The sequence below is a fragment of the Flavobacterium salmonis genome, assembly GCF_903819435.1.
GTDB classification, from domain to species: domain Bacteria; phylum Bacteroidota; class Bacteroidia; order Flavobacteriales; family Flavobacteriaceae; genus Flavobacterium; species Flavobacterium chungangense.
Map to the genome: position 1 here is coordinate 1 of NZ_CAIJDP010000075.1, position 52,654 is coordinate 52,654.

The window sequence follows — 52,654 nt, forward strand, 5'->3', positions numbered from 1 at the left end:
TGCTCACTTTGCACCGGAATTAGGTGGTCATTTTGAACTGGAATCAGGTGCTCACTTTAAAACGGAATGGGGTGATCAATATAACCGGAATTTGCAATACTGGGCCGATAATTGAATCTAGGCAGGAGTTGCTACCATCGCTATATTTTGAAATTCTTTCAATTGAAGATAGTAAATCATTGTAGTTTTCAAAAGTAAAACTTCTATATTCTTCGAGATATGGCATCTCTCTATCATATCTTTTATCTAAACTAGACCATAAGACAAAATCTTTATTTTTAAGAAGTTTCTTTACTTCTTTTCTGTACCGTATTTTTGACCAGCCATAGGTTCGCAGATACTTTTTAACAATATTGGCTTCTCTAAATGAATCTGTTGTGAAGTTTGATATAAAAAAGGATGTAATTAGATTTTTGTCAAAAACAAGAACTCTTTTTTCCTTCTCACGCCCATGTGAGTAATGATGACGTTCAAAAAAATTATATACTGCATCTTTGAGACTCTCATCCTGATAACAGCTAAATATAAAATTTAACAATTTAGTTCTAAATTCTTTCTGTTCTTTTGTTAATACTACAATCATCTGACCAAAATAAATTGTACGACCGTCACCTCCTTCATTATAGTGGTAGCTGTCAATTATAAATTTGTCTGCTATATAGAGAATTATCTTCGAGTATAGTATTGGATTAGTTTCTGCTTTTGAATAAAGAAAATTAAATAGTTGTATTTGTGAACTATATTGTTGCTCATAGCTGAATCTTTCATATATGAAGGATTGTTGAAAAGCCTTCAGAACCTTGGTAAAGACTATTGGGTCTGATAGACCATATTTAATTAATAATTCTAATGCCAATTCAAATTTATCGGGAACATTATGAAAATTCACTAATAAGCTAATTATTTTGTCGTCATACGATTTTATGTGATTGTCTTTATATATCTCAAATTTTAGATTATTTTCATTAATCGATTCTAGAGAATTAATTATTTCGTTTACAAATAGCAAGGTCTCGGTCTGCAGGTAGAACCAAAAACTATCAAGGAATCTAATTGCTTTTTCTCTATCGTGCTTTAATGAATTCCATTTTGTGTTTATATCATTGATAATGAGCTGTTTTATTTCGTTGAAGCCATAATTGCTGACAATTGGATTAAGCAACCTCGTTAATGATATCTTATGCTCATCAAAATATAAATCTAATAATAGCATAAATGGGATGTCCTTATTTTTAATAAAAACGAGATAAAAAATATACTCTCCTAATATTTGATCTGCAACCTTATAGGTGGATTGAAATTCATCTGCTAATTCATGTTCGACTAATGCCGATAATTTTTCAATCAAGGTATGTGTTGGGATGTCGAACCTAGAACATATTTCTTCAATCTGATTTGTGTTTGCAACATCTATTGATCTAAATAAACTTAATATCCCAGCTACTCTTAGTAATGTCTTATCATCTTTAATACTTTTATTAGCTGAGGAGAAATATTCTTCAAGGATATATGAGGCCTTATTTAACTTCTGGACATCCTTAATACCTGCTATTGCAGCCATTAATGCAATTCTAGGGTTACCTTTCGAAATTGAAAATATTCTATCCGTATAATAATTTGTAATATTAAACTCGGGAGATTGGAGTATTACGGCAAGTTCTTTTTTGTCGAAGTTCTTCAGTTCAATCTGCTCGTAATTTTTAAGTTCACTTTCAACCTCTCTTTTTACATAATTCCTTACTGTCAATATAATCTTAAGCGAGCCATCTTCGAATTCATTCTTAAAATGAATTATAGAGGACAAGTTGCTTTTTAACTTGTTTGCGTCATCAATAACAATCAAATACTTTTTATCTTTAACCAGCTGAACCTTTAGATCTTCCCAAATCAACTGGTTATTGTTTCTAATATATTTTACAATATGTTCCGGATTAGCATTATTGAATTTTGATGCTAATTCTATTGAGAATTTTGATTTACCAATTCCCGCTGGACCTGTTATTAGAAGATAATCTGAAACCTTTAAAAGTTCCAAACCTTTCTTTAAATCATTTTTACGATTATAAAAAGCATTGGATAATGGAGTAGCAAACTTTGACTTTTCATATTGAATGATGAAATCACTCATTTCTAATATTTGTCCAGAGTCGATAGTTAGTCCTAATTCTCTCGCAATAGAAGGATAATCCCGAAAAATAATTGTGGCAAAAGCATCAATACCAATCAGTTCTATACTGGCTATATTATGAAAAGTTTTTTTGTAATCTGAAATCTCTTTATGGATTGCTGTTGTAATTTCTTGGTTGCAGATTAATATAATTTTAGAGATACTGGCAATGGGTATATCTTTTTGGATAAAGCAATGCTTAACATCTTTTTTGAGCTTTGCTACTAGTGCCTTTTTATCAATTGTAGTAACCTCATTAAAAATAAAATTATCCCCTTCAGCAATAAAATTATCAGGTGTTCCTTTTTTTGACTTTTCTTTTCCAACAACAAAACCTGTAGCATTTACTATTGGGAATCTATATGCAAGATATAGGCGACATAAATTTGCAAATTTATCTGGATTACATCTTTGTAGTGCTTGTTCTATGGCTGTTATCATTGTAAATCATTTATTAAATAAGTAACACAATTTTTGATATTTATAACTTCAATTATTCTCTTTTTTCGTTTTCAATTCTTATATTAACTTCTTCTCTTATTTTAATATTTGAGTGTAAAAAGTTTCTTTCAGCCAAAAGTCGAGACACTTCATTATACACTTGCTTCTGACCTTTTGTATCTCTAATGGTTACGATAAGCGTAAAATCTTGGTTTAATTCTTCACCATCTTGAATAGCTAATGTTTCGGCAAAATCTCTATAAGTTCCTTTAATTTTAGCGTACCATTTTCTGTTTCCTGCTAAACTATCACGTTGTCTAGCATCTTTCATTTCGCTTAGATTAACAGAGTATTTCTTAACTGGTTGGTATTTTTTTCCATAATTAAGCAATACTCTTTCACGTGCATACTCGCTCTCGGTATCTTTTATATGTGCGCTTTTATAATTGGAATCAAGTAAAACATTCTGTGTGTCGTCTGGACCAATTTCATTGAGAATATTAGCTTTAGTTGTGTCACGTTCTTTTATATTTTCATAAGTGCCAAACATTAACTCTAAATTTGATTGACAATATTCTGCGCCTTGTTTTTCTCTCAATACTGGTTGACCAACTAATGTGATTTTAATTTCGCCGTAGAAAAAGCCGTCATCATCAACTAAACTTTCAGGAAAAGGAAATTCTAATATTTCAATGAATTCGCCACGAGTAATGTTTTCCTGCAATATCAATGTTATTTCGTGTGGATCATTATAAATAATCTCATCAGCTGAATCAGGAATACCAAATCCCATTTGATTCACTCTTTCACTAATTGGAAGACTTATTCCTGTTGGATATTTAGCAGAATGAATGGCTAAAGCTTTTAAAAGAGTAGGATTGAAAGTTTCATTAATTTTAAAATTTAACTCTGATAATAATGACGTTACTCTTGGTGTAGCAAAACTAGTCCCAATAATTTTTACTGAATTACCATTGTGAGAAATAGCATTTACTCCATTTTCAATTCTTCTACCGTCTTTCATCCCTGCATTGCCACCAAATGACACTATGTCAGGTTTGATACTATTTGCTGGACCAGGACCAATTCTTGTAAATGGTGATGGATGATTAATATCTGCTATATCATGTGTGTTTTTTGAGTGAGCAACCGAACCAATCACTAAAGAACGAACTGAATCTCCTGACCTTGCCACTCTGCTTTTGGGATGACCTTTTTCAAAATTTCTACAATTCCCAGTAGATTTGCAAATAATGACATCATTTGCTAATTGAATATCGTCCAAAGCCTTTCCAAAATCAGAAAAATCATTGATGTCGGATTCAGCAGCAGTGCCTAATGACAAATTCCAAATTTTAATATGATTATTTTCCTTTATTGCTTCTCTAATATTTTCTACCAATTCATCTTCATCTATTGATTCTTGCTTTTGATCAGGAAATACTGTTGCATCAAAAATTTTACAACCCGTATTTCCTGTCCAATTTTTACCTTGTAATTGATCCCCATAAAGTATTATACTAGACACACATGAACCATGCATTGGGTCAATCAAATCGTCAGGATATGAAGAGAATTTATCATCCAATAACCAAGGTGCTAAATATGGATTTTTAGATACACCTGTATCTAAAACTCCAACGATTGGGTATTCAACACCTTCTGTTGGTATTTTTATATCAATAGTATTCTCAGATTCCATGCTATCTGTTTCCACTTGATATTTGGGCATAAAAGTTATAGACTCTAAAGCTTCAAAATCTGAAATACTATCTAATACTCCTTGTGAAGCATTTTTAATTTTAAATATTATTAATCCTGGAGAATAATTTACTTCTTTTGCTTCAATATTAAATTCTTTGCAATATTTAACAAAAGCTGTTTTGACAGCATTGTTTATTTCATAATTTAGAAAGTCAATTAATGAAATTTTGACTGCTTGGTTTTCTTCAATATCTACTATAAAAGGTTTGAAGACTTCAATAGACTCAATAGCAGAAATACCTCTCGGATTTTTTAAATAATTAGCTATGTTGTTTTTAATTTGTAGTCCTTCTTCAACACTATCAACCTTAACAATAGCACTATTTGAGTCCAAAAAACCAATGATGTTATTTTTACTTATTTTACCATTGAAAATTTTTTGAATGTCTTTTCTATGTGACTTAGCAATAGCATTGTCATCAATATCGATTTTCAACGTAGCAGGAATAAAACTTCTTGAAGTATTACGTTTTTGAAATACCTCAATTAATTCATTAATAGGTTCGATGAAACTTTCTGCTCTTTCAGCAAGTAATTGCCCAGACAACTCCCATTTCGGAATATTATCTCCACCGCCACCTTCAACTCTTCTGTCGTCAATTTTTTGCCTTTTTTGAAAAAGCTTAATTGGTAAATTCTTCTTTGCCATCTTATTCTACATTTAAAGCGTTCCTAACTTGTCTTATTGAAATATCTAAATAACTTGCTATTTGTTTCTGTGGTATATGACTTTCGTTTAAAAACTTAATCATTTCCTCTGGAAGAAATCTGTTGTTGTTTTTGTATTTAAAATATTCAGAAAAGATATCTTCATATTCAAAAACTGATTTTTTTATGATTGAATTATAATATGCACTATTAATGATTTTAATAATCTCAGAATGTGATAAATTGCTCATATAGGTTTTAACCATTTCAAACTTTTTGTCATCTGTCGCTAAATCAGAACCAATTTTATCAAAATAGTTCTCTACAAGATTTTTTATTTCATCAGAATTTGGTTTGTTAACATTTACGACTTTTTCAAATCTTCTCCAAATTGCACTATCTAGCAATTGTTCGTGATTAGTTGCTGCAATCAATATCCCTGTTTCTAAGAATTCATCTATATTTTGTAAAAGACTATTAATTACCCTTTTTAATTCTCCGGTTTCTTGATTATCGTCTCTCGCTTTTGCTATAGCGTCAAACTCATCTAAAAACAGAATACAAGGTTTGCTTTTTGCATAATCAAATAATTTCCTAATGTTTTTAGCGGTATTACCTAATAGGGAAGAAATTAAAGAATCAAAACGCGCTACAACAATTGGAATATCTAGCTCTTTAGCAATATGTTTGGCTAATGTTGTCTTTCCGCAACCTGGAGGACCATAAAGTAAAAGAGATAGATTAATATCTAAACCTTTACTTTTTATCTCATTTTTGGAGTTCACTAAAGAAATAAAATTGTTTATTGGCTCAACAATGCCCTCAGAAACCATTATGTCAAACTTTATATCTTGAGGCAATATGATGTCTGCAATATTTAGCCTTGTGTCATTATCTACAGGCGCATCAAATAATTGGTCTTTAAAAACCGGCATGCCTTTAGCTCCTTGAATTGTTTTCAAAATTTTGTCTGCTAATTTACTATCTCCATCATCTCTCAATTTTTTTGCTAAATGATTGGAGTAATTAATCACCTTTTTATGATCATTATTCAATCCACCTTCAATTATTTTTATTAGTTCAGTATACATTGACGTAAATTTATTTGGGTTTTGTGATACAAATATAATTAAAAGTGTAATACAAAAACATAAAAACGTAATATTATTTTATTAAATCGTAATTTAATTATTTAAAAACGTTGTAAAATAAGTGTTTAGCGTGATTAAAGTTGTTTGGGATTTCATATCAAGTTTTAATTAATAATTGATGCAAATATTTCATATTGCGATATGTTATATGATTTTAATTGTTTATTACTCTTATTTCATAGTTGTATTTTGATTTTAAAACTCATAACGCAACTATGAAATACAACTATTTGCTTTTAATTTAATAATTCTTATTGTTTTATTTTGTCCCAAATTTGGTAAATAATTGGGACAAAATTTTATGTATTTCATTTGCGATTTACTACAGAATTTGTAGTGTTTTACGAAATAGAATATTAGTTAGCTTTTGGCAGTAAATTGGGTTTATTGCCGAAAGTTATTTTTTGTTTATTTCATCTATGTAAAACTGCAATTCATATAGTTCAATCAATTCTTCAACTTGTTTTGGCATTTTTGCCAGCTGCACAAAATTGATGTTTTGGTGTGGTGATTTTTCTCCTAATACATCTTGGAGGATTATGTAAATGGCTTGTTGCCATGTTTTGGTGCAGCAATGTATGTTATAGTTTTTTAAGTAAATAATAATATCTAGTTTTTTTGACTCTTCGTCATAGTTGAGTGGTTGGAATTTGATTTTACTGCTTTTAATTGTTATTTCTGGGAATACATAGGGTTCGTCTAATCCCTCTATAATTTTTTCTATGTTTTCTGTGGGTTGGATGAATGCCGTAAATTTCCAATTTCTTAAAACAGTTGCATTGTTTACTAATTGTACTACTTGTTCGAAGTATTCCGGATTTCCGTTTGCTGTAATAATGAGTTCTGCTTTTTGTTTTTCTTCTTTTGGTAAGACTATCATAAAGTCTAGTTCTTTGCAGTAAAAGCCTAGATGCCGATTTAGCCAAAAGCAGATGTGTTTTTGGTTTTTTGGATTTTCGCTGCTAAGGTTTTTGATGGTTTGGTTGTTGTCTTGGAACCAGTTCCAGAAGGTGTTTATTTTTCTCATATGTTTATATGTTGATGCGTTAATTTGTTTATTCGTTGATTTGAAATGTTCTAGGTGCTATTCGATTAAGTATGGATATACTTGCACTGATGAGAGATTGCTTCGTTCCTCGCAATGACAGTTAGCGTTTGTCTTGTGTGTTTTTGTCGAAAGCGATGAGGTTTAGCATGGCTCGGAATCTGGAGCGGACTCGATTGCCGTACATGGTTTCAATTTCTGATGCTGATAGATTGGTTGTTATGTGGGTTTTTACTTTTCTGGAGATAAAAAGATCATATCTTGACAGGATTATTTCTGCCATCACATTGCATTCGTTGCCGTAGTACTTTAGGTTGTTTTCTGTGCCTAAATCGTCGAAGCAATAGGTTCTTGGTTCGGAGTGGTAGAGTTTGCTGATACTGTATTTGTGGATGATTTGGTAGCCGTCTTGGATGAACTCAAAGCTGATGTCTCGACAGGGCTTTACGAAGAACTTATGTTCGATTGCTGTTAGGTATTTCATTAGGTTCATTAATGATGTTTTGCCACAGCCAATTGGACCTGATAATAATATTCCCTTGTCGAGATTTATTCCGTATTGAAAACATGTTGGTTCATCCTTCAGGAAATAGGCAATGAGTTTGTAAACGATTGGGTAATCGGTTTCAAGAATCTTGAAATGATTGCCGTATAGTTCGATGCCTTTTTTTTCGAGCCAATTGATTACTTCGGGGTAGCTGTAGTGGGATTTTATTTCTGTTTTCATAACGGTCGTTTGAAGGGAAAAGGTTTAGTTTCTTGTGGGTTCCTTCCTTCGTCAGGATGACAAAGATTGTGGTAAACTGTGTGTTCTATTTTCTTAAAAGCAAAGAGGACATTTTGTTTTACTTCGTCAATTTGACTTTTGGTATTGGGTCATAGATTAGCCACCCCGCCCTTTGGGCACCCCTCCAAAGGAGGGGAATTCTAGAGCGGTTCGGCATAGTTTTTATCGGTTGTTGTGTTCAGGTGTTGAGGGCGGATTGGTGGTGAATTGGTGGTGTTGTCTTTAAAATTGACGCTGTTTATTATCCAATTTTGTGCTGCTGCTTGCCAATCGACCATGGGTGTTTTTCCGCCGACTAGCCAACCGACACTGGAGAAATAATTGAAAAACTTTTGGGCTTCGAGTTCTGGGAAGTTGTTTTGTTGGAAATAGGATTTGATTTCTTCGATAACTGGATTTGATTTTTGATTATGCGAGACTTCGACAAGTTCAGTGTGACAACTTTCGTCTTTTTGCCAACCTTTTTCTGTTTGATTTTTATTGGAGTCGGCGAATGTTGAAAACATTTCTTTTTTCGCGGAACTTTTTTCTTTTTCTTCAGTTTCATTTTTTAAAATTGAATTATTTATTTCTTCAAAATTTTTTGCTTGCTCGTTCAAGTTTGCAACGTTTTTATCGTTTAAAATGTTTGTATTGTTTATATAGTTTATAGAAGATACTACTGCTTGTTCAGTACCTGTTTCACTACTGGTACAAGACTTGTTCAGCGCTTGTTCTGAAACCGATTCAATAAGCGGTTCATTTTTTAGTTTTCTCTCACTTTTTTGGGCTGGTTTTAGATCTTCGGAAAAATTGAATAAAATAACATGGCTCCCCTTGAATGGATTGTAGGATGGCTCGTAATTGATGTACCCCAAACTGTGCAAGTTTTTCAGGCATTTGTGATAGGTTGCTTTGGAACTGATTTTGCTTATTCGCATAACCTCATCGCGATTGATACTTATTGGGTTTTTAAAGCGGTTGCAGTTCCAAAATTGAAATAAGGCCATATAGAGGCTGACATGGGTTGGATTTAGTGCTTTATCTATTACTACTTTTTCGAAGAAGCCAGTTAGGTGTTTGATGTAGTTCATTTTGCTAGTGATTAGTGAATAGTCCTTAGTGAATAGTAACTAGTGAGTAGTGAATGGTGTTTAGTCTTGCTTGAACTGCGTTCAAGAGTTGACCTGCTTCGCAGGAGGTACTTCGACAAGCTCAGTATGACAATCACCACTTTACTTGAAAAGCGTTGGTATTGCGTTTGTTTTGTTGGTGTTTAGGAGTTTATCAATGTCGGCATTGTCGTAGTAGAGGGTGCCGCCGATTTTGGTGTAGGTTAGGGTTCCGTTGATGCGGAGGTTTTGGAGTGTTCCTGGAGAGATGTTCAATAGCTTGATGACTTCTTTTGATTTGAGCCATTTTTTTGAAGTTACGTTATCTTCCGCTTTTACCATTTTTTTGATATCTGCCAGAAGTTCGTTTTTGAATTCTTGAAGGTCTTCTTTTGTTAGGATTTCTAGTGTCATAGGATTTGATTTTAATTGGTATTAATTGTTTTACGATTACAAAATACCTTCTATTTTATTGGATTTTATCCCAATACGTTTCGTAGTACCGATAAAATTTAACATCAAAATTTAAGTAAGTCCCGTAGTTGCTGACTCCCTTATTTTGATTTGTTATAATTTGATTTTTATTCTGGAAAAGAAATGATGTTATGCACAATTGTAGTAGTTTATTCGCCATAAAAAAAAAGCAGTAAACCCCTTGTTTTATTAGGGTTTACTGCTTCCTGTTTTCGTAGTACTGCCATTACTCTATATCCTCTCTCGCCATTTTTTGCTGAAGGTTAAGTGTTAACTCTTCCAAGAATTTGGTTTTACTGCTTTTACGTGCCTTTATTTCGGTGTATGTCTTATACACATTATCCAATTTTATATTGAAAAAATCTTCAAATGATGAAGTGATTAAATTTATATCTGCTGCTCCATGATTGATTGCTCCATTAGAGAATAAGGCATAAATCAACTCAGTCAATGCTGTTTTTGGTCCTGTCCAGACGATTACCTTGTGTTTCTTTTCTTCAAAAATGTCGGCATCATCTACTTTCAAGCGTTTTAAGGCTTGACGGATGTAATGTATAAAACGATACATTGCCTTAACTTTTGCCCAAAGCATGTCTTGTGCTGTTGAAAATTCTGGAAACTGATAATAATCTGTCATTGGGGTGAATGGGAAATTATTTCGATGGTTTCTGGTAAAGAACTGATGATCTAAATAACTATATCCCTGTTCCATGTAATGTACAAAGTCGGCATTTTTATAAAAGAATTTGTTTATTTTACGTAGTTCTTTTTGTAGAAATTCTACTTTATAGGTTGTTCCAGCTTTAGGCATTCTCAATTCGCAGGAGCGAACTTCGGTAAAGAAAATCAATAAACTCATTGGAATTGGCTTATTATTTTTAAAGAAATCAATCTCTTCCGGAACCGTATTAAAATCCCGTTTGTCCACTATCTCTTTAAAACTGGATAATGTTTGATTACACAATATGATTCCTTTACTGGCTTTATTGAGCATTGTATCACTTGATTCTAAAATTTCGTTACAATTTGTATTAAATGATTCAATTGTCTTTTTAAACATCATAAAAAAAATTAGTTACAAATAGGTTAAAAATATTTTACGATATAGACTTATAGTCGTTTTGAATCGTATTCATCACTTCCATGGTATAGTTATCACGAGCCTGGATATAGGCAACTTTAGGAATAATTTCAGCACCTAGTTTTCTTTTTTCGAAAGAAGCTGAAATTCCAAAATCGACTTGTGGAAAGTTGAGGTCGTTTGCTCTTTTGATAGTTTGAAATAATAGTTGTCGGTATAAATTGAATTCTTTTGCCCATTTATACTCCATTCCAATTAGTTCTGGTACGTAGGTGTGGTTTTGGTTTTTGTAGCAAAACATGACACCTACTAAAGGATTATCCTCTTCTGTGTTTAAGTATAATAGAATGAATTCCCAATTTGGACACGTATTCATATCCTCAAAAACGGATTTGGTGTATTGAAATGTATTGATTGCATAATTATTATTTTTTACATTAACATACAGTTGGTATACGATTTCCGTTTCTAAGTCGCTCAGGCTATCTTTAATTTCTACCTGATAGTATTTTTCAAATGGTCTGATTTCCTTATTGAAATGCTTTCGGGAACGAGGCGATAATACTTTTGAAAAATCATCATATTCTAGCCATTTTTCTCCTTTAAATACACAGGATTCTGGCATGTTGATTTTGAAATATCCTTGTTCTTGAATTATTTTGTTCCAATTGTTTTTCTCTTCAAAATCTCTTAAAACCAGCATATCTGCTTTTAAATCATTGTATTTTTCTTCTAGTTTTTCTAATAGTACTTTCACCGCTTTTTCAGCCGATTCCTCTTTTTGATTGATGTAGCAATGTTTTCCTTCCGTGAAAAGACAACCCAAGCTTACTACTTTAGACGTTAGGTGTAATGGATTTGTTTTTCTGATTTCTTCCAGTTGTTTGGAAACTGATTCTGTGGCTAACATATCATCCTTCCATAAACTATGGGTGCCAAATGTCATTAGCAGGATTTTGCCGTTTTTATCTTTAATTGTATAATAGAAGAATTCCCAATTGTTGTTTTGGTCAGGGTTGTTTTTGAATGCTTTTTCTAAAAACAGCAAACCGTCCCAATCAAAGATGTTGTTCTTGCCCATCAAACTATTCCAATCTGATTTAAAAATATCTTTTATTGTGCTTTTTTCTTCTATTGTTAATTCATCGCTACTCAATCTATTTACAGGTAGCGAATCCTCACAACTTAATCCGAAAGCCTTCCTCACTTTTGTATCACTATTGTTTGTTTCCTCTAATGCTTTTGGATAATGGTTTTTTATTGCCTCTGCCAGTTCTTTAACGTCTTGTTTGTGATTGTGGCTTGACAGAGTAATCCTAATTCCAGTATTTTTGATTGGAACAGCTGGGTAAATCCCTAAATTGAGAAAGAAACCTTCTTTAAACAAACGATGGACAAAATTGTAAGCTGAAACTGGTGTTCCCATGCCTAAGAAGAAAACAGGGGAATCGTTTGTGGAAATTATAGGAAGATTTTCTACTGCTAGCAATTGATTGAAATACGCAATTTTATCCGCCAATTCTTGTTGACGGATTGTAATTTCAGCAGATAAATGGATTTTTACTGAAGCAATTGCCGCTCCAACGGAGGCTGGTTCTAATTGGGCAGAAAAGGTTAAGGGGCCACCAAAGTTTTTAATCTTGTTACGGAGTTTTTGGTTTTTGCAGAATACTGTAGCCCCACTGGCTCCGAAGGTTTTGCTTAATGTTCCGACTACTACAATATTTTCTGGAAGTTCTTTGATGGTGTCAAAAACGAATCCTGTTCCGTTTTTACCTTTCCAACTCATGCCGTGTACATCATCAAAATAGAGATACAATTGACTGTATTTTTTTGTCAATTCCATTAATTCCGAAATAGGGGCATAGTCCCCAAACATGGAATACACACCGTCTGCCATGTACCAGATTTTATTGCATTTAGAAGATAGTTGTTTTATTTTTTCTTCTAACATGTTGAGGTTGTTGTGTCTTATCATTTCTACTGGAATTCCTCTTAGTTTGAGTAATTGACAAGCATTTTGCACGCTCCAATGCACTTGATGATCCATAATCACTGCATCTTCGTCTCTCAATAATGTTGGAATAATAGCCAAATGACCCAGTGTACTGTTTTTGGTAATTATCGGTGGAATGCCGTACATCTGTTCTATTTTGTCTTCTAATTCACTATAAAGCGGATGCGAAATGTATGATTTTGATAGTGGAAATTGTGTGCCGTAATCCCTTATAGCCTGAATGGCCGCTTCTTTAATTCTATCATCTTGTTCCAAGCCTAGATAGCCAGTCGTTCCAAAATGATACATTTCTTTTCCTTTGATTTGAATGGTTCTGCCTGTTAGTTTTTTATCTTCTGCATAGAGATGCAAAATGCCTTCCTTTTTTGCTCCTGATAAAACTTCATCAACGGTATCGATGAAATTGTTGTGTTTAATTTTCGCCATTTGTTTGTTGGTTAGATAGGATTTTTATAAAGAATCGTTTCAGCTTTTTATAATTGAGATTTAAAATTCACTATAAAAAATGAAAGTTTTTTCATCTCCCAATTCAATACTCCCAATTTGACAAGTCAAATTCCCGAATTGACAACGAAATACTAAAAACACTCAAAACACAACAAATAATCCCGAATTGACAATCGCTGTGTTATGAAATGTTTATATTTTTGTTAAATAAACCTACTAAATTCATAAAAGATGATTGCAGCTCATGACTTTTATGAGAATGACTATTCGCGATTTTGGATTGCATATGGTATTCTCTACTTTGAATATAAAGCTAACTTGACTATTGACTTGAAGGTTGCTCAATGTGTTGTGAATGACAGGATTCGATTTCAAAATGAGCGTTCTTTTCCTATTTTGTGCGATACCCGTGGTATTGTTGGTACTGAAAAGTGTGGCAGAGATTATTTAGCTCAATCAGGGTCAATTTTGACCAGTGCCGTTGGTTTGCTCGTCCATGAAAAAGTATTGATGACGATTAGTACTTTTTACTTGGAGATTAGTAAATCTGCTGTACCTACTCAGGTTTTTACTAAAGAAGCAGATGCGTTGGTTTATTTGAAGGGGTTTTTATAGCTAGTAGTTATTAGTAATTAGTGAGGAGTGATTAGTGATTGGAGAGTACTTAGTGCTTCGTTTTATTGAATTTATTTTAAGTTATGGAGAGGTTGCATAACCAAGAGCGCATTGTTAGCATGCACCAGATGTTGTTTGAAATGGCTCGTGGTAATTTTAATAGCCGTATTCCTTTGAGTTCGTATGATGACGAATTGGAAACGCTTGTTGTTTTGATTAATATGGTTGCTGAAGAAATGAAGGAGTCTATTTTTCATAAGGGCTATGTTAATACGCATCATTCGTATTCTTTTGTTTCGCAAACTACTTTTGTTTTGGATGCTGTTTTGTTTATTCAAAGTTTTACACCTGAAGTCACTTCTTTTTTAGGGTATTCGGAATCTGAATTGCTTTACCAACCTTTAGGCTGTATTCTTAGCCCCTCTTCTTTGGAACGAGTTGAAAATGTGCGTGCTGCTTCTATTTCATCGCCTATGCCGGTTGCCCTGGATTTTACTACTAAAGCTGGTTTGTTGGTTTCTGTTTCTTGCAGTATTGGCTGGTTAGTTCATCGTTCAGAAATTATATTGAATTTGGTTACTCCCGTACGCCAAGATTCTTATAGTCCTTTGGCTTATGACTATGATGCTGATCCTTCTCTTAAGACTAGAAAGGCGGATGCGCTATTGATTCAAAAGTTGTATGATTATATTTTAGCTCATCTTAATGAACCACTTCCTTCCTTAAAAGAACTTTCTCGCCAATTTGGTACGAATGAGCATAAACTCAAAGCTGGTTTTCGTTATTTTTTTAAGACTAGCATTTATCAGTTTTATAATGAGGAGCGTTTGAAAAGGGCTTATTTTATGATCGAGCATACTGCTATTCCTTTGAAAAACATTGCTATTATGAATGGTTTTTCTAATTACCCGAATTTTTCAAAATCGTTTAAAAAACGTTTTGGCATTTCGCCTTATGAATTGAAACGAAATGAAACCAATTTTCCTTTTTTATCCAGCGATTTAGGTTAGTCAGTCTTCACTTTCTCCGTTTTTGCCTCTTTTTGCTCCCGAAAAGACAAGTGTTATTGTTTTGTAATTCAGAACTTTACGGTGTTTAATTAAAGATAATAAGTGATGAAAGTAAATAATCAGTTTAAAAAAGTAGTGCTGGAGCTTATTTGTTTGCTCTATATCTTGCTGTTTGTTTATGCAGCCGTTAGTAAATTGTTGGATTTTGAGAATTTTCAGGTGCAGTTGGGGCAGTCGCCTATGTTACGTTCTTATGTACCACTTATTTCTTATGGAGTTCCTATCCTAGAGCTGATTTTAGCTGTATTGCTGCTTTTTTACAAGACTAGATTAGTTGGCTTATATGGAGCCTTTGCTTTGATGTCTTTGTTTTCAACTTATCTTTTTATTCTTTTAACGTATAGTGATTATATACCTTGCTCTTGTGGAGGTATATTACAGAAAATGGGCTGGAAAGAGCATCTTCTATTCAATCTTGTTTTTTGGTTTTTTGCTGTGCTTGCTATACGATTATACAATTTACGACAAAACATTAGTATGCCTTTACAACTGAAGCTGCTATCCTTTCTTTTTTTTACTTGTAGTGCATTAGTCCTTTTTCAATATTTAACTACTAACAAAGAAGATGTTGCTGTCCAGCAATTTATTAGACATTATCCGCATCATCCTATTTTATTAGAAAAACAAATTGATTTAAAATACAATTCCTATTATATCGCGGGATTTCAAGATGGCAAAATCTATCTTGGGAATGTAACTGCTCCTTTAGCGGTTCTGGTGGTAGATGTACATACTTACAAAACAGAAAATTACATCATCCAGCTCCCTAAAAGTAATTTAAAATTTCGCTCTTTGCGGTTAGTTGTAGCGGCACCTTATTTTTATTTTTATGACGGTATAACAGCAGTAGTTTTTAGGGGAAAAACTTCTGATTGGCAAGCGAGTCAATGGTTGTATAAAGCTGCTTATTTTACTCATATGGTGCCTGTGGATTCTTCAAGCATTGCTATAAAAGCATTGAGCAGTACTTCTTTTGAAAATATTTTAGGTCTCATTACTACCAAAGATTCCGTTAGAGTATCCCTATATTCCAGTATTTTAGAAAGACAAAAAGATGGGATTTTTGATACCGATGGTCTATTGCTGTATAATGCATCTGCAGATCAGCTGGTGTACCCTTATTTTTATAGAAATGAGTTTTTAGTTATTGCTTCTAATTTTGAGCGTCATTCTAAATTTAAGACTATTGATCAAACGGCAATTGCGCAAGTTAACCCCGTTACCTTATCAAAACAAAAAAGAACGGTATTAGCAGAACAGCCTCTTACGGTTAATAAAAATAGTGCAACGTTTGGCAGTTTCATTTTTATTCAAAGTGGTATTATGGGGAATTATGAGCCCAAGGATAATTGGGATAGCGCATCGATTATTGATGTTTATTCTATTTCTTCAGGGCACTATTTTTTTAGTTTTTATTTGCCGCATCAAAATCAACATCCTATGAGTAGTTTTTCTATAGAAAATGGCAGACTGGCAGCTGTCAGCGGACCGTATTTAAGCCTTTATACCTTACAATCACCATTCTAATTTCTGAATGTCAACTTATACTGCAGTGTCAGGGAAACGATCGAAAACCTGAAAAAGAGTAGATCAATAATTTTAATTTTTAGTATTATGAAAAAAATCATTTTGAAATCAGTTTTACCGATGGTAACTGTTTTATTGGCCGTTTTTGGAGCGTTTGCGTTTACTGAAGCTCCGAAAGAAGAATTGTTAACTGTAGATATGATTGGCGTACTTCCAAATTCTTGTGAAGAGTCGTCTACCGTATGTAGTACTATCTTTAACACCCAACAATGTCAAGAAGGGAGTCAAAACTTGTATCGCTTAAATGCAGCTGGTACTGCGTGTCCAGATCCATTGTACAGAAAACAATAGTTTGCTTTACTGTTACGACCATTCAATGCCGGATGTGTGTTGTCCGGCATTGTTTGATTCTTTTATTATTTTAAGTGTTCATCAAACCATTTTTTTATTTCTTTGGTCAGCAGTACTTGGTTTTCCTTAGTGTTAATCGTGTGTCCTTCGTTGGGGAAAAGAAGTAATTTGTTTTCCTTTTTTAATCTTCTGAGTGCCATGTGGAGGTAGATGCTTTGATTCCAATCCACATTATAATCCTCTTTGCCTGTCCATATTAATACTGGTGTATTGATTTTGGCAGCATTAGCAATAGGCGAATTGTTTTTATAACCTTCAAAATTTTCAAGAGGATTTGATCCCATGCGCATTTGTTGTGATTCAAACCTCCAAGCTTGGGTTCTATTGAAATTCCAGTTCATTTGCAAATACAGATTTGTTAAATCGGTAACTCCTGAACCTACTACTGCTGCTTTAAAAATATCAGTTTGTGTGATGATTGATGCAACTTGATATCCTCCGAAAGAATGACCGTAAATTCCCATTCGTTTAGGATCTATTTTTTCCGTTTTTATAGCTTCATTCACTGCGCTTTCTACACAATCTTTTGCTGAAATTCCCGGATTTCCAATTTCATAGATGATGTCAGGCAACAAAACAAAATACGCATCATAATTATAATTTGCCACAGCAAATCCAGCTCTATCATAGAGGGTTGGATTATCATATTGATGAAGCCTTTGCGAAAGTTTTTCATAAATGTACACTATCATGGGGTATTTTTTTTCTTTCTTATATCCAACAGGATAGTATAAAATAGCATTTAATGTATCTCCTTTTGAATTTGTGTACTTCATTAATTCTGCTGTTCTGGATTCGTACTTTGTATATTGTTTGTTAGACTGATAGACTATTTTGGGTTGAGCTTCTTTTGGTGTTGTAAATAATATCCTTGGGGGTCTCGTTACCTCTTCTTCTATCCAAATCATGTCCTGACTATTGCTTGCGATTTTCATTCTGCTTGCTTTCGAATTTTCAAAGTGGATTTTTATCAAGCCTTGTTTTTCCTTCCAAATGTAGTATCCCCAATTTTTATTTTGGTCAATTGCAGTGCAGATTATTCCAGCTTTTTTGTTAACTGTAGTGCTTAGAAATTCGATACTACCGCGATGCCCTTTGTTTACATAAAGTTCTTCTTCTATTCTAAACTGAGTTAGTGTTTCTCTTCCATTAGTGATCCTTTTTTTTGTTTTACCATCTGCTGCTATCATCCAAATATCATATTCATCATAAATGAAAATGTGTTGATTATCTGAAGACCAAGCTCCACAACCAAAGCCATATTTGGGTCCGGGTTCGTCTTGTTTGAAATTTTCCACTGGAAAAGGTAAATCTTTGGTTATATTAGTATGCGTTTCTCTTTTGAGGTCATAAATCCACCAGTTTTTATCTCGATAATAATAGAAATAGTTTCCGTTTGCTGATGCTCCCATTGTTTGCGCTTTTTGGCTTTGCTTTTCGAGCAGCAGTATCGTTTTATTTGTTTTTAGGTTGGTTAAATATAAATCGACAGGAGCTGCTAGTTCAAATTGTGGTTCATAGTCTAAGGGATTAAATGACAGGACATAGTTGCTTAGAGGGCATACAATTGTATTGGGTCTTTGATTGGTACCTATTACTTTTAATTCGTTTTTAATAGGCCACCAAATGGTCATTTTGGCTGTGTTTTCAAAATTTCCTTTTACTTCTTGAGACGGATATTCTAATGGGGAATTGTATTCCCAAACCTCCATTTTCCTGGGTTCGATTTTCGCTTTTTCTCTGTTGTTTATGTAGAAAATTACTTTGTTGTCATTTGGCTCTATTACTATGCCTTTTTGACCAAAAGGTTTCACAATACTTTTTTGATTTAATTCTGGAAAATCATTGGAATTTAAATGGTAATATTTTTTGTTTATCAAATCGAAATAGCCAATAGCATGATTTTGATTGGTGTTTTCTTCTTTTTCTTGATTTTCAAAAAATGCAAATCCGTTGTTATTATTCCAAACTAAATTTTTAAAGCCTTGTTTGTTGTTTGCAATAGGGATTTGAGCAAATGGATTATCGGTAGTGCCTACTACTACCGATGTATCTTTAGCAATTGCAAGATTGCCATTGGAACTAAATTCAAATTCTTTGACTTTTGGTATTACAATGGTCTTCTGTTTTTTTAGATTGATCACGACTAGTGTGTCTTTATTAGACAGCACTCCAATACTATTTGATACTTGATCTATTTGATATTTTTTGACCTCATCAAATTCAAGTTGACTATTTTTCTCCAAATTTAAAAGTATGAGCTTTTTTTGATGGGTACTATAGGTAAACCATTTGCTATCGGAACTAAACTTTCCATTTGAAGCATTTGGAAAATTGAAAGCTTTGTTGTTTTTTACTGTTTTTAAAACCAAGGTATCCTTTCCGTTATTGTACTTTAACTTAAAGCTTAGCCATTTCCCATTGGGAGCTATATTTTCATCTTCCAATAGGCACCAACTATCATAGTCTTTTTCCGTTAGTTTTCTCTTTTGGTTTTGTCCAAAGGAAAACTGATACGTCAAGCAGATGATACTAATGATGATGCTCCTTTTTACTAGTTGACTGTTCATTTAATATCCTGTATTTTGCGGTAAAAGATTGGTGTTTAGTAGTAGTTCTGCTTCGGGAATAGGCAATAACAACTGTGTGTTTTGCCAATTGGGTTTTAGGGGGCTTAATACATTTTCTGCCCTTGCTGTTCTTTTTAGATCAAACCATCTGTGTCCTTGCTCGGTAAATAGTTCTACTTTCCTTTCTTGCATAATAGCTTCCAGAATTGCTGCTTTAGTTGTAGCAGTGGTTTCTGGTAAAGCTGCTCTAGTTCTCACTTTATTTAAGTCTTCTAAAGCTTGGGTAAGATTGTTTAATTCAGCTCTTGCTTCTGCTCTGATTAGATACTGTTCTGCTAAACGGAAAAGAATCGAATACTCTTCGGAAGTTCCTGTGTTTAAGGTTTTTTTGTACTTGTATGCATGATACCAAGACTGGCTACCATTGGTTATTGTTCTGGTCCAATATTGCTTTCTTTTATCATTTGGCTCAAAAGCATTCATCATATCCAGCGATAAAGCTTGTTTGATAGGCGGACCCGATGAAAAAATAAAGGTTCTTGCTTCTTTGGTGTTTAAACCTGCTATCCCTGGATGTAAAGCCCAGATAATTCCCGGATTTTCTTTCAAGAATACCTTTTGAATGTTTAGTTCCCAATTGTAGGCTGTATTGCTTATTACTGCTGTTGCATAGGTTTCTGCTTGTTCCCAATTCTCCAGATATAGATGGAGTCTTGCTAACATTGCTTTTACTACAAATTTGTTTGCTCGTACCCGCTCATTTGTAGGGTAGTCTTCTTGCAGTAGTGCTTCGGCATCCGTTAAATCGCTTACCATGTTTTGGTTTATTTCACTTATTGTATTTTTAGTAACGGTGGTATTGTGCACATAATTTGTAGTGGTAATGTATGGGATTTCACCAAAGCAATTCACCAAATAAAAATGGATGTACGCTCTAAGAAATAAAGCTTCACCCTTGAGTTTGTTTTTATCAGCTGTGCTGATATTAGTGGTATTTTCTACCCCTTCAATTATGGCGTTTATGGCGTACAATTGCCCATAACTTGTATTCCAAAGCGTAGCTATGTAGGAGTTACCGGGTACAATTGTATGGTTGTAAATACTTTGTAGGGTAGTGTTGTTGCCGTATAAAGTTAGTTCGTCGGCATAGTTTCCCATTATGTTAGCTAATCCAAATGCTGTCCCTGTTACCATACCTTCCTCTCGAAGTCTTGCATATACGTTCGATAAAGCTGCTGTAGCTGTAGCAGCATCTTCAAATACTGCTTGCCCCGTTAATTGCGACTGTGGTACCCCAACTTCAATAAAATTTTCGCAACTGATTAAACTAAAAATTGCAATTCCTGTTGCAATAGCTTTTTTATAATTTGTTATCATATTTTCTGAATTTAGTTTATAAATTGAATTGTAAGCCAATGGTCCATTGTCTCAAAGGAGGTAAATAACCAGAGGTTTGATTTTCAGGATCTGCACCTCTGTATTTGGTAAAAGTCAATAGGTTTTGACCTTGCAGATAGATGCTACCCGAAAATGATTTTGTCCAGTGAGCCGGTAGTTTATAGGAAATACTTAGGCTTTTTAGCCTAACAAAAGACGCATCACTAACACTGGCATTACTATCCGTATATCTGGAAAAGGCTTGAACAGCATCAGGATTGGTACCTGATGTATACAGCTGTGAAGCAGCCGTTGTTCCATTTTCTGCCCCATGATGTAAAATTTCAACTGGCTGATTTGAAAAGCTACCTGGAACTGGAAAGAAATAGCCGAAATTTCTACCTTGCTGTTTTACAAATTGAAAAAGAACATCCAATTCCCAATTTTTGTAATTGATTTGGTTTCCCAGACCACCGAACCAATCGGGATTTAAATTACCTATGACCTGACGGTCATTTGGTGCTGCAATTTGCCCATCGTTATCCACATCCTGAAATTCATAAACCCCTGTTTCAGGGTTGATGCCTGTCAGATTATAGAGCTTAATGATGTTTAACGGCTGACCTATAACCAAAGCGTTTGCATAGGTTGAGGCTTCCAAGTTTTTGAATTCAATCAATTCATTTTTTGGTTGGGTAAAGTTTAAGGTTGTTACCCATTTAAAATTGCTGCCTTTTAGGTTTACCGTGCGTATGTCTATTTCTAAACCTGTATTTTGAACTGTGGCATCAAAATTTTCCTGAATGGAAGGGAAACCAGTGGTTGCAGGAAGTGGCACACCAACCAACTGATTGGAGGAGCGATTGGAAAAATAGGCGGTGGTTAGAAAAACATTGTCGTTCCATAAACCCAATTCTAATGCTAGTTCTATCTTTTTGTTTGTTTCCCAACCAAAATTTGGATTGAAGAGCCTTGCGGGTTCTAATCCAATAATTCCTTGGTAGTTGTTTGATGTGACATTATAGGTGTCTAAAAACTGATAATCGCCAATCTGATCATTGCCTGATGTTCCAATACTTGCCCTAATTTTTCCAAAACTCACTATATAATCCTGATTTTTAAACATGGCTTCGTTAGAAAAAATCCATGCAGCACCCATAGCCCCAAAATTTGCAAAACGATTTCCGGGACCGAAACGACTTGAGCCATCCCTTCTCCCAGTCAGGTTCAGTATGTACTTATCTTCCCAATTCAAATTCATTCTTCCGAAAAAGGCATTGTATTTATATACAATTTCCTGATGGTTAAGAATGGAACGATTAGCCGCTGCCGCCATATTGTGGATTAGTGCATTACTGGTAAAGCCTGATCCTGATTGTACTAATTGCTGGGATAGATTGTTTTGGAATGTTGTGCCCAACAGGACGTTAACTTTTATCTTATTCCATTCCTTATTCCAGTTTAGCTGAGGTTCCATAATCCATGATTGCCTGTTGCTATTGTTGAGGTATAATGTTGCCATATCATTTGTAATGACATCGAAGGGATTGTACACTGTGGTTGGTATTGTTCTCACTTCGACCATTCTTGTATCTGTATATCCTACATTTGATTTTAATTCCAAATTGGGCAACAGTTTATAACTTAGTTGAAGATTTGAAATGAGGTTGTTGGTGTTGCTTTGGTACTTGCCATTTAGAAATCCGAGCGGATTGTCGAATGTTCCATTTTCCCAATTTAATGTTCCGTCTTCTTGATAGAGCGCTGGTGCGTTTGGAGCCAGTGTATAGGCATATTTTGTTAAATCAACTCCGGGCAAGGTGTTTTTGTCAGCACTGTAGTTGGATGAAAAAAGCAGGTTGAATTTATTGTTTTCTGATGTGTGATTAATTGAAGCATTCACTACACCTCTTTTATATTTATTTTCTCCCGGATAAACTGTAGTTTCCTTTCTAATAGTTCCACTTATTAAATATTGGGTTTGACTGCTGCCTCCTGAAATTGTTCCTTGATAATTAGTAATGATTGCTGTTCCGCCTATGAGTTTTTTTTGCCAATCGGTATATCGGTTTTCATCCCAAGTTCCGTTACTATCATAGGCACTTTCCGGGATTGTTTCCATACCATCATTAGCAAAAGCTTCTTCTCGCATTGCCAAATATTGGCTTGTATTCAGTAGATCCAATTTGCGTGTAATTGTTCCAATAGTAGTAGAGGCCTGAGCTGCAAATTGTGTTTTGCCTTGTTTTCCTTTTTTGGTTGTAATTAGTACTACACCATTAGCCCCTCTGGAGCCATAAATGGCTGTTGCATCGGCATCTTTCAGGACTTCTATGCTTTCTATATCGGCAGGGTTAATGTTGTTTAGCGGATTGTTTGCATTGGGTAGAATACCTGAAATAAGGTTGGTGCTTCCTAATGATTGAGAGGCATAAGGCATGCCGTTAACGATGTATAAGGGTTCGTTTCCTTCTGTTCTTATACTATTTGTACCGCGGATCCTGATGTTGAAGCCTCCACCTGCAGATCCTGTTTCTTGTGTAATACTGACACCTGTCATTCTTCCTTGCATGGTGGCGAGTACATTGGCGATGGGTTGGGTTTCGATATCCTTAGCCGTGATTTTTGCAATGCTTCCTGTTCGTTCTTTTTCTTTGACGGAATAGTAGCCTGCATTTAGTATTACTTCTTGTAAGGTGGTGGTGTCTTCTTGGAGGCTGAGGTTTATTGTTGTTTGACTGGCAATGGGTCTCTCGATTGTTTTGTAGCCCATATAGGAAAAAACGAGGGTATCTGTGGGTTTAGCTGTTATTTGATACTGTCCTGTTTCGTTGGTTAGTGTTCCTGTGTTAGTTCCTTTTACTAGTACGGTGACGCCTAGCATGGTTCCGTTAGTATCTGTTATCGTTCCTTTGACGGTAGTGGTTTGGGCATGACTGGCTGTTATGGCTAACAGGGATAGTATGCTGATGATTTTGGGCAAAAGGGATACTGCCCAGCTCTTTACAAATGAATAATTATTCATACTTTTGAAATGGTTTTAATGAAACTTTGGTTTTGTTAGTTCTGGCTCTCTAGTATGTTTGGTCGCAGGCTAGAGGGCTTTTTTTTTGAGTCGAAAGTCGAAAGTCAAAAAGTCGAAAGTCAAAAGTTGAAAGTCGAAAGTTGAAGATCGAACAGTGATTTTTTTATTGCATAGGCATTTTGTTTTAGTGGTTTTTACTAAACAGGAATTTACACTGTCTTTGCTAGTTGCAGCCTAGTGCGGACAGTGTATTTTCCAACTAATTCCTTTTGTTGGTTGCGATACTTTATTAGAGGAGCAATGCTAAGAATACTGAGAGAGTTTGGAGCATAAAAAAAGGCATGGAACTCAGCTTATCGACTTGAGGTACTGGTATACCCGACAACAATAAGTGAGCCCACGCCAAAGGACGTGAGCATCTTAACTTATCATCTCGTTGTCTAAAAATTACCAGTTTTCAAGCCGAGATTCAAAGCGAATGCCTCATGTATTTTATAAGGATCGCGAATTTACAATCAAATTTTTTATTTGAAAAATATTTTCAAATATAATATAAATATCTCAAACGCACGCTATCGTGTGTAAAAATATTAACGTAAGTCTTTTTATTTGTTTAAATAATTAATAACACTGTAATTGAATACTGGAAAAAGAAAATATAAAATAAACAATTATATCTGTGAATTTATTAGGAATAACTGGTTTGATCCAGATGATTCTAATGATAAGTTAGCTGCTTTTTTTGTTGTTCATGATTCAATAATTGCGAAAATAAAAAGTGCTGAAAATTACAATATTCCAATGCATACGCTCTCTAAAATTTGTTATTACAAAGAGATTAGTATGTCAAATTTTTTTAAAATGTTAGAGAAGGAATATGGACAAAAACTATATGATGATTATTTTGAAGAGAAAAATAAATAAAGCTAAATAAAAAAGATGCTTAGGCATCTTTTTATGTTTTTAATACGGATGCTCGTCAAATCGAGATTGTAAGTAATTAATGAAAAAAGATAAATTTAAAAAAATGAGGTCTGTCCTTAATCCAATACCACCCAAAAGATGCTTTATAGCATCTTTTTTTTGTTTCATGACAATTGCTTTTCAAATCGGGAGCAAAAGTTGTTACTTCGGGAGTATTAGGATTGTGCATACTTTATAACTGGAGTTGCCAATTTATCTTTGATTGATGGAATGGTATGAAATAATAATAGTGATTGTGATTATCCCAGTGGGAGCTTACATAAGGGGAAAAATATATGAGTTTAGGAGGGATTATCATAAGAATGATAGTTGGAGAACTAGACGAATGAAATAATGAAAGATGCTGAGGTGTCTTTTTTTTGCCTAATAAAAATTCAAAACGGGTATTTATACTGTGTCTATTTATTTGTTAAATAAATATTTTTGTATTGAAATATAATTATATGTGATTGTTTTTCTGGTGATTAATGTAATTTTGAGAGTTTTTTGATTAAGGAAATTCTAAGGCTTTTAATCTAACATAATAGTTGTACTTATAAAGCCTTCCTAAATAGGAATAAGTTGATGTTTATATTTTAAAATAATAGTTATAAATAAACCTTTAGAAAAGCATAAAAGACTAAAATTTATATAATTGATTGTATTTACCAGTTTTTAAATGATAAGGTAAAGTGAGGGGGCTGATAAATAAAAACAAATGATCTTATATTTTTTAGCAACGATAAGGATCATCGAATTCTAAAATGCGGATTTATTATCATTATATATGCAGTATTAAAATACCGCATATATGCTAAAACTTTAACCAATATGAAAAACATTTTAATAACCGCTTTATTTTTATTCCTTACTCTAACTTTAAAAGCCCAGACTGGCAACAATCAAGATTCAACAATTGATGATTTTAAATCTGTTGTAAACAAGCAATTTACAAAAATTGCAACAGGTACTGCATTTAGTAATCTTGGGAATTTTGTATCTGTAAGTTCTGATGCTAAATCATTTGCTATTGCGGGAAGTCTTGCAACGAAGACTAAGTCCGTTTGGGGAATTGAATTGTCAGGAGGAGCAACAGAAGGGGCATATAGGTTATTTAATAACGAAAAACTTAACTCTAATTTTGCTGGAGAATTAAAATATCACAAGCTGCTCAAAATACATTTTGCAGCTAGAAATTCTCTGGAAGTTTCTGATATAGAAAATCAGATTTCGGAACAAAAAAATCAATTTAGCAGGGATTCTTTATCATTAGTAAATCAAAAAGAATTATATAAAATCCAGTCTGATGTAATAAATAGTGAAAGCAAAGTTAAAGAACAAAATAAGCATATAACAAAAATAGACAATCTGCTCTCTGTAGTTCCTATTGCTAAAAGGACAAAGGATAGTTTAGAAGCTGTTCGGGGAACTATACTTTTTGAAATTCAAAATAATAATCTAAATATTAATATTTTGAAAAAACAGCTAAGTAAAATTGAAAAAGATAAGGAAGATTATTTTAGTACCGAACTAGAAAATAAAGCGCAGGCTAGTGATAAAAAAATAAGAGAATTAAAACAGAAAAAACTAAATCTTGATTTACTGGGATTTGATATTACTTGGATTTCCTTTGGATTGAAATTAAAGAATGATGATATTAAATTATTTGCCCCAAATAGTGAGTATAACAAACAATTTAAGGACACAAGTTTTGTAAGCCAAAGATTCTCTGCTTCTGTTTCCAGATATAGGAGCACTTCATTTCAAAACCAAGATGTTTACTGGTCTGCAGGCGTTTCTTTTGATTACACTACAAATTTTAACTCTTTAGCAAAAGTTGAAATAGAAGAAAGAACTCCAGTTCCCGGTAATTCTCAACAAGAGATTAGAAAAACAATAAATGCTTATCAGGGTAATTATAAAGAAGGCCTTTTTGCGTTTTCTCTTTTTTATGATTACTATAGATTTTTCGGGAAGTATAACTCAATTTTCGGTATACATATTAATCCGGCTTTCAATTATAATGAAACAGTCAAAAAGCCTTTGACAAATATTTTATTGGGCGTTGTTGTTCCTTTCGGGGACAAAGAAAAACAAACTTCTAAAATTAACGTAGAGATTTTCTACAGTAGAGATGATGTTTTTAATTACCAGAATAAAGAGATAAAAACCAGCATATTTGGAATCAGGGCAACATTACCAATAACAATAATAAATAATAAGTTATGATTTACTATAAAGCAATTTGTCGACTACATGGCTGGGAAAGCCCAGGACTATATATTAAGCGTACTTCTGCTGTAAAAAGTGCGGCTGCTCATAGAGCTAATACACAGGGTTCACATGATATTGTAATATTAGAAATTTTCATTCCAGACGGAGGTTTAGAAATTAGGTCAGAAGAATCTTTTTAAGAGCGGAATAAATAAAATTCTAATACAAGGTATATAACAAAAGTTAGAGTGAATATCTTCGATTGGATATAATTGAAAAAAATAAGATAATAATATACCCAGTATACCACATTAAAAGAGGCTGTCCGAAAAGTATGGACAGCCTCTTTTTTATACTAAAATATTTGGACTCCTATCGGAGACGAATTTTATTTATACAATTCTCAGAGGTTAGCTTCGACTTTTCGGACAGCCTCTTTTTTTATACTTGTCTATTCGGGATTACTACTTGTCAAATCGGGAGTAACTGCTTTAAGAACACCAACACTCCAATAGTTCTGTTCTATTTTTGAGGGATGGAATGGTATGAGATTATAGGTTTTGTTGTTGCTTGGTTTTTAGGGCTTTATTTGAGAGGGAAGATTTATGAGCAGCGGAATGGGTATAAACGGAATGATAGATGGAGGAAGAAGAAATAGATGCTGTGGCATCTTTTTTTGTTTTACGGGAAACAGTAAATTGATTCTATTTTATTAATTAAGTTGGTGAAAAATAAGTGTTTATACTTGATTTTTAGTTATTTACTAATTTAGTAAAAGAAAATTATTGTAACTATCTTTATCAAACGGAATAAAACTAGCAGAAAAGTAGCGATTATAAATAAGTTGTGCTTAATACCAAACCAAATATGATTAAAGAATTCGATAACCTAGAACTGCCAAATGATCATTATTTAAGAATTGCAAAAGAATCGAAAAGCAATTATTATAATGAGTTTTTAGAATCTATTATCAAAATAAAAAAAATCATACCCGACAAGGATTTCAAAGTTTTTTGGGAAGATAAAATGCAATTAAATAAATCTAAATTTGATGAGAAAGCTTTTATACAAGGAGCTTGTGAAATTGCAGTAGCAAATTACTTTAGTGAGAAAAATGATTTTAAAGTTGAAGCTCAAGTTAATCCAAACAATAAGAAAGATGTAGACACTCAATTCAAATCAAAAGGCTTTACATACAATATCGAAGTCAAATGTGCTTCTTTTGATGCAAAAGAAAAAGTTCAAAATTCTGATTCTTTTCAATTTCAAACTTTAGGAAGATTAGACAATAAAAATGATATAATTAATATCCTATCAAAAGCACTGGACGAAGGATTAACAAAACAAGGAAAGCCTTTAAAACCAAATACTGAATTGAAAAACATGGATAATAATCTAAAAGATTTTTTAATCTCAGCTCATGAAAAATTTAACCCAGAATCCGATGAAAAAGAAATTAATATTTTATTGATTGGTTGCAATGACAAAGCTGACATGCAAAGTTGGGTTGGTTATTTAACAGCTTCTGCTGGGCTATTTACACATAATTCATACTGTGATCAAACTAATTATAACAATGTTGACTTAGTAGTTTTGACAAATTTATATTATAAGCATAAAGATTTTTATAAAAAGAATGTTGAAAAATCTTGGAATTTGACCGAATCATTAAATTTAAGTATTATAAATCCATTTAGTTCAAAAAACAAACTCGATGGAATATTGAATTTTAATACTGAAATGATTAATTACAATACTGAAATCAATCAATTCGTTGTTCCTGGTAGTGCACCTGATGGTGTAAAGGAAGCTTTTAGAATTCCTCATTTTGTTATAGACTATTTAGAAAATAATCAAGGAAAATACTTATTTGACAAAAAAACGAAATAGTACTACGTACGCACAACAGCTAAGGGATTCGTTGCCTGTGTAGCACGAACAATGAAACTCGTGTTGAACGGAACCGCTGCCATACCGCAACTATGGGGTTTTCGATAAATGAGTTATAGGAATTTCAAGAGGCTATCGCGCCTCTTTTTTTATACTTGTCTATTCGGGATTACTACTTGTCAAATCGGGAGTAACTACTTTAGGAACAGTAACACTCCAATAGTTCTGTTCTATTTTTGAGGGATGGAATTGTATGAGATTTTAGGTTTTGTTGTTGCTTGGTTTTTAGGGCTTTATTTGAGAGGGAAGATTTATGAGCATAAGAATGGGTATAAACGAAATGATAGTTGGAGGAATAGGAAGAAATAGGAGATGCTTAGGCATCTTTTTTTGTTTATGAACTTGTTAATTCAGGATGATTTGTAGGAAAAAAATAATATATTTGATTATAATATAAGGGAAGCAAAGCTTCGCCAATCTAGATATATTTAGGTGTATGAGGGAAGGTTTGTTTTGGTCATATACAAGTAGTGGCAAGTAAAAAAATCCGCGTAAAAAAGAAAACATGGCAATAAACTCGATTTCAGATTTCATAAAACAACTTCAAAAAATTCCAAGAAAAGGAGAATTTGAGCTTTACTTTCGTGGTCATTCTGATAAAAATTATCTTTTAAAACCAAGTATATATCGTTCACAAAGATTAATAGCTAATGAAAATAAAATCTTTAAAGAATTTATTTTAAGAACTCCAAGTGATTTTCTAAATGAAAAAAGTGCTTTGGAAAAATTAGTAAAAATGCAACATTACGGTTTACCTACAAGATTGCTTGACATTACTACAAATCCTTTAGTTGCGCTATATTTTGCGTGCAATGAAAAAAGTAAACAAGATGGAAAAGTGTTTGCTTTTAAAGTTCCTAAAGATGACATAAAATACTATGATAGTGATACAGTTTCAATAATTGCGAATATTGCGAAACGTTCTTCTAAGTTTTCGGTTGAAAAAATTAGAAATTTAAGTATAACTGAATTTAACGAGCAAGAAGAATTATGTTATTTACTTCACGAAATAAAAGAGGAAAAATCATATTTTCAAAACATAATTCTTCCAACTGATATTGAAAGAGTTGTTGCTGTTAAAGTAAAACAGAATAATAATAGAATAATAAAGCAAAGTGGAGTATTTCTAATTTTTGGTATTGACGGAAAAAAGAGTCTCCCTGCAAAAATTCCAGATGATTGGATTATAAATTTAGAGTTAAAAGGAGTTGATTTTGAAATTAATAACAATAGTAAAGACAATATCATTGAGGAACTAAATCTATTAGGAATAAATGAAGCTACGTTATTTCCTGAATTAGAGAATCAAGCAAAATACTTAAAAAAATATTATGGATAAATTGCCAGCTACTAACGGCTAAGGGATTCGTTGCATGCGTAGCACAAACAATGAAGCCCGTGTTTAACGGAACCGCTGAGATTCCGCAACTATGGGTTTTTCGATAAATGAGTTATAAGAATTTCAAGAGGCTATTACGCCTCTTTTTTTATACTTGTTTATTCGGGATTACTACTTGTCAAATCGGGAGTAACTGCTTTAAGAATACTAACACTCCAATAGTTCTGTTCTATTTTTGAGGGATGGAATGGTATGAGATTTTAGGTTTTGTTGTAGCTTGGTTTTTAGGTCTTTATTTGAGAGGGAAGATTTATGAGCATAAGAATGGGTATAAGAGGAATGATAGTTGGGGGAATAGGAAGAAATAGATGCGGTGGCATCTTTTTTTGTTTTTATACAAAATCGAAACAGGTATTTACACCTATTGTGGGGTGGGGTGGAATGTTGGAAATTGGCAGTGGTGTAAAAAATTTTTTGGAAGTGCGGAAAACCGTAAATTAAGTTGAACGATTAAACCTAAGTTTGATAAATTTTAAATTGAAAATTATGGTAAACTATGATGAAAATGACCTAATCAACGATGATTATGTCAACACGACTACAAAAGGTGATAATCCCAATTACACTGCAATCCGAGATCGAGAAAGGGTGAGCAAAAAGGAACTTTATGAAGTAGTTTGGTTCTGCGATGCTTTTGTGAAGGGATATAAAGTACCACAAACAAGGGAAAGCTTTCAAAAGGTTGAAAAGCTAATAAGATTGCCAGAAGCCATTGACATTGTAATGAGGAAAGAACTGAATGAATTTGTTGCCAAAAACTGGAATAAAGGTGTAGTTTAATTCCTTAGGTTAGATTTAAAAAAGATGCCGAAGCATCTTTTTTTAATTATAGAGAACTTATGATATCAGGATAATTACTTATCAATTCAGGATAGCACTACTTTACTGTTTGTTACTATTCTATTTTTGAGGGATGGAATGGTATGAGATTATAGGTTTTGTTGTTGCTTGGTTTTTAGGTCTTTATTTGAGAGGGAAGATTTATGAACATAAGAATGGGTATAAGAGGAATGATAGTTGGGGGAATAGGAAGAAATAGATGCGGTGGCATCTTTTTTTGTGGGTTACTGTTAGTAATTTGTTGTAGAATATAGGTGTAGGTCAGTTTTTTAGTGTGAGAAGATGCGATAAAAAAAGGCTTTTCTGTTGATATCGATCCATTATGTGAAAACTATTTTATATTTGAAAAGCCACTAAAGGAAGGCATTTCTTTTAGCTGGCTTAACTTTAGCGGCAAGCGTAACAGCTCTATGTTCTAGCCAGAAACAAGCGGACTTTTGAACAAAGCAAATTCGGACGTTTGAACAAAACAGTCGAAAAGCATTCAATCTACCTTTGTTTCAACAAAATAATTTAAAATTATGGGACAAAGTAATTACAAGGGAGCATTACAGAAACCAATAGGTTCGGGCTTCAACGCAAAATCAACTTCAACGGAAGTTATTAACGGAATTGACCTTAGGGGAAAACTCGCGATTGTAACAGGTGGAAACACAGGTATTGGATTAGAAACTGTAAAAACACTTGCCAACGCAGGTGCAACCGTGATTGTTCCTGCAAGGGATATTGAAAAAGCAAAGAAAAACCTGCACGGGATTGACAATGTGGAAATAGAAGAAATGGATTTAATGAATCCCAGTTCCATTGACACATTTGCCGAAAAGTTTTTGGCTTCGGGCAGACCTTTACATTTGCTAATCAACAATGCAGGAATTATGTGGGTTCCGCTACGCAAGGACAATCGTGGAATTGAATCGCAATTAGCCGTTAATTATTTGGCACAATTTCAACTCACAGCCAAATTATGGACAGCACTAAAAAAAGCCAACGGGGCAAGAATTGTAAATGTTTCTTCTCAAGGACACCAATTTGCCTCATTTAATTTTGACGACCCCAATTTTGAACATCGGGAATACGAAACCTTGCAAGCTTATGGACAATCCAAAACCGCTGTCAATTTGTTTTCTCTTGAATTGGACAATCGTGCAAAGGAATTTGGCGTAAGAGCTTATTCAATACATCCAGGTTCTATTGCTGGAACAGAATTAGGAAGAGAAGCACCATTGGAATTATTTGTAAAAATGGGATTTTGTGATGAGAAAGGAAATATGTTGCCGGAAGTTGCCGCTTCATTAAAAACAATTCCGCAAGGTGCATCTACTACAATTTGGTGTGCAACAAGTGTATTATTAACTAACATTGGCGGTGTGTATTGCGAAGATACCGATGTTGCCGAATTGTCTTTTGCACAAGAAGTTTATGCAGGTGTAAAACCGTATTCGTTAGACGAAACCAACGCAAAACGGTTGTGGCAATTAAGCGAAGAATTGACAGGCGTAAGCTTTCAACTTGATTAATATTTATAAATTTGCAACAACACAAGCGTATGGAGTTTCAACTAAAATATATCACAGATGAGATTAAACTTTCTTGTTATGAAGACAAGCTGTTTAAAACCGAAGTCGTTTTTGACCACCACATGCTTGTGTGGTTCATTTCGGGCGAAACAAAAATTATTCAAGCGAACCAAAACTATTTGTTTAAGGCTGGCGACATTTTTCTCATTCCAAGAAATCAGTTAGCAACAATCATTAATTATCCGAAAGATGGTCTACCACATAAATCGGTGGTAATGCACTTAACCATGGATAAGCTTAGAGAATTTTACGCCAACTTAAATGTAAAACCAAAAAATCCTGTAACACAAAATATCCGTATTTTTGAAAGGCATCCTTTGCTGGAAAGCTGCCTTGCTTCGCTGATACCGTATTTTGACGTACAGGAAAAATTTCCCGAAAACATAGCTACACTAAAAATTACGGAAGCAATCAGTATTTTAAGAACAATAGATAAAGACATTGACTATATTTTGGCCAACTTTGAAGAACCTCATAAAATTGATTTGTCAAGTTTTATGGAAAAGAACTTTATGTTCAATATGCCTTTGGAAAAGTTCGGTTATTTGACAGGAAGAAGTTTGACAACTTTTAAACGTGATTTTCATAAAGTTTACAGCATAACACCACAACGTTGGCTAACACAAAAACGTTTAGAATTAGCCTATTATCAACTTACGGAAAAAAGTAGAAAACCTGTTGAAGTATATTTAGAAACAGGCTTTGAAAACCTATCACATTTCTCATTCGCATTCAAAAAACAGTTTGGACTGACACCTACAGAACTTGCCGACCGAAAGGCGAATACCTGATACTAACTAGAGTTCGTTGCGTGCGAAGCACGAACAATGAAACCAGTGTTGAACGGAATCGCTCTAAATCATAGTTATAAAGGCTCAAGATTTTCATAAAGGTAGCTATGATAATGATAGCAGGAGGAAGAGAGGTAAATAAGGAATATTATAGATTTAATCTAATACCTCTGGGAAAAGATGCTGAGGCATCTTTTTTTGTGGGGTTCACAGTTAAGGATTTATTATTTTGCAGATAATTATCTATATATTTGATAGCTAATAAGGCGAAAGAAACCTTCGCTAATCTACCTGATTTTGGGTCTATAGACAAAGGTTTGTTTAACCTACATATAAGTTAGCGGTAATTGTTTCACCTACTAAAAACGTATTTTTTGAACGGACGAATAAAATATGAATTTTCAGAAAAACCATGGCAACATTCTTCGCCTGGAGGATGGTATTTTGTTTCGCTTCCAACAGAAATTGCGAAAGAAATCAAAAGGTTGTTAAAAAGTGAAGAAGAAGGTTGGGGAAGATTGAAAGCGGTAGCCAAAATTGGGAATTCTGAATGGAAAACCGCAATATGGTTCGACTCAAAAAATGAAACTTATTTGTTGCCTTTGAAAGCCGAAATAAGGAAAAAAGAAAATATTGAAGTGGAAAAACAAATCGATGTGGTTATTTTGCTTTGAAGTGTTACTGAAAAGAAACAACAACCGCTAACAGCTAGAGTTCCTTGCATGCGTAGCACGAACAATGAAACTCGTGTTGACGGAACCGCACTATATCATAGTTATAAAGGCTCAAGATTTTCATAAAAGTAGCTATGATAATGATAGCAGTAAATAAGGAATATTATAGATTTAATCTAATACCTCTGGGAAAAGATGCTGAGGCATCTTTTTTTGTGGGGTTCACAGTTAAGGATTTATTATTTTGCAGATAATTATCTATATATTTGATAGGTAATAAGACGAAAGAAACCTTCGCTAATCTACCTGATTTTGGGTCTATAGACAAAGGTTTGTTTAACCTACATATAAGTTAGCGGTAATTTTTTCACCTACTAAAAACGTATTTTTTGAACAGACGAATAAAATATGAATTTTCAGAAAAACCATGGCAACATTCTTCGCCTGGAGGATGGTATTTTGTTTCGCTTCCAACAGAAATTGCGAAAGAAATCAGAAGCTTGTTAAAAAGTGAAGAAGAAGGTTGGGGAAGATTGAGAGCGGTAGCCAAAATTGGGAATTCTGAATGGAAAACCGCAATATGGTTCGACTCAAAAAATGAAACTTATTTGTTGCCTTTGAAAGCCGAAATAAGGAAAAAAGAAAATATTGAAGTGGAAAAACAAATCGATGTGGTTATTTTGCTTTGAAGTGTTACTGAAAAGAAATAACAACCGCTAACAGCTAGAGTTCGTTGCATGCGTAGCACGAACAATGAAGCCCGTGTTGAACGGAACCGCCCTATATAATAGTTATAAAAGCTCGATATTTTCATAAAAGTAGCTATGATAATGATAGCTGGAAGAAGAGAGGTAAATAACATTTAATCCAATACCACTGGGAAAAGATGCTACGGCATCTTTTTTTGTTTTATCCCCTATCAAAATGTTATTTATCTTTGAAGTAACTTAATTGAAGTCCATAAAATCCCTTTTAAAGAAACTGCCATGTCTATAGCAAATAAATTAGATTGGAAAAAATACGAATCAATTACAAAATATATCTACGAAACTTTAGGTAGGCAATCTGGAGTTACGATAAAAGATTATGGAAGTTCTTGTAAGGTAAAAGGTAAATCCGGTCTAAGCCACCAAGTCGATGTTATTACATCGCATACCAAAGGCAGCCATACCTATGAAACTGCAATTGAATGCAAATATCGGAAGGAAAAGGTCAACAAAGATGTCGTGATGAAGCTGGTACAGATACTTGAAGATACCGGAATCAGTAAAGGAATTATTGTTTCGAAAAGCGGTTTCACCCGTGATGGTATTCAATATGCAAAACATACGAATATAGGTATAGTGCACCTTCGGGAATATGAAGAGAAAGACTTGCTGGGTAATAGTCATCAAATTGATATTGCAACTCTTGATTTGGACATCAAGATACATAGGACGCGACCAGAAATAACAAGTATTGACATAGGTGACAATAGGAAAATTGAAATTAAACACGAATTCGATTATTTCGACTTTACCATTATACTTAAAAACGGAAATCAGGTTGCCTTTTATGATTACGTAAATGATTTTAGAAAACAAATTAATCGTCTAAATGATAAAACTAAGCCGTTAACTGGAAAGTATAAAATTGCAGATAGCAAGCTATTGAATCGACAAACCGGGGAAAAAACAGATTTAGACGAAATATCATTTACTGGTCAGATAACTGAAAGCGATGACGATCGTAACTTAAAATATACTATTGTTGACAAAGTTTGGTTACTAATGAAATCTATTTTTGACGAGCGAACGTTTTCTTTTTCGGAAAATGGGTTGATTATAGAACATAAAAAATGATGTAAAATGCAAGTTCCCACAATTAGGAAACCTGCGTTTTTTGATTTTTTGAATTCATCGTAAATTTGTCTTTCAAAATTTGCATATCCTCACTTACTTTTCTATCCAAAACTTTTGCATAATGCTGCGTAGTTCGCAAGTTTTTATGACCTAACATTTTACTTACGGATTCAATTGGAACGCCATTTGTGAGCGTTACTGTAGTTGCAAAAGTATGTCGGGCAATGTGGAAGGTTAATTCTTTTTCAATGCCGCAAACGGCAGCTATTTCCTTTAAATAGGCATTCATTTTTTGATTTGAAAGAATAGGAAGTAGTTTTTCTTGATTATTGCTTTGTGGATGATTCTCGTATTTATCTATTATGATTTGCGTAACAGGAAGAATTGGAATTTTAGAAGCAGATTCTGTTTTTTGTCTGTGCGTGAATATCCATTTCTCGCCATCGATTCCGTAGCTTATATGTGACTTTGTCAAGTTTTTGACATCTATGTATGCCAAACCTGTAAAGCAGCTGAAAAGGAAAATATCACGCACCAGTGATAATCTTTCAGTTTTAAATTCTTTTTCAATGATGGATTGGATTTCAGCTTCAGTAAGATAAACTCTTTCCACTTCTTTGACTTTTGATTTATAGTTTGCAAATGGGTTTTTATCAAGCCAATCATTGGCCAGACATATCTTGATAATCTTATTGAAATTCTTAATGTATTTTACCGCTGTGTTATTAGCACAATTTCTAACACTTCGTAACCAGAATTCATAATCGGTTATAAAAGCATGGTCAATCTTTGTAATATCAATATCGGAAATCTTGTATTTCCATTGCATAAACTCAATGGTATGCTTCAAAGAAGTTGTATAGCGTTCTAGTGTTCCTGGTGCGTATTCTTTACCCACCAATTCTTTGATTTTGTTGTTGTGGTCTTGGAAGATGGGAACGAGCATGCGCTTGGTTTCTGATAAACCAAATAATTCATTCTTTAGATTTTCTGAATTAAGACTAATGTCTTTCTTGAAAAGTTTCTTCTCGGCTTCTAAAACTTGATTTTTTAAATAATCAAGATGACTATTGATTGTCCTGGCTTCTTCATTTGAACCCTTAGCTTTAGTACCTTCTGACGACCATTTATCAGGATTTATGTATTTGTTAGTACTAAACTCAAATCGTTTGGCGTTGACAGTAACTCTAGTGTAAATTGGACAAACTCCTAAATTGTTGGCTTTTGCTCTCTTGATGTAAAAGAGAATGGATACTGTTGTGTTCATTGTTGGTGACCTTAAAGTTATTATTAAATTTATTTGATTTAATAACTACACACAAGATGTACATTTTTTGAATATGCTGTTGAACACCTTGATGCAGCGGTGTTTTTCATTGTGAGGAGTCACTTAATTTTTTATATTTTAGTGACACCTCGAAAGACACCTAAACTTTGAGATTTAATGAATAATTTGCTATAGCCCAAAAATAAAAAACCCACTAAATCGTTGAATTTAGTGGGTTTTGTTACCATTTGCCTTTCGGCTCGCGGAGAAAGAGGGATTCGAACCTAAGCTCCGCATCCCGCTCTTATACTGCATTTCTAATATTTTTTAACTGCTGCGCCACTATTCTGCCACGAACTTTAAAACGTGCTAATTTAGCGTGTAACATATTGTTTATTAAGGGTTTATAATTCTATTTTTTTAATATGACAAAAATACATTTTTTTATAGCATAATCAATTTATGATGCAGTTATTTGTATTTGTGATTAATATGAATACATAATTTAATGCTGCTTCCGATGTTTTTATTCTATAGCAAATTATATGCTTTTGAATATAAAAAAGCGTATACTTTTAAAAATATATGCTTTTGCATATAATAGAATATATATTTCAATAATAGCAGAGCCATATCTAATAATTATAACAACTCTAAGTCTTGTAATTTTCGTCCAAAAGTATCATCAGCTGCAAGTTTAAGAAAATCTTCCTGAAGACCTAAGACACGAAGCACATTAAAATAAGCACCCATAGCTACACCTTCATTTCCTTTTTCTATAAGGTACAAAGTAGACCTGGAAATATCTGCACGTTCAGCTAATTGAGTAGTTGTAAGTTTACGTCTTTTTCTCGCTAGTTTAATATTTTCTCCCATTTGTTCCATTACCACCTTATATTTAGGATAAATGATTTGTTTCTTCCTGTTCATCTTTTTCAATATATCATTAATATCGCTAATGTTACAAATGATTGTTATTTCATACAAAATTACCTTATTTGTTTTAAATAACAATCAATTTAGTTGTTTATTATTTATCTTCTTCTTGCTCTTGTTCGGGATACCTTATCCCATCAGAAATTATCATCTCAGTTAGCAATATTCTTTTTTGAACTTATGTAAATGTAGGATAAATACTTAAAAATTGGAGAAATAAAAGAGCGAACTGTGACAAATGACACATATAATTTCGTATTCGAAAACTATTTTAGCAGTGTTTAAAATCAGATCGGTTTTATAAAGGTAACCACTAAAGGTTTTGTTGATTTTAGAACAAAAACATCAATCAAGTAAGCAATTAGTAATTCTAACTTATTTAAATGAATAAAGCTAAGACATATAAGATAATCAATAAATTTTTTAAACTAGATCAGAGATTAAAAAAGATAGAAAACTTATTGCTCTTAAATGAATCTCAGATTAATCTATCATCGTCCGAAAGATGCAAAAGCTCTTATAGTAAAATTGAGCTTGCAATTCTCTTCTATATACTGATGGATGAAGGACTGTTATTTTTTGATTCGGCTGATGTAAAAAAAAATCGAATCAATTTTCAGGAATTCATAAGTGAAAATTTTACATATAGAGATAATGAAGGAGTTCAGAAAAAGATAACTAGAATAAGCAGACAGTTTTCTGAGTGTAAAGGTTATACTTATAAAGAAAAACAGATGAAATTTTTAGATAAGTTGATTGGGATATTGATGGAGCGGAAAAGAAAACTTGAGAACTGGTAAGCTGGGGATAAAAAAAAATATAACATTAACAAACAATTCAATTATGACAAAGAAAGAAAAGAGACAGGCTTTTATAATGGAGATTAAAGATATTATAGATCCTTTAATGTTAAAACTGGAAGTTATTGATTCAAAAATCAGTAAAGGGAAAACCTTGAGACCTGCTTATTACAGAAATGAGGATTTAAAAAAAATATTTGGGCTGTCTAATAATACTATTATAAAATACCGGCAGACGGGAGTACTTCCATATACCAAATTGGGAGATATATTTTTGTACGACAGTGTAAAGATTGAGGAAGCTCTTCGTGAGAATAGTATCTGAGTGATTCATTTTTTTAATAACAATATATAGAGTAGCCGGCTTTCTTTTTGGGAGTCTTGATTCTTTAAGAAATAATAATATGGAGATAAACAGAATTCAATATGCTTCAGATCTGCATCTGGAGTTTATTAAAAACAAAGAATTTATGAGAGATAATCCCTTAATTCCAAAAGGAGATATCTTAATTCTAGCTGGGGATATTTTACCTTTTACGCTCATGGATAAACATCAGGATTTTTTTGATTTCTTATCTGATAATTTCGAAATGACATATTGGATTCCTGGAAATCATGAATATTACTATTTTGATGCTGTTCTTAAAACAGGAACTTTTTATGAAAATATTAGAAATAATGTAATCCTTCTAAATAATTATGTTGTAGAATATGATAATTTAAAACTGGTTTTCTCAACTCTATGGTCCCACATTAGTCCGGTTTCCCGATTGAATATTGAAAGGGGGCTTAGTGATTTTCATGTTATTAAATTTAATGAGGCAAGGTTTTCAGCAGATGACTATAATAAGCTTTATTTTGAGAGTTTAGATTTTATTACTAAGATTCTAGAGGGCGCAGATTCTAAGAAAATTGTTATCACAACTCACCATGTCCCGACCTTTAAAGAATATCCTAAAATGTATGAAAATAGCCCCTTGAATGAAGCTTTTGCTGTAGAGCTTTCAGATGTCATTGAGAGAGTAGGTTCATTGTATTGGATTTACGGGCACAGTCATTATAATACTGCAGATTTTGTAATTGGAAATACTAATTTGGTAACTAATCAACTTGGATATGTTCAGCGTGATGAACATGAATTCTTTAAAGCTGATAAAGTTATAATTATTTAAAAGACAATAAAGTTGTTTTTGCGTAATAAAGTTTATCACTTTATTGAGTATTTTTTACTTAATTATTGTAAATACAGATATTGCAATATTAGAAATTAAAAGGTTTAGATTTTGAATTAAATTATTAGTCAATAAATAAGTTATGAGAAAAGCAGTTGTATATATACATAACATAAGAGCCGGAATTCTTTCCCACGAGAATAATGGAAAATATATATTTTCTTACGATAATGATTATGCCTTAAGACCTGTTTCATTAACCATGCCTGTAAGTCATAGAACATATTCTTTTAACGATTTCCCACCTTTTTTCGAAGGACTTCTTCCTGAGGGAATAATGCTCGAGGGACTTTTAAAGATAAATGGGATTGATAAAAAAGATTATTTATCACAGCTTATTGAAATCGGGGCTGATCTGGTAGGAGCGGTAACTGTAAAAGCAATTGATAATGAATAGATGTCTAATTACATATGAAACGTGCGGTGAAAATTTATACAGTGAAGCAGGTCTGCGAATGCTTTCACCTTATTTAAAAACCCTTCATAGCCTTCCGTTTTCTGCGGAAGAACTCAGGCTGGAGGCTGCCAGCGGAACAATTAAATCAGCAATTCAAGGTGTGCAACCAAAATTAAGTGGAACGTTTTCTAGTTGAAATCAACAGTTTGAGATTGTACACCAGCACGGAAATTTCATTATAAAACCTCAAAGTGACATTTTTCCTGAATTACCTGAGAATGAAGATTTGACTATGCGGATGGCGAAATTCTTTGGAATAAACGTCCCACTACATGGACTGGTGTATGGTAAGGATAACTCAAAATCATATTTTATAAAAAGATTTGACCGCTATGGCAAAAATAAAAAATATGCTATCGAGGATTTTGCCCAGCTGACAGGAAGTTCAAGAGATACTAAATACAATTTTACAATGGAAAAAGTTGTAAAGGTTATCGACGAGTACTGCACTTTTCCATCAGTTGAAAAAGCTGAGTTTTTCAAAAGAATTATTTTTTGTTTTATAACCGGAAATGAAGATATGCATTTGAAAAACTTTTCACTAATGACAAAATCTGGACAGGTTAGATTGACTCCTGGATATGACTTATTAAATTCATCTATCGCTATTAAAAATCCTCAGGAAGAAATGGCACTTACTTTAAAAGGAAAAAAAAGTAATTTTAAATCCAGTGATCTGATTGACTATTTTGGAAAAGAAAGATTACATTTAAGTGATAAGGTAATTGATTTTACAATAAGAAAGATGTTTGGAAGCACTCAAAAATTGAATGAATTGATCGAAGTTTCTTTTTTATCATCGGATATGAAAGAAAAGTATATTCGGCTATTAACCGAAAGACTGAGCAGATTTTAATTTGAAGAACTAATCACATGGGTTTAGTTTTGAGGTTGATTATGATGTGTTCTGACGCTTCATTCCGAGGATGAGGTGGGGCATAAAAATGAACCAGCTCAGATTAACGGAAAGATAATTTTATAACAGAGTAATTGTCAAGAAAGTGTTCGTTATAGTCAGTAAGTTTATTCTTGAGTTTTTTATCGCTTAAACCTGCCAGAGTATTTATATTATCAGGGAAATTTTTCCAGAATCCGTCGGAACATATTATCATGGAATCCCCTTTAAGAATCGGGATTTTATTAATTGTAAGTCTATCAATGCCTCTGCCTGTTATAGAAGCTGTTAAAATATTGTCGTAATTTTCAGCCTGTTGCATTGCTGCTTGAGAACTATGTTTTAAGAAATTGCTTAAAGAATGATCCTCGGATTGAAAGATAGTTAAATTACCACGTAGTTGATAAATCCGTACATCTCCAATCCAGAATGCATATACAGAATTGTTTTTTCTGTAAATCCCGGCTATTGCCGCTCCAAATTTTGATTTAATCTCTTCTCTTTTATTCCAAATTGCTTCATTGGCTGTTTTGACAGCATTTTCAATAATCTCTACAGGTTCCTGCTGTGAATAATTGTCATTTATATATTGCATTATTTCTGCGGACACAGTTCGTGCTCCAAGTTCTCCATAACCATATGTGCTGTGTCCGTCACAAACAAAATAAAGTGAATCATTTTCTGCTGAAAAAGTTCCGATATAATCCTCATTTAGATTTTGGTTTCCTTTTGCTGAAAATGTAAAATGTGCAATTTCTGCCATTTTGAAAGGGTTTAAAGTTGTTCTACCTCAGTTCTCTTATGGTACTTGTTAAGGCTCTATGTATTTGTTCATATTGTAAAATAGGATTTGATTTTATAATCTGATAAATTAAAATACTCGTTTCTTCTTTTTTTAATTCGTTCTCAAGTATCTTTATTACTTCGGTTTCAATCTCTTTTTTGCCGGTAAAAAGTTTCTTTAAATCTCTCCCTATTAATATTGCACCAGCATTATATTCATTGTAGTTATCATCCTCATAAATGTCATAATTTTCTTCCTGCAGGTTATTGCGGTATATCTCAAGATAGGATTCTATAATAAACGAGATGTCTTCGGCATCTTTTCCTGTTCTATGATTCCTGTCTTTCCATGCGATAATTTTGAGAAAGAATATTCCCGGCAGTGTGGCTACCTGTATAGTAAATTCTTTATCAACGATTAGAGATAATGTGTTTTTTGCTATTTCTGTAAAGCCTCTTACTGACATGGCATGATCTTCCTCGGGAGGCCAGTATATATTCTGATCTTCTTTAGCTATTTCTCCAAACGGGACAATATCGAGTTCATATACATCTTTAAAAAAAAATTTCTGTTTTTCTTCTGTGGATTTTTTGAAATTTCCTGTAGAGGTAAGTTCTGCGGATATTTTTTCAAAATCGTTCCAATCAGGAATAGCTATTGCAATATCCAGATCAAAGGTTTTGCGTCCAGATTCTTGATCATGTACTACACTAAAAATAATGTCTCTAGCTGTTGCTCCAATAATGTAAAAATGAGTGTCAATCGAATTAAAATATATGGTTAAAGTTTTAAGTAATTCCTTTAATAAAGGATTGGTAAATTTATTACTGGATATATGATAGCTCATTTTCTAAGATTTTGTTAGCAGTTTCTATATTTCTGTCATTTCCGCTTCCCATTAAATCTGCATATACAATCAGAGGAGGGGCTGTTAAATTATTTTTATCATTTTCTTCTTCAATCCAAAAAATTTTCAGCACTTCAATTTCTCCGTTCTCTGAAGGAGCAAGGTCTAAATCATGAATTAGTGTCTTCCAGCTGCTGTCAGTATACAGGGTGAAGACCATGGGAGATAAGTATCTGGTTAATATACTGCCTGCAGGCTCTCCTCCCCAGAGTACTGTTCCTTGTGTATCTTGCACAGGTAATCTGCTCCACTCTTTTTTATCGTTTTTAGTAAAGCGCATTTTCTTTAGTAAAAGTCTTTGGCGCAGAACGTCATGATAAGCAAGCACCCATCTGTTGAGCAGTTCTTTTTTGTTTTTTAAGAAATTACCCTTTTGGGTTTTCATAAAAAAATTAAGTGCTGTAAGTTCTTGTAGAACATAACCTACCGATGCAAGCGAAACGCCTGATTTTTTTGCAATTATACGATAAGTGGCGTTGATTTGTTCGGGATTATTCAGAAGCCAGAATATTATTTTAATTCCAGCTTCCTGAAATGCTCTGGATTGATTCGTTTTTTCTATTTTTTCTCTTCTTTGTCCTGTAATAAGTATTACAAAAGTATCTGTTCGGATATAGCAGTTTCCATTAAGATCTAAGTAATTTATCCTGTTTTCTTTACTGTATTGCTGTCCTACATCATTTGGGATGTATTTTGTTATTAAAATAAATGGATTTTTTTTATCAGCGATCTCTGTCTGAATTAAGTGTATTATAACGTCCTTAAGTGCTTTGGTAACCTCTTTAACATAAGCGAGTCTAAATTTAGTACCATTTATTATTATATAAGGTTCCTTATTAACAGTACTGCTTAAAACATTGAATCCGGAAATTGCCTTTAATTTCGCAGCTGCTTCTTCAACTATTTCTCTATCTATTGCCATTTGTTCACTGTTTTGTCTTGTTCATTTTAAATGAACAGTCAAATATAGTGAACAAAACTTAGCGTTCCAAATTTTTTTAACTGCAATAATGTCTTGTTAATTAGGAGGTATAAGCTGTTTATTTTATTTTGGTTATTACACAAATGAAGATTAACAAAAAATATATATTTGGATTTCCCGCTAATACTATCATAAAATACAGGCAGAGTGGAGTACTTCCATTTACTAAATTGGGAGATATATTTCTTTACGATGCTGAAAAAATAGAAGGAATTCTTCGAGAAAATAGCAGCGTTTAATAGAATTAGCACAACACGATATAATAGAAATTGCACGACAATTTTACTAACCGTAATTTATTATGACTGGCTTTCTCGCTTACGAAATGAAAAATAGTGATGCAAAAAAAAGATATGAACCATTTTAATTGGCGTGAATATGGCATGAATATAATTCTTTTGGGAGTCTTCGTAGATTAAAAAAAAAAACATCTCCATCAACTTTATTTCAAGTTTCCAGGTCATCTGAAGATTATCCAAAACTGATGTATAAAAATAAACCAAATTTTGAGTTGAAAATTTCCGGTCTCATTCCGATTCGAACCACAGTTCAATATTATTGGATTTTTTCAATTTTCAATCGCTATCTTTAGATGTGCCACCATTCTGCCACAAAATTTGTAAAAGTGCAATATTTGTGGCGCAGTACGCTCCAAGTTTCAATTCAAGCCAATAGTGCCATTACTATTTTATTTTGGCAAGTTGGTAATCATATCAATAAAGATATTCTAGAAAACAAGCGTGCTGAATATGCAAAACAAATTGTGTCGACACTGTCGGCACAATTGAAAGAACAATACGGTAGCAATTTTGAATTAAGAAATTTGAGATGTATGGATGCAGTTTGCCGCACAATTTATGGATTCACAAATTGGCGTAACACTGTCACGACAATTGAGTTGGTCATACTTCATAGAGTCATTACCCATCAAAAAACCAGAAGCCCAGTTATTCTATGCAAATCAAGTAAATAGTCATTTAATGTGTGAGAGATTTGCGAAAGCAAATTGTAGCCAAAACTTTTGAACGAACAGCTATAGCTAACATTCAAACAATTCCATCGGAACAAAATCTACAATACACCTTCACTCTGATTCGAACCTCTTTTCAGAACTGCTGGCTTTAATCACTTTTAATTTGCATTTTTGGCTATGCCACGATTCTGCCACAAATTTTTTTTCGTTATATTATTAGGCTTAATGTATTGATTTAATTGGTTTATTTAGTATTTTGCTAACATATTTAGCGTTTCGTGGATAGTGGTTGAAAATTTCAAAATTGATTGATTTGTCCAAAAATTAGAATGTTAAATTCCTAATTTTTACAAATTGTAATTGTAGCGGGAAGCATTCAAATATCTAACTCATTTGTTGAAGATTATTGCCGGATTATTGAATATGTTTATTAAGTTAATTTTACTAAAAGCTAAGATATATAGGTCATATTTTAAAAGTTCTGCATAATTCTTAAAACCTGGCAGATAATGTAACTCCTATCTGACTTGGCATTGCTGCTACAGATGACCTTCTTAAACTGGTATCACTACTTCCATAAAATAAATAGTGTTCATTAGTTAAATTCTTGGTCCATAAGAACAAACCATAATTATCATAATTTAATCCAAATCGGGTGTTTACAACCTGATAGGTAGGCTGATAAAGACTATTTTGGATGTCCGTATAATATCCGCCAATATTTCTAAATTCAATTCTAAATAGTAAATTTACTTTTTCAGATGTTTGAATTGAATATTGAGTAGCGGTGTAAAATGTTGTTTTTGGGGCATTAGATAATTTATTGCCTCCTATTGGTGTTGTAATTTGTGTACCTGATATGAAGTTTATTCTTTTTAAATCGAAATCTTTGTATTGGGCATCGTTTATGGAATAAGCAAAATCTAATTGTAATCCTTTCACAGGAATAATATTGGCTTCTAGTTCAATACCTTTAGAATAGGCATCACCTACATTTTCCATAGAATAAGTAGTTGGTGCAACCAGATTAGAGAATTGCAAATCCTGCCAATTAATTGCAAATGCAGCAGCATTCAAGTTGACTCTGTTATTCCAAAAATTGGTTTTATAACCTAATTCGAAATTATCTGAATATTCAGGATCATAATCTTGTCGAACTCCTACAGGTACAGCCTGTGAACTTATTCCCCCAGCTCTAAAACCACGTGTAAAAGTGGCGTAAATATTTGACTTTTCATTAAGGCTGTAAATTAATGATGCTTTAGGAGAAAAAGCATTGTATTTTACTGATTTTTCGAGGTCAGGACGAATTTGTGTAAATACCCCGCCTACAAAAACAGCATCGCCAAAACCATTAAAAATAGATTCCCGCTCTTCTATATCATAACGAATTCCCGCAATTATTTTTAGTTTGTCAAAAAGTCTATAACTGATTTCTCCAAAAGCAGCATACCCACTATTATTTCTTTTATTTCTGTAAATTACGTAATTGGAAGGAGACAATTCATAGGCTAAATTACTTGTAGGATCGTAGCTAATTTGTTTAAAACCGTATAAACCTGCAATATATTGAAATTTGTTCTCTTTTTTAGCAGAATTAATTCGGATCTCTTGGGTCCATACATTTTGTGTTGGTAATTTTTCCCCAATAGAACTTCTGTAAAATGATTCATAATAGCCAGGGAAATCCATGTTTCTAAATAAAAAGGAAATTTGCTGGAAAGCAGTAATAGAAGTTAGTTCGAAACTCTGTGCCTGATATTTTGCTGTAAGTGAATAATTGGTAATTTCTCTCTCATGTGTTCCTATTCTGGCCACATTGATAACCGTTGGGGTTTCTAATGCAATTTTTTCTGATTTTTGTGAAACCAGATAGCCGGATGCATTTGAAAAATCTCTTTGATGTTTTACGTTTGCTGTAAAACTTAGTTTATTATTAACAAGCCATTTTAAAAAAATGTTTCCATACGTATTTTCTTCATCACCAATGGTTCTTCCATTCAGGCTAGTATCGGTTGTAGTAGTCCCTTTGATGTCATTTTTCATAAAACCATCTCTTTTTTGGAATAATCCATTTAACCCAAAAAATAATTTATCCTTAATAATAGGGAATTTTACACCTGTAGAATACCGCTGCAAGGCAAAATTTCCATTTTCAAGTTCAATGAATCCAGTAGTTTTGTTAGTGGGCTTTTTGGTAAAAATATTTATAACACCTCCCATAGCATTTCGTCCAAAAAGAGTGCTTTGCGGACCACGCAAAATTTCAATACGATCTACATCGGTAAGTTCAAAACCACCTGCCATAATATCCAATGAATTTACATCATCGACATAAACGGATACAGCAGGGTTATAACTAAATACCTGAATTCCCCTAATTGAATTTATAGATTGAAAACCAACTCCCGAACCCTGATATAAATAATTGGGAATTCTGCCTGTTAAATCAGAATAGTTTACCAATCTGGAATCTAAGATTCCTTTGGACGAAATAGAAGTAACTGCTACAGGTACCTCTACGTTTTTTTGTTCTACTTTATTTGCAGTAACAATCACTTCTTCAAGTTGATTGTTTTTTGTACTGTCTTTTACAATCCCGTGTTGTGAGTAAGTGTATTGTCCCAATAAGATAAGGAACAGAATATTTTTTTTCATTGAGACACTTGTAATAATTTAAAAATTTTTGAGAGTGCTTTAAATAATAAATTTTATTTATTTGAAGGAGTTGTTCAAATGATAAGATAAAATTAGATGAGCTGATTTTAAAATATTACATATCGGTTTATTCAAAATTTAAGGCGGGCAAATATAGATAATTATTACTTTTATTTGAAAGTGATTTTTAAACAGAATTGTTATTTCAAATCAAAATAAAATATTTTTAGGTTTTTTAATGAAAAGATTCAGACACTGGTTTTTAGCATCTGGGAAACTTAGTCTCTATTTTTTTTAAAATATTGTTTTTGAAATTCCATTGATTAACTTTGTTGCGCTTAAAGTATGTTACTTTACATTCTTTGAAAATACAGATGCATCCCTATATATCTATACTTACTATTTTTCTGGCGATTTTAATGGCCTATCATAATTGGAACATTAACCGTAATTCCATTTTTTTATCTGGATTCATTTACGTGTTATGCTCATATTCTTTAATACACTATGTATTGTTTTTTAAAAAGAGTGTGTTTTTGCTGGCTATTTTTTATAATAATACGGCTCCGATTGGTTTCCTAATAGGGCCATTATTATATTTTTATGTTAGAGGTACTTTATTCGATAACAGTAAATTTACCAGGAAAGATTGTTTGCATTTGGTTCCTGCTTTTATCAATTTAATTAGTATAACGCCTTATTTACTAACTCCTTTTTCTTATAAATTAGCTTTGGCACGGCGACTAGTGAAGGATACTATGGTTGCAAAAACATTTACCGTAGGACTTTATCCTAATATTGTTAATATTATTGCGAGACCTGCTTTATTGTGTTTTTATCTGATATTGGTATTAGTTATGGTGTTTCGTTTTTGGACAAAAATGGGAACCAATAAACGAATTCCTAAAGTCCAGACTCGTAAGGTATTGTTATGGCTTTTTAGTTTTATATTTATAATTGTATTTGTAATTGTATGTTTTGCGGTGCTGTCTTATTCCTTTTTAAAAGAGCCGAATCCTGACTTAACAAAATTAAAAACTAGTCTACCAATGGATATTATTAGTTTTTGCCTTCTAATTATTCCTGTGAGTTTATTGGTTTTCCCTGAATTGCTTTATGGGATTCCGCAAAGGGATAAAAATAAGAATGATTATTTCTTAGGACCAGAAAAACAGTTACAATTAGATGGATCAGTACTTCTAGAAAATAATACTGTAAATGTTTTACAAAGAGAGCAGGACAATGAGGTTCAGGAAGAACTTCAGGAAAAAGATATTGACCCAAGATTTATTGAATTATCTCAATCGATTCTAGATTATATTAAAGAGAGTGAGATTTTTCTAAATGCTAATTTTTCAATGGAAGAACTTTCCCGATCTATGAATGTACCTAAGCATCATCTTTATTATTGCTTTAACAGTATATTGAAAGTTAAATTGACAAAGATACGTGCTGAACTCAGAATTGAATATGCTAAAAAGCTAATTGAAGATGGACTTTTGGACTCATTAACACTTGATGCAATAGGTAATAAAGCCGGATTTTCTTCACGTTCTTCTTTTCAAAGTACCTTTAAAGATGAAGTAGGTTGCACCCCTGGAGAATATTTAAAAATGAAATCGACTCTTGAGAAAGAATTAAACTAAATTAATTGTGAAAGTTAAAATTAGTGTTTTTTTGCTGTAACAAAGTAACTTGTTTTTTCAAGGAAGTAGTTCTAATTTCAAATTCTATTTTTTTCTCAAAATTTGAATGATAACTATAATTTTTTAAATAAAACTTTAAATATCAGGTCTTTATTGGTTTATGGATGGCATTTTTCTGCTTATTAATATTCAGAATATTTCCGCAAAAGGCTGTATTAGCATAAAATACTCCGGACTAAATTTTCAATAGCATATATAACATTAAAAACTGTTCCTTGTGCTTTATAAATTTCCTCAAAATGGCAGTTTTCAGTCTTTTTAACTAATAATCGAAGACTTCTTCAGCTGTGATTATATAGATTTAGTTATAACCTTAAATTAAGCATTTTTTGTACGTATCTGACATAAAAATGTTTTCAATCAACAAAAAAATGAGACGTTTTTTATTGCAAACCGTAACTAACAGATAACATTTTTTCCGTTTTTTAATTCAATAAAGCTTAGGGATTTAATTTTAAAAGAATATTTAGAAATAATAAGGGTATTGTTTTCTTTGTTTAACTGTTTGAATTACTGAGTATAATAAGTAAGTGAGTTTGTACATAAATATTTTTGTCTGCCAAAATCTTCGTTTTTGGACAATGTTTAGAAGTGCTTATAAATGAGAGATTATTTCATTTTGTTCTTTTGCACGCTACTAAATAGAATATTAATTTTTATGAAAAAAACTCGACTCTTTAATTTTTGGGAAGTCTTTCAAAAACTAAAAATGTTGCCATTATTTGTGGCGATTTTTCTTAAGTCTTTTTTGCTAAAAGCACATAGGAAAGAGCACATAATTTTTAGTTTGAAAATGTTGTTGATTAATGAAAAAAGAAGATTGAATCTACATCTGTTTTTTTTCTTTTTATTGTTTAGCCTGAATGGTTTTTCCCAAACCAATATTTCAGGGATAGTAAATAGCTATTTTTCAGTTACAGCTATTAATCAGCCAGTTTGTGCACCTTGCGACCTAACTTGTTTTAACACAATTACAGTTAGTAATTCTGCCGGACTTTCGGTTGGTGATAAGGCTTTAATTATTCAGATGAAAGGTGCTGCCATCGATGTAACCAATACTAGTTCAGGTGGAAATATATCAGCTATTAATAATACTGGTAATTATGAGTTTTTTGAAATTAAAAGCATTGCAGGTAATGTAATAACACCTGTATACCCATTAATTAAAAACTATACAATTAGTGGTTTGGTTCAGGTGGTGCGGGTTCCAAAATATACCGGGGCAGTAAATATCAATGGAACTTTGACTGCGAAAGACTGGATTACTTCGGATAAAACAGGAGGCGTATTAGCTATTCAGGCTGACAAGGTAACTTTTAATGCTAATATAGATGTTGCAGGAAAAGGATATCAGGGAATTCAAATGTTGACAAATGGACCTAATAATGACTGTAGCATCAACCCTAATATTCAATATGTTCAAAGCAGCACTTATACAGCTTCTTTTACAAAAGGAGATGGGATTGTTTTAGACAATAATGCTAACAATAGAGGACGATCACCACGTGCAAATGGAGGTGGTTCCGGAGTTTCTGGTGATTCAGGAGGTGGTGGTGGATCTAATTATGGAGCCGGAGGAGAAGGAGGAAAACGATGGTGCGATGTTAATGGGGCAAATGCCGGAGGTATAGGCGGTGTAAGTTTGTCGACTTATTTTGCCCAGGACAAAGTTTTTCTTGGTGGAGCAGGAGGATCAGGATATGTAACAACAAGTAACCCTTCTTCGGCTGCAGATGGAGGAGGTATTGTTATCATTTTTGCGAATGAAATTGTTGGAAATGGTTACTCCATCATAGCTGATGGCTTCGCACCGTTAGCGGTTAATCCAACAGGTGCGCCAGATGGTGGAGGTGGTGGAGGTGCCGGTGGGACAGTCGTTTTAAAGACTCCTATTTTTACAGGTAATCTAACGGTATCTACAAAAGGAGGTGACGGACAGGACTTGAATACAAATACGTATCATGGTCCTGGTGGAGGTGGAGGTGGAGGTGCTTTGCTTTATTCTTTAGCAAGCCTTCCTGCAAATGTAACATTGATTTCTACCGGAGGTATTGGAGGACAGCATTTGGACGGACAAAGAAATGGATCTCAAAATGGATCAAACGGAGGAAGCGTTTCATTATACATTCCAATAGAAAACCCTAATTATGAAGGAAATCAGGACAATGATGGTCTTAATGTAGAGTGTGATTTGGATGATGATAATGACGGTATTTTAGATACAGTTGAGATAGGAGGCTTGCCAGATCCTTTTGGAGATGCAGATGGAGATAAAAAATTAAATTATGTAGATAAAGACGCTGCAGGATTTGTAGATATAAATTCTGATGGTATTGATGACAGGTATGATGCGGATTTAGACGGAATAATAAATCAACTGGATCTAGATTCAGATAATGATGGATGCCCGGATTCAGTTGAAGCATATGGAAGTACTGCGGTAGATCCGGATTCAAATGGGTATTATGGTACTGGAAATCCTCCCGCAACAAATGCGGCTGATGGTAAGGTAACAGCGGCATCATATACCGCTCCACTAAACACGAATGGTACATCAAAGGCCAATTATTTAGTATCGAATAAGGTCTTGATTACAACTCAGCCTACTGATGCAAATATAAATCCAGGTTCAAATGCAACTTTTACAACTGCAGTTACAGGAAACCAACTTGTATATGTTTGGAAGCAAAGTATTGATAATGGTTTAAACTGGACAACTGTTACTAATGGAGGAATGAATCCTGTTTTTTCAAATGCAATCACAAATTCTTTGACTTTAACGAATATTCCATACTTATATAATAATTATTTATATAAGGTAGACATTACAAGTACTTCAAATGTTTGTGCACAGCCTTCATCGAACACAGCAGTTTTAAAAGTTACAAATAATGCTCCAGTTGCTGTTAATGATACTTACACTGTTGCCGAAGATGGAACAGTGACATTGACCCCATTGGCACTGGATACGGATGTTGACGGCGATACGCTGACAATTGTATCTATCAACGGAACAACTTTAACCGGAGGTGTTCAGACAATAGCTGTTACCAATGGAACAGTAAATATCTCCGCTACGGGCGTAATCACGTTTACCCCT

41 protein-coding genes are annotated in these 52,654 nt (G+C 33.2%); 23 read left to right on the forward strand and 18 right to left on the reverse strand.

Annotated features, from left to right (window positions below):
- Positions 1-43 precede the first annotated feature (43 nt).
- The 9 genes from FLACHUCJ7_RS15305 to FLACHUCJ7_RS15345 form a co-directional block, all read right to left on the reverse strand.
- Positions 44-2,608: an nSTAND3 domain-containing NTPase gene (locus tag FLACHUCJ7_RS15305; protein WP_180909489.1), complete on the reverse strand. Its 2,565-nt coding sequence runs from the start codon at positions 2,606-2,608 to the stop codon at positions 44-46.
- A 52-nt stretch (positions 2,609-2,660) separates the two neighbouring features.
- Complete coding sequence (locus FLACHUCJ7_RS15310) at positions 2,661-5,021, reverse strand: S8 family peptidase (RefSeq protein WP_180909490.1); 2,361 nt, start codon at positions 5,019-5,021, stop codon at positions 2,661-2,663.
- A gap of 1 nt (position 5,022) precedes the next feature.
- Entirely contained in the window at positions 5,023-6,111 is a 1,089-nt protein-coding gene (locus tag FLACHUCJ7_RS15315) for an AAA family ATPase (RefSeq protein WP_078227716.1), read from the reverse strand.
- A 457-nt stretch (positions 6,112-6,568) separates the two neighbouring features.
- Positions 6,569-7,198, reverse strand: coding sequence for a hypothetical protein (locus tag FLACHUCJ7_RS15320; RefSeq protein ID WP_180909491.1), 630 nt, complete (start codon positions 7,196-7,198; stop codon positions 6,569-6,571).
- 121 nt (positions 7,199-7,319) lie between these two features.
- Positions 7,320-7,943 carry a P-loop NTPase family protein gene (locus FLACHUCJ7_RS15325; protein WP_180909492.1) on the reverse strand — a complete coding sequence of 208 codons (624 nt, stop codon included), beginning with the start codon at positions 7,941-7,943 and terminating at the stop codon, positions 7,320-7,322.
- Positions 7,944-8,143: 200 nt separating this feature from the next.
- Positions 8,144-9,076, reverse strand: coding sequence for a transcriptional regulator (locus tag FLACHUCJ7_RS15330; protein ID WP_180909493.1), 933 nt, complete (start codon positions 9,074-9,076; stop codon positions 8,144-8,146).
- Positions 9,077-9,217: 141 nt separating this feature from the next.
- Positions 9,218-9,508: a helix-turn-helix domain-containing protein gene (locus tag FLACHUCJ7_RS15335; RefSeq protein ID WP_180909494.1), complete on the reverse strand. Its 291-nt coding sequence runs from the start codon at positions 9,506-9,508 to the stop codon at positions 9,218-9,220.
- 286 nt (positions 9,509-9,794) lie between these two features.
- The gene (locus FLACHUCJ7_RS15340; RefSeq protein WP_317170920.1) at positions 9,795-10,631 is read right to left on the reverse strand and encodes an RteC domain-containing protein; all 837 of its coding nucleotides are present in this window, start codon (positions 10,629-10,631) and stop codon (positions 9,795-9,797) included.
- Positions 10,632-10,665: 34 nt separating this feature from the next.
- The gene (locus FLACHUCJ7_RS15345; RefSeq protein ID WP_180909495.1) at positions 10,666-13,092 is read right to left on the reverse strand and encodes an aminotransferase class I/II-fold pyridoxal phosphate-dependent enzyme; all 2,427 of its coding nucleotides are present in this window, start codon (positions 13,090-13,092) and stop codon (positions 10,666-10,668) included.
- 252 nt (positions 13,093-13,344) lie between these two features.
- Between FLACHUCJ7_RS15345 and FLACHUCJ7_RS15350 the strand changes: the two genes are divergently transcribed.
- The 4 genes from FLACHUCJ7_RS15350 to FLACHUCJ7_RS15365 all read left to right on the forward strand — a co-directional run bounded on the left by FLACHUCJ7_RS15350 (position 13,345) and on the right by FLACHUCJ7_RS15365 (position 16,676).
- Positions 13,345-13,728, forward strand: coding sequence for a DUF7793 family protein (locus tag FLACHUCJ7_RS15350; RefSeq protein ID WP_180909496.1), 384 nt, complete (start codon positions 13,345-13,347; stop codon positions 13,726-13,728).
- Between the two features lie 83 nt (positions 13,729-13,811).
- Positions 13,812-14,738, forward strand: a complete 927-nt coding sequence (locus FLACHUCJ7_RS15355) for a helix-turn-helix domain-containing protein (protein ID WP_180909497.1) — start codon at positions 13,812-13,814, stop codon at positions 14,736-14,738.
- Between the two features lie 105 nt (positions 14,739-14,843).
- Complete coding sequence (locus tag FLACHUCJ7_RS15360) at positions 14,844-16,325, forward strand: MauE/DoxX family redox-associated membrane protein (RefSeq protein WP_180909498.1); 1,482 nt, start codon at positions 14,844-14,846, stop codon at positions 16,323-16,325.
- 87 nt (positions 16,326-16,412) lie between these two features.
- A complete protein-coding gene (locus tag FLACHUCJ7_RS15365; RefSeq protein ID WP_078227726.1) occupies positions 16,413-16,676 on the forward strand; it encodes a DUF6520 family protein in 264 nt (87 codons plus the stop codon).
- Between the two features lie 65 nt (positions 16,677-16,741).
- Here the strand turns inward: FLACHUCJ7_RS15365 and FLACHUCJ7_RS15370 are convergent, their stop codons facing one another.
- The 3 genes from FLACHUCJ7_RS15370 to FLACHUCJ7_RS15380 are packed head-to-tail and all read right to left on the reverse strand — an operon-like array spanning position 16,742 to position 23,708.
- On the reverse strand, positions 16,742-19,306 hold the full coding sequence (locus FLACHUCJ7_RS15370; RefSeq protein ID WP_180909499.1) for an alpha/beta hydrolase family protein: 2,565 nt from the start codon (positions 19,304-19,306) through the stop codon (positions 16,742-16,744).
- Positions 19,307-20,683 carry a RagB/SusD family nutrient uptake outer membrane protein gene (locus FLACHUCJ7_RS15375; RefSeq protein WP_180909500.1) on the reverse strand — a complete coding sequence of 459 codons (1,377 nt, stop codon included), beginning with the start codon at positions 20,681-20,683 and terminating at the stop codon, positions 19,307-19,309.
- Positions 20,684-20,699: 16 nt separating this feature from the next.
- Positions 20,700-23,708 (reverse strand): SusC/RagA family TonB-linked outer membrane protein, encoded by a 3,009-nt coding sequence (locus tag FLACHUCJ7_RS15380; protein WP_180909501.1) that lies wholly within the window; start codon positions 23,706-23,708, stop codon positions 20,700-20,702.
- Between the two features lie 636 nt (positions 23,709-24,344).
- Here FLACHUCJ7_RS15380 and FLACHUCJ7_RS15385 point away from each other — a divergent pair.
- The 10 genes from FLACHUCJ7_RS15385 to FLACHUCJ7_RS15430 all read left to right on the forward strand — a co-directional run bounded on the left by FLACHUCJ7_RS15385 (position 24,345) and on the right by FLACHUCJ7_RS15430 (position 35,957).
- On the forward strand, positions 24,345-24,632 hold the full coding sequence (locus FLACHUCJ7_RS15385; protein WP_180909502.1) for a transcriptional regulator: 288 nt from the start codon (positions 24,345-24,347) through the stop codon (positions 24,630-24,632).
- Positions 24,633-25,502: 870 nt separating this feature from the next.
- Complete coding sequence (locus FLACHUCJ7_RS15390) at positions 25,503-26,900, forward strand: hypothetical protein (protein WP_180909503.1); 1,398 nt, start codon at positions 25,503-25,505, stop codon at positions 26,898-26,900.
- An 852-nt stretch (positions 26,901-27,752) separates the two neighbouring features.
- Positions 27,753-28,775 (forward strand): hypothetical protein, encoded by a 1,023-nt coding sequence (locus FLACHUCJ7_RS15395; RefSeq protein WP_180909504.1) that lies wholly within the window; start codon positions 27,753-27,755, stop codon positions 28,773-28,775.
- Between the two features lie 565 nt (positions 28,776-29,340).
- Positions 29,341-30,174: an FRG domain-containing protein gene (locus FLACHUCJ7_RS15400; RefSeq protein ID WP_180909505.1), complete on the forward strand. Its 834-nt coding sequence runs from the start codon at positions 29,341-29,343 to the stop codon at positions 30,172-30,174.
- 546 nt (positions 30,175-30,720) lie between these two features.
- Positions 30,721-31,014, forward strand: a complete 294-nt coding sequence (locus FLACHUCJ7_RS15405) for a hypothetical protein (protein WP_180909506.1) — start codon at positions 30,721-30,723, stop codon at positions 31,012-31,014.
- Between the two features lie 581 nt (positions 31,015-31,595).
- Positions 31,596-32,591, forward strand: a complete 996-nt coding sequence (locus tag FLACHUCJ7_RS15410) for an SDR family NAD(P)-dependent oxidoreductase (RefSeq protein ID WP_180909507.1) — start codon at positions 31,596-31,598, stop codon at positions 32,589-32,591.
- Positions 32,592-32,620: 29 nt separating this feature from the next.
- A complete protein-coding gene (locus FLACHUCJ7_RS15415; RefSeq protein ID WP_180909508.1) occupies positions 32,621-33,442 on the forward strand; it encodes an AraC family transcriptional regulator in 822 nt (273 codons plus the stop codon).
- Between the two features lie 374 nt (positions 33,443-33,816).
- A complete protein-coding gene (locus FLACHUCJ7_RS15420; RefSeq protein WP_219634112.1) occupies positions 33,817-34,116 on the forward strand; it encodes a DUF1905 domain-containing protein in 300 nt (99 codons plus the stop codon).
- Between the two features lie 389 nt (positions 34,117-34,505).
- Complete coding sequence (locus FLACHUCJ7_RS15425; protein WP_219634114.1) at positions 34,506-34,805, forward strand: DUF1905 domain-containing protein; 300 nt, start codon at positions 34,506-34,508, stop codon at positions 34,803-34,805.
- Positions 34,806-35,102: 297 nt separating this feature from the next.
- Positions 35,103-35,957 carry a restriction endonuclease gene (locus tag FLACHUCJ7_RS15430; RefSeq protein WP_180909509.1) on the forward strand — a complete coding sequence of 285 codons (855 nt, stop codon included), beginning with the start codon at positions 35,103-35,105 and terminating at the stop codon, positions 35,955-35,957.
- Between the two features lie 22 nt (positions 35,958-35,979).
- Here FLACHUCJ7_RS15430 and FLACHUCJ7_RS15435 read toward each other — a convergent pair whose 3' ends face one another.
- Both FLACHUCJ7_RS15435 and FLACHUCJ7_RS15440 read right to left on the reverse strand, forming a co-directional pair.
- Positions 35,980-37,224, reverse strand: a complete 1,245-nt coding sequence (locus FLACHUCJ7_RS15435) for a site-specific integrase (RefSeq protein WP_180909510.1) — start codon at positions 37,222-37,224, stop codon at positions 35,980-35,982.
- Positions 37,225-37,866: 642 nt separating this feature from the next.
- Positions 37,867-38,154, reverse strand: a complete 288-nt coding sequence (locus tag FLACHUCJ7_RS15440) for a helix-turn-helix transcriptional regulator (RefSeq protein WP_180909511.1) — start codon at positions 38,152-38,154, stop codon at positions 37,867-37,869.
- Positions 38,155-38,543: 389 nt separating this feature from the next.
- On the opposite strand from FLACHUCJ7_RS15440, the gene FLACHUCJ7_RS15445 reads away from it, so the two are divergent.
- The 6 genes from FLACHUCJ7_RS15445 (at position 38,544) to FLACHUCJ7_RS15465 (ending at position 41,505) form a co-directional block, all read left to right on the forward strand.
- Positions 38,544-38,960, forward strand: coding sequence for a hypothetical protein (locus tag FLACHUCJ7_RS15445; protein WP_180909512.1), 417 nt, complete (start codon positions 38,544-38,546; stop codon positions 38,958-38,960).
- A gap of 43 nt (positions 38,961-39,003) precedes the next feature.
- Positions 39,004-39,285, forward strand: a complete 282-nt coding sequence (locus tag FLACHUCJ7_RS15450; RefSeq protein WP_180909513.1) for a helix-turn-helix domain-containing protein — start codon at positions 39,004-39,006, stop codon at positions 39,283-39,285.
- 79 nt (positions 39,286-39,364) lie between these two features.
- On the forward strand, positions 39,365-40,132 hold the full coding sequence (locus FLACHUCJ7_RS15455) for a metallophosphoesterase (RefSeq protein WP_180909514.1): 768 nt from the start codon (positions 39,365-39,367) through the stop codon (positions 40,130-40,132).
- A gap of 142 nt (positions 40,133-40,274) precedes the next feature.
- Complete coding sequence (locus FLACHUCJ7_RS15460) at positions 40,275-40,589, forward strand: HipA N-terminal domain-containing protein (RefSeq protein ID WP_180909515.1); 315 nt, start codon at positions 40,275-40,277, stop codon at positions 40,587-40,589.
- The gene (locus FLACHUCJ7_RS25385; RefSeq protein WP_230408845.1) at positions 40,582-40,785 is read left to right on the forward strand and encodes a hypothetical protein; all 204 of its coding nucleotides are present in this window, start codon (positions 40,582-40,584) and stop codon (positions 40,783-40,785) included. Before FLACHUCJ7_RS15460 ends, FLACHUCJ7_RS25385 begins: the two co-directional genes overlap by 8 nt.
- 15 nt (positions 40,786-40,800) lie before the next feature.
- Positions 40,801-41,505: a HipA domain-containing protein gene (locus FLACHUCJ7_RS15465; protein ID WP_262891028.1), complete on the forward strand. Its 705-nt coding sequence runs from the start codon at positions 40,801-40,803 to the stop codon at positions 41,503-41,505.
- A 103-nt stretch (positions 41,506-41,608) separates the two neighbouring features.
- Here the strand turns inward: FLACHUCJ7_RS15465 and FLACHUCJ7_RS15470 are convergent, their stop codons facing one another.
- Genes FLACHUCJ7_RS15470 through FLACHUCJ7_RS15480 form a run of 3 tightly spaced genes read right to left on the reverse strand, consistent with a single transcriptional unit; the run spans position 41,609 to position 44,157 of the window.
- Positions 41,609-42,307 carry a PP2C family protein-serine/threonine phosphatase gene (locus FLACHUCJ7_RS15470; protein ID WP_180909516.1) on the reverse strand — a complete coding sequence of 233 codons (699 nt, stop codon included), beginning with the start codon at positions 42,305-42,307 and terminating at the stop codon, positions 41,609-41,611.
- 22 nt (positions 42,308-42,329) lie between these two features.
- Entirely contained in the window at positions 42,330-43,175 is an 846-nt protein-coding gene (locus tag FLACHUCJ7_RS15475) for a nucleotidyl transferase AbiEii/AbiGii toxin family protein (RefSeq protein WP_180909517.1), read from the reverse strand.
- A complete protein-coding gene (locus tag FLACHUCJ7_RS15480) occupies positions 43,153-44,157 on the reverse strand; it encodes a type IV toxin-antitoxin system AbiEi family antitoxin (RefSeq protein ID WP_180909518.1) in 1,005 nt (334 codons plus the stop codon). The genes FLACHUCJ7_RS15475 and FLACHUCJ7_RS15480 overlap by 23 nt, the downstream gene beginning before the upstream one ends.
- Positions 44,158-44,809: 652 nt before the next feature.
- On the opposite strand from FLACHUCJ7_RS15480, the gene FLACHUCJ7_RS25630 reads away from it, so the two are divergent.
- Positions 44,810-45,190 carry a DUF1016 N-terminal domain-containing protein gene (locus FLACHUCJ7_RS25630; RefSeq protein WP_379782270.1) on the forward strand — a complete coding sequence of 127 codons (381 nt, stop codon included), beginning with the start codon at positions 44,810-44,812 and terminating at the stop codon, positions 45,188-45,190.
- 492 nt (positions 45,191-45,682) lie between these two features.
- On the opposite strand, the gene FLACHUCJ7_RS15490 is transcribed toward FLACHUCJ7_RS25630, so the two are convergent.
- Complete coding sequence (locus tag FLACHUCJ7_RS15490) at positions 45,683-47,848, reverse strand: TonB-dependent receptor (protein WP_180909520.1); 2,166 nt, start codon at positions 47,846-47,848, stop codon at positions 45,683-45,685.
- A gap of 536 nt (positions 47,849-48,384) precedes the next feature.
- On the opposite strand from FLACHUCJ7_RS15490, the gene FLACHUCJ7_RS15495 reads away from it, so the two are divergent.
- Together FLACHUCJ7_RS15495 and FLACHUCJ7_RS25390 are read left to right on the forward strand one after the other, a co-directional pair.
- Positions 48,385-49,494 (forward strand): helix-turn-helix domain-containing protein, encoded by a 1,110-nt coding sequence (locus FLACHUCJ7_RS15495; protein ID WP_180909521.1) that lies wholly within the window; start codon positions 48,385-48,387, stop codon positions 49,492-49,494.
- Between the two features lie 853 nt (positions 49,495-50,347).
- Positions 50,348-52,654 (forward strand): Ig-like domain-containing protein (locus FLACHUCJ7_RS25390; protein WP_180909522.1); only part of this gene is annotated, 2,307 nt, incomplete at its 3' end.

Excerpts from the sequence above, each read along its gene's own strand:
- FLACHUCJ7_RS15305 (WP_180909489.1), bottom strand. The coding sequence starts at position 2,608 with ATGATAACAGCCATAGAACAAGCACTACAAAGATGTAATCCAGATAAA.
- FLACHUCJ7_RS15310 (WP_180909490.1), bottom strand. The coding sequence starts at position 5,021 with ATGGCAAAGAAGAATTTACCAATTAAGCTTTTTCAAAAAAGGCAAAAA.
- FLACHUCJ7_RS15315 (WP_078227716.1), bottom strand. The coding sequence starts at position 6,111 with ATGTATACTGAACTAATAAAAATAATTGAAGGTGGATTGAATAATGAT.
- FLACHUCJ7_RS15320 (WP_180909491.1), bottom strand. The coding sequence starts at position 7,198 with ATGAGAAAAATAAACACCTTCTGGAACTGGTTCCAAGACAACAACCAA.
- FLACHUCJ7_RS15325 (WP_180909492.1), bottom strand. The coding sequence starts at position 7,943 with ATGAAAACAGAAATAAAATCCCACTACAGCTACCCCGAAGTAATCAAT.
- FLACHUCJ7_RS15330 (WP_180909493.1), bottom strand. The coding sequence starts at position 9,076 with ATGAACTACATCAAACACCTAACTGGCTTCTTCGAAAAAGTAGTAATA.
- FLACHUCJ7_RS15335 (WP_180909494.1), bottom strand. The coding sequence starts at position 9,508 with ATGACACTAGAAATCCTAACAAAAGAAGACCTTCAAGAATTCAAAAAC.
- FLACHUCJ7_RS15340 (WP_317170920.1), bottom strand. The coding sequence starts at position 10,631 with ATGATGTTTAAAAAGACAATTGAATCATTTAATACAAATTGTAACGAA.
- FLACHUCJ7_RS15345 (WP_180909495.1), bottom strand. The coding sequence starts at position 13,092 with ATGGCGAAAATTAAACACAACAATTTCATCGATACCGTTGATGAAGTT.
- FLACHUCJ7_RS15350 (WP_180909496.1), top strand. The coding sequence starts at position 13,345 with ATGATTGCAGCTCATGACTTTTATGAGAATGACTATTCGCGATTTTGG.
- FLACHUCJ7_RS15355 (WP_180909497.1), top strand. The coding sequence starts at position 13,812 with ATGGAGAGGTTGCATAACCAAGAGCGCATTGTTAGCATGCACCAGATG.
- FLACHUCJ7_RS15360 (WP_180909498.1), top strand. The coding sequence starts at position 14,844 with ATGAAAGTAAATAATCAGTTTAAAAAAGTAGTGCTGGAGCTTATTTGT.
- FLACHUCJ7_RS15365 (WP_078227726.1), top strand. The coding sequence starts at position 16,413 with ATGAAAAAAATCATTTTGAAATCAGTTTTACCGATGGTAACTGTTTTA.
- FLACHUCJ7_RS15370 (WP_180909499.1), bottom strand. The coding sequence starts at position 19,306 with ATGAACAGTCAACTAGTAAAAAGGAGCATCATCATTAGTATCATCTGC.
- FLACHUCJ7_RS15375 (WP_180909500.1), bottom strand. The coding sequence starts at position 20,683 with ATGATAACAAATTATAAAAAAGCTATTGCAACAGGAATTGCAATTTTT.
- FLACHUCJ7_RS15380 (WP_180909501.1), bottom strand. The coding sequence starts at position 23,708 with ATGAATAATTATTCATTTGTAAAGAGCTGGGCAGTATCCCTTTTGCCC.
- FLACHUCJ7_RS15390 (WP_180909503.1), top strand. The coding sequence starts at position 25,503 with ATGAAAAACATTTTAATAACCGCTTTATTTTTATTCCTTACTCTAACT.
- FLACHUCJ7_RS15395 (WP_180909504.1), top strand. The coding sequence starts at position 27,753 with ATGATTAAAGAATTCGATAACCTAGAACTGCCAAATGATCATTATTTA.
- FLACHUCJ7_RS15400 (WP_180909505.1), top strand. The coding sequence starts at position 29,341 with ATGGCAATAAACTCGATTTCAGATTTCATAAAACAACTTCAAAAAATT.
- FLACHUCJ7_RS15405 (WP_180909506.1), top strand. The coding sequence starts at position 30,721 with ATGGTAAACTATGATGAAAATGACCTAATCAACGATGATTATGTCAAC.
- FLACHUCJ7_RS15410 (WP_180909507.1), top strand. The coding sequence starts at position 31,596 with ATGGGACAAAGTAATTACAAGGGAGCATTACAGAAACCAATAGGTTCG.
- FLACHUCJ7_RS15415 (WP_180909508.1), top strand. The coding sequence starts at position 32,621 with ATGGAGTTTCAACTAAAATATATCACAGATGAGATTAAACTTTCTTGT.
- FLACHUCJ7_RS15430 (WP_180909509.1), top strand. The coding sequence starts at position 35,103 with ATGTCTATAGCAAATAAATTAGATTGGAAAAAATACGAATCAATTACA.
- FLACHUCJ7_RS15435 (WP_180909510.1), bottom strand. The coding sequence starts at position 37,224 with ATGAACACAACAGTATCCATTCTCTTTTACATCAAGAGAGCAAAAGCC.
- FLACHUCJ7_RS15440 (WP_180909511.1), bottom strand. The coding sequence starts at position 38,154 with ATGAACAGGAAGAAACAAATCATTTATCCTAAATATAAGGTGGTAATG.
- FLACHUCJ7_RS15445 (WP_180909512.1), top strand. The coding sequence starts at position 38,544 with ATGAATAAAGCTAAGACATATAAGATAATCAATAAATTTTTTAAACTA.
- FLACHUCJ7_RS15450 (WP_180909513.1), top strand. The coding sequence starts at position 39,004 with ATGACAAAGAAAGAAAAGAGACAGGCTTTTATAATGGAGATTAAAGAT.
- FLACHUCJ7_RS15455 (WP_180909514.1), top strand. The coding sequence starts at position 39,365 with ATGGAGATAAACAGAATTCAATATGCTTCAGATCTGCATCTGGAGTTT.
- FLACHUCJ7_RS15460 (WP_180909515.1), top strand. The coding sequence starts at position 40,275 with ATGAGAAAAGCAGTTGTATATATACATAACATAAGAGCCGGAATTCTT.
- FLACHUCJ7_RS25385 (WP_230408845.1), top strand. The coding sequence starts at position 40,582 with ATGAATAGATGTCTAATTACATATGAAACGTGCGGTGAAAATTTATAC.
- FLACHUCJ7_RS15470 (WP_180909516.1), bottom strand. The coding sequence starts at position 42,307 with ATGGCAGAAATTGCACATTTTACATTTTCAGCAAAAGGAAACCAAAAT.
- FLACHUCJ7_RS15475 (WP_180909517.1), bottom strand. The coding sequence starts at position 43,175 with ATGAGCTATCATATATCCAGTAATAAATTTACCAATCCTTTATTAAAG.
- FLACHUCJ7_RS15480 (WP_180909518.1), bottom strand. The coding sequence starts at position 44,157 with ATGGCAATAGATAGAGAAATAGTTGAAGAAGCAGCTGCGAAATTAAAG.
- FLACHUCJ7_RS25630 (WP_379782270.1), top strand. The coding sequence starts at position 44,810 with ATGTGCCACCATTCTGCCACAAAATTTGTAAAAGTGCAATATTTGTGG.
- FLACHUCJ7_RS15490 (WP_180909520.1), bottom strand. The coding sequence starts at position 47,848 with ATGAAAAAAAATATTCTGTTCCTTATCTTATTGGGACAATACACTTAC.